The sequence below is a fragment of the uncultured Pseudokineococcus sp. genome, assembly GCF_947499845.1.
Lineage (GTDB): Bacteria > Actinomycetota > Actinomycetes > Actinomycetales > Quadrisphaeraceae > Pseudokineococcus.
This window is the reverse complement of the sequence record NZ_CANMPM010000008.1, coordinates 114,653-172,323: the sequence shown is the minus strand read 5'-3', so window position 1 is coordinate 172,323 and position 57,671 is coordinate 114,653. Positions and strand designations below refer to the sequence as shown.

Below are 57,671 nucleotides of genomic sequence, written 5' to 3'. Positions count from 1 at the left end.
CGACCTCCCCCTGCGCTGCGTCGTCACCCCGGCGGACGACCGCGGGCTCGACGCCTCCACGTGGGACGACGCGTGGACGGCGAAGGACGGCGCGGTCACGGGGTCGGACGCCCGCGGGCGCCTCGGGGACGACGGCGTGGTCCTCGACGGCCTGCCGGTCACCGAGGCCGTGCAGCGGATGTCGGCGTGGCTGGACGAGCGCGGCCTGGGCCGGGCGACGACGAGCTACCGGCTGCGCGACTGGCTCTTCAGCCGCCAGCGCTACTGGGGCGAGCCCTTCCCCGTCGTCTACGACGAGGACGGCGTCGCCCACGCGGTCCCGGAGGACCAGCTGCCCGTCGAGCTGCCCGAGGTGGACGACTACTCGCCGCGGACCTTCGACCCCGACGACGCCGACACCTCCCCCGAGACGCCCCTGTCGCGCCGGGAGGACTGGGTGCACGTCGAGCTCGACCTCGGCGACGGCCCGCGCCCGTACCGCCGCGAGACCAACACCATGCCGAACTGGGCGGGCTCCTGCTGGTACGAGCTGCGCTACCTCGACCCGGACAACACCGAGCGCCTCGTCGACCCCGCCCTGGAGGCGGCCTGGATGGGCCCCCGGGAGGGCAAGCCGCTGGGCGGCGTCGACCTCTACGTCGGCGGCGCCGAGCACGCCGTGCTGCACCTGCTCTACGCGCGCTTCTGGCACAAGGTCCTCCACGACCTCGGCCACGTGAGCTCCTCGGAGCCGTTCCACCGGCTCTTCAACCAGGGGATGATCCAGGCGTACGTCTTCCGCGACGCCCGCGGCATCGCCGTGCCGGCGGCCGAGGTCGAGGAGGCCGAGGGCCCGGCGGGCACGGCCTACACCTGGCAGGGGCAGCCGGTCACGCGCGAGCTCGGGAAGATGGGCAAGTCGCTGAAGAACGCGGTGGCGCCCGACGAGATCGCCGCCGAGTACGGCGCCGACACCCTGCGGCTCTACGAGATGGGCATGGGCCCCCTCGACGCGGCGCGCCCGTGGGAGACGCGGGCCGTCGTCGGCTCCTTCCGCTTCCTCCAGCGCCTGTGGCGCAACGTCGTCGACGAGACGACGGGCGAGCTGCGGGTGACGGACGAGGCGGTCGACGACGCGACGGCGCGGGTCCTCGCCCGCACCGTCGACGGCGTCCGGCGCGACTACGAGGGGCTGCGCTTCAACACGGCCCTGGCCAAGGTGATCGAGCTCAACAACCACCTCGTCAAGCGGGGCTCGACGCCGCGCGCCGTCGCGGAGCAGCTCGTCCTGCTCGTCGCCCCGCTGGCGCCGCACGTCGCCGAGGAGCTGTGGGAGCGCCTCGGGCGCAGCACGTCCCTCGTGCGGGAGCCCTTCCCGGAGGCGGAGGAGGCCCTGCTCGTCGAGGACGAGGTGACCGCCGTGGTGCAGGTCCGCGGCAAGGTGCGCGCGCGCCTGCAGGTGCCCGCCGACATCACCGAGGACGACCTGCGCGAGCGCGCCCTCGCCGAGGGCGCCGTGCAGCGGGCCGTCGGCGACGCCGTCGTCCGCAAGGTCGTCGTGCGCCCGCCGTCGCTCGTCAACGTCGTCGTCTGAGGCCGGCTCCCGGCGCCGTGGCCCCCGTCACCTCTCCCGCGCCGACGCCGAGGAGCCGTCCACGAGCGTGACCGTGCACGGTCGCGCTCGTGGACGGCTCCCCTGGTCGATCCTGCGCGGTCGGTCCTCCGCGGGCGCCCTCAGCGGGCGGCGTCCGAGGACGCGGTCGCCGCGGCGACGGCCGCGTCGATCCGCTCCTGCACGCGGCGCTCCGCCGCGCGGCGGCGGCGGACGACGAGGACGAGCACCAGCCCCGCGAGGAGCAGCAGGACGAGCTGCGGCCACGGGACGGTCCAGACGGCCAGCGGCACGCTGTCGCCGACCGGCTCCGCGTCGAGGACGTCGGCGCCCACGGGAGCGCCCTCGACGACGACCCGGCCGCCGGAGCGGAGCAGGCCCCACACCGACAGGTCGGTGCTCGCCGGCACGACCTGCCCGGGCAGCAGCTCGCGCCAGCTGTCGGAGGCGGTCGCCCCGAGGGCGTCGACCGGCCCGGAGACGCGGACGTCGGACGTCGCGGCCACGCGCACCTGGCCCGCGTTGCGGACGCCGTAGGTCACGAGCACCGAGCCGCTCGAGAAGGGGTTCCACGAGGGCCGCCACCGCGCCCGGACGTCCTCCGCGACGACCGCGGCCCGGACGTCGCCGGTCACCCGCAGGTGCAGGCGCACGCCCACGCGCGCCGCCACCTCGAGCGGCTCGTCGCCCTCGGGGAGGACCTCGGCGACGACGCCGGCCGGGTGGTCGCCGGGGACGGCGTCCGCCGGCACGGTCGTCGTGAGGGGCACCGCGACCTGCTGCTCCGGCTCGAGCGCGACGACGACGCCGCCCTCCCCGTCGTCGGCGGCCCCCGGCACCTCGCCGAGGGAGACCCAGGTGCCGGAGCCGCCCGGCGTGCTGCCGGCCGGCGCCACGTCGAAGGCCTCCCCGGCGCCGACGACGCCGTCCCCGACGTGGACGCGGAAGCGGGCCGCGGCCGGGCCGAAGTTCGTCACGAGCACCTCGTCCTGCCCGCTGGCGCCGGGCGCCAGGGACTGGCGGAGGGAGACGCGGCCGTCGGCGGCGCCGCCCGAGGACGGCTGCACCGTCCACGTCGTGCGCCCGTCGGCCGCGGCCGCGGCCTGCTCGGGCGACGGGTCCGGGGTCTGGGCCCCGGTGGGGGCCGCAGCCGGCGCGGTGGCGACCGCGGGCGGCGCGAGCAGCAGCCCGGTGAGCGCGGCGACGAGCACCGCGGGGACGACGCGCCGCATGGGGACCTCCGGGGCCGGTGGGACTGCTCGGGTCGAGCGGGTCAGGTGGAGCGGGTGCCCGCCCGCCCCGGCGGGGCGGGCGGGCACCGGGTCGGGGCCGTGGCGCGGCTGCCGCAGCAGCCGCGACACGAGCCCGGTGGGGCGACGTCGGCCGAGGGAGACCTCGGTCGACCGGGACCTCAGTCGACCGGGAAGAGCGACACGGTGACCGCGCCCCGGTAGGTCCCCGGCCGGGTGCTGGTGGGCACCTCGAGCCTCAGGTCCGCCGTCACCGTGGCCGTGCCGGAGCGGTCGGACCCGCTCGCCGCGGCCAGCCGCTGCGGCGCGGCCAGACCGGCGCCGCCGCTCATGACCGTCCGGACCGACGGCCCGGCCGTGACGCCCTCTGCGGCCGCCACGACGAGCGGCGTCCACCCGAGGTGCCCGGCCGGCAGGGCACCCCCCGGGCCGGCGAGGTCGGACGACTGGCCCGAGACGGCCCAGCCCCCGTCGCCGGCCTGCGCGTCGGTGCGGGAGTCCGTCACCGCGATGTCGAGCAGGCGGCCCTGCATCACGAGGCGGTCGCCCGCGTTGGAGGCCGCACCGAGCGCCGTGCCGCCGCCGTCACCGCCGACGGTCATCGCGAGGAAGCCGTCGGCCTCCTCGGGCACGGTGGCCTCGACCGGGATGCCGTCGCCGTCGTCCGCCGTGGCCTGGCGGAACAGGCGCGGGGCGAAGTCGACCAGGGCGTGCTGCCAGGTGTCCCAGCCGTGCGGGCCCTCGTAGTACCCGTCGAACTCGTGCTCCACGCCCAGCCGGTCGAAGAGCTCGAGCGTCGAGCGCACGGACCCGTAGGTGAAGTCCGTGACGTTGCCGTTGTAGAGCCGCAGCAGCGTGGTGCCCTCGTTGACGGCCTCGACGTCGAGGTCGGAGCCGTCGCCGGAGTACCCGGCCGAGAAGGTCCCGACGTAGCCGAAGGCGCCGGGCCGCTGGCGCAGCACCTGCATCGTCTGGAACCCGCCCATCGACAGGCCGGCGAGCGCCCGGCGCTGGGGGTCGTCGCTGACGCCGAACTGCTCCTGCGCCGCCGGGGCGATGTCCTCGAGGAGCTCCGTCGTGAAGTCGCCGACGTTGCCGTTCCCCATGACGACGACCATCGGCTCGAGGTTGCCGTCGCGCAGGTGGTTGTCGAGGATCTCCGCGGCGTGGCCCATCTCGGTCCAGTCCGTGTAGGTCTGGCCGCCGCCGTGCTGCAGGTACAGCACCGGCCAGGGCTCGGCGCGGTCGGCGTCGAAGCCCGGCGGGGTCCGCACGAGCGCCGTGCGCTCCTCGCCGGCGACGCCGCTGTCGTACGTCATCGGCTGCACCGTCCCGCGCTCGTCCTCGGGGACGGGCGTGAGGACGCGCGCGGCCCCGCCCGGCACGAGGAACTGGCTCCACGTGGGCTCGCTCGTCACGCTCGTCGGGTTCCGGGTGTCCTTGACCGACTGCATGTCGACGATGAGGCGGTAGTGGTACCAGCCGGGCTCGAGGGGCCCGACGGTGCCGCGCCAGCGGTCACCGACCTCGGACAGCTCGACCCGCAGCCACAGGTTGCTCGGGCCCCAGTTGGCCCACACCGTGACGTGCTCGGCGTCGGCGAAGTCCGTCGTGGTCTCGAAGGTGGCGAAGCCGTCGTCGGTGACCCACGGCGTCGACCCGTCTTCCGGCGCCGTCGGCGTGAAGGGCTCCTCGATGAGCTCGTGGCCCGGGCCGAGGCCGGGGTAGCGCCCGTCCTGGAAGAGGCGCTGGGAGAAGTCGACGAGGTCCTCCTGCCACGCGTCCCAGTTGTGGCCGGCGTCCGGCTTGGCGCCGTCGAACTGGTGCTCCACGCCCGCCGCGTCGAGCGCCCCGAGGGCGGAGTGGACGTCGTTGTAGGCGATGTCGGTCTGGTTGCCGACGTAGAGCCGGAGCAGCTCGGTGCCCGCGTTGATCTCGTCGACCGGGAGGTCCTCGAGGTCGAAGCGGCCCGCGCCGAAGGTGCCGACGGAGGCGAAGGCGCCCGGGTCGGACCGGAGCACCTCGAAGGCCTGGCCGCCGCCCATCGACAGCCCCGCCAGCGCCCGCTGGGCCGGGTCGCTGCTGACGTTGAGCTGCCGCTCCGCCGCTCGGGTGATGTTGCGCAGCAGCTCGTCCGGGAAGCTGCGGACGTTCCCGTCGCCCATGACGACGACCATGGGCGCGATGTCGCCCGCGGCGTAGAGGTTGTCGAGGATCTGCCCGGCCCGGCCGACCTCGACCCAGTCGCGGTAGCCCTGCCCGCCGCCGTGCTGGAGGTACAGCACGGGGTAGGGCTCGGCCCGCTCCGCGTCGTAGTCCGGCGGCGTCCAGGCGAGGGCCGACCGGTCCTCGCCGGCCACCGAGCTGCGGTAGGTGAGCTCGCGCACCTCGCCGCGCGCCCCCTCCGGGGCGTCGACGAGCAGCTCGGCCCCCTCGCCCTCGACGACGAAGGTGGACCACTCCGGCTCGGAGGTGACGCTCGTCGGGTTGGTCGGGTCCTTGACCGTGTACTGGTCGTCCGCGGTGACCTGGTAGTAGTACGAACCCGGCTCGAGAGGCCCGAGCACGCCGGTGGCGGTGTCGCCCCGGAGCGTCAGGCCGTACTCCGCCCAGTTCGACGACGGGCCGAAGTCGCCCTCCGCGACGATCTGGCTGACGTCGCGGCCGACGGCCTCCTCCACCTCGCCCACGGGCACCGTGAAGGTCGCGAACCCCGACTCGTCGACGACGACCCACGGCGTCGCCGCGCTCGCCGGCGCCGCGACCGCGACCACCCCGCCGAGCACCATCGCGGCCCCCGCCGCGACGGCGACCCCCTGCGCCAGGGCGCTCCGCGCACCTGGTCCTCCTGCACAGCGTCCACCCGGTGGCTCCTCTCCGTCGAGGCTCCCGCCCCCACCCCGGGCCGCCCGGCGGGCGTGACGGGGTGCTGCGTCGGGGCGGTGGCAGCGGCTGCCTCTGGCGCGGCGGTGCTTTAACGCGATACCGCGTCTACCTGGCCTCTTACATCGTCGTAAGCCGCTGGCCGTACCCCGCTGCGGTCGGACGAGACGTGTCAAGGGGTGCGGAGCGGACATCTCGCGCCCGCGTGCGGGCACCCGGACTCCCAGCCACGGAGCTCCGACCCCGGGCCCGCCGGCCAGGGACCTCAGGCGGGCGAGCTCACCGCGCGGGTCGACTCGCGCACGACGAGGTGCGCGCCGCTGGGGCGCAGCAGCCGCGCCGGCACCGGCCCGGCGCGGAGCTGGGCGAGCAGCAGGTCGACGACCGCCTCGGCCATCGCCGCGTTGCCCGGGTCCACCGTCGTGAGCCGCGGGACGGTGTAGGAGGAGCCCTCGTCGTTGTCGAAGCCGACCACCTGGACGTCGCCCGGCACGTCGCGCCCGAGGTCGGCGAGCGCGCGCAGCGCGCCCGTGGCGGCGGCGTCGGTGAGGACGAAGAGCGCGTCGACGTCGGCGTGCTCCTCGAGGAGCCGCCGCGTCGCCTCGAACCCGCCGTGGGCGTCGAAGGCGCTCACCGGCACGACGAGCCGCTCGTCGACGTCCGCGCCGGCGTCGAGCAGCGCCCAGCGGTACCCCTCGGTGCGCAGGCTCGGCATGTCGGCGCCCGCACGGGCGGGGCGGCCCCCGACGACGGCGACGCGGCGGGCGCCGTGCTCGAGGAGGTGGCGGACGGCGAGGACCGAGCCCCCGACGTCGTCCATCGCCACCTGGGGGTGCGCGCCCTGCAGGGGCCGCTCGCCGAGCAGGACGCACGGCTTGTCGCCCACGGCCCGCCGCACCTCCTCGCCGTCGAGGACGACGGGGCTGACGGCGACGGCGTCGTAGGCGCCCAGCCGCTCGGGCGACAGGGCGCGCTCCTCCCCCGCGCGCGTGGCGCCCGTCCGCTCGAGGACGACGCGGTAGCCGTGCGGCTCCAACCCGCGCGACAGCCGGCCCGCCAGGTGGGCGTAGTAGGACGCGGCGACCTCGGGGACGAGGAGCCCCACGGCGCCCGTGCGCCCCGTCCGCAGGCGCCGCGCGCTGGCGTTGGCCCGGTACCCCAGCGCGCTGACGGCCTCGGCGACGCGGGCGCGGGTCGCCTCGCTGACGCCCGAGCGCCCGTTGACGACGTTGGAGACGGTCATCGGCGAGACCCCCGCGGCCCGAGCGACGTCGCTCATGGTGACCACGGCGGCACCTTGCGACGCGCGGCGGCGGACGGGCGCCGACGCCACCGGGTGCGCCTCAGCCCCCGGCCGGGCCGCCGGTCGACGCGCGGACGACCACGCGGAACGGCGCCTCGTGGCGCCGGGGCGGCACCTGGCCGGGCCCGGCGCCCCCGACCCGCTCGAGCAGCATCGCGACGGCGGTGCGGGCGACGTCGTCCAGGCCCAGGTCCACCGAGGACAGCGCGGGGCGGGCCCACCCCGGCGCGAGGTCCCCGAGACCCATCACCGCCACGTCGTCCGGCACCCGCAGGCCGCCATCGGCCAGCGCGTGGAGGGCGCCGACGGCCAGCGCGTCGTCGAGCGCGAGGACGGCGTCGACCGGCGCGCCCGTGGCGAGCAGCGCGGCGACGGCCGCCGCGCCGGCCCGCGGGTCCCCGTCCCGCGCGGGGAGGACGAGGCGCGGGTCCACGGGGACGCCGGCGTCCTCCAGCGCCCGGCGGTACCCGAGGACCCGGGCGCCCGCCCCGCCCCGCCCGGTCGGTCCGTCCGCCGGCGCCCCTCCCGCCGGTGCCCCTCCCACCGGTGCCCCGACGACCGCCACCCGGCGGCGCCCCACGTCGAGCAGGTGCCGGACGGCGGCCGCCGCCGCCGCGGCGTCCGCGGGGGCCACCTGGTCGACGGCGACGACGACGTCCGCCCGGCCGAGGAGGACGACCGGGTGGTCCACCCCGTCGAGCAGCGCCCTCTCCGGCGCGCCGAGCAGCTCGGCGGCGAGCAGCAGACCGTCGGTGCGGTGCGGCTCGCCCGCGAGGACACCCGCGCGGCTCCGGGGATCGGCGCCGGTGCGGCTCACGACGACGGCGAGGTCGTGCTCCCGCGCCGCCGTGAGCACCGCGTCGGCGAGGGCCGCGGCGGCGGGCGGCCGCAGGTCCGGCAGCACGAGGCCGACGACGCCGGTGCGCCCCGACCGCAGGCCCCGGGCGGAGAGGTTGGGCCGGTACCCCAGCTCGCGGATCGCCTGCTCGACCCGCGCCCGGGTGCTCTCGTGCACGTGCGGGCGGCGGTTGACGACGTTCGACACCGTCTTCGAGGAGACCCGGGCGCGACGGGCGACGTCGCGCATCGTCACCGCCACGACGACGCCCCTGCGACCGCCCGCCCCCACGACGCCCCCGCGACCGCCCGCCCCCGGGGGCGGGTGCCCGGGAGACGTCCGGGACGCACCGCGGGGCCACGCCCCCGACGACGCCCCTGACGACGCCCCGGGGAGCGGTGCCTCACCCGCCCGCCGGGACGCGCAGCAGGGCCCCGAGCTCGCGGGCGGACCCGGCGAGCGCCTCCTGCGCCCTCGGCAGGACCGCCCGCGCGGCCTCGCGCGCCTCCGGCGACAGGGCCCACGCCAGCTGCTCCTGGACGCGCTCGCGCGTCACCTCGTGCGGCAGGAGGACGGGCCAGCCCAGCGCCCGCGCCTGCGCGGCCACCTTGGCGCCGCCCTCGACGGGGTCGAGCGCGACCACGGGGACGGCGTTCTTCAGCGCCAGGACCACGCCGTGCAGGCGGCTGCTGACGACGACGTCGAAGCAGCGGAGCAGGGCCTCGACCTGCGCGGCGGTCGAGGGCACGTGGGGCTCCCCGGTGGCCAGGCGCGTGTCGAAGGGCACGACCGCCGGCGGCCCCGCGGGGCCGGGGGCCGAGGCGAGGGCGGGCAGGACGACGTCGTGGACGGCGTCATGGCGCTGCCGCTCACCGTACTCGTGCTGGGCGTGCGCGGCGCAGAATCCGACGACGGGCACCGGCGGCACGGGCACGATCAGGGAGGTGTCGGGCCGCGGCTCGCCGTCGCCGTCGCGGGCCAGGGCCGCGTGCAGCGGCGCGACACCGCCGACGACCGAGACGTCGACGCCGAGGAGCCGGGCGTGGGGGAAGCGGTCGGCGACGCGCTGCAGCTGGCGCCCGCGGGCGGGCCCGCACACCCACAGGACGACGTCGTAGCGCTCCGGGTCGACCGTGTCGAGGTCCACGCTGGCCGCGTCGTCGGGCGCGAAGGTGCGCGTCATCGCGACGTCGAACGGCTCGTCGAGGGCGCGGAGGTCCGCGACGGCGGCGTCGCGCGCGAGGAGGTCCCCCGCGGTGATCTCGCCGTCGGGGACGCTGAACCAGCCGGTCACGAGCACGCGGCGACCGGGGCCCGTGCCGCCGGGATCGGGGTGTCGGGGGGCGGGTCGTCCGGGGGCGGGGTCTCCGGCGGAGAGGCGCCGGGCGGGGGTGTCGTCCACGCCGGGACGGTCCCACGAGCGGGCGCGCCCGCGCCCCCCGGCTCGCCGCCGCCCGAGGGGCGGCTGAGCGCCGGGGGGCGCGGGGGCGGCGGACGGCCCGGGGCCGCCCGCCGTGGTCGCTCAGGCGAGGGTGAGGATGCGTCCCCGGACCTGCTCGACGAGGGCGGCGGGGACCTCCGCCAGCCCGTGGTCGTCGCGGGCGTGGGCGCCCACGGCGCCGAGGATGTCGGCCTCCGTCGGAGCGCTGAAGGTCTTGCGGCACCCCGGGACGACGTCACCGCACGAGAACTGCTTCATGGTCACCTCCTGGTCGGGCGACCGCGTCTCGGCGCCCACCCCCTCATCGGCCGCCGGCGCCCTCGAGCAGCGCCACGAGGCGCGCGACCACCCGTTCGGCGCGCACGATCCCCACGGCGCGCCCGAGGTCGTCGACGACGACGACGGGGTCGAAGCGCGTCGCCTCGGGGCGGGAGACGGCGCGGCGGGCGAGGTCGACGACGCCGTCGGAGGGACGGGCGCGCAGGGACACCCGCGCCGTGCGGTGCCCGCTCTCCCCCTCGCGGCGCAGCGGGAGCAGGAGCGCGGCCGGGTGGGCCTCCTCGTCGAGGCGCAGCCCCACCTCGCCCGCCTCCAGCAGCAGGGGCTCCCCCGTGCTCGGGTCCTCGCAGCGGACGGCCTCGACGAGGCTGGCCACGTCCTCGACGAACGAGACGCGTGCCGCGGCGGATCGCAGGCGCGCGGCCACGGCGGCGTCCAGGGGCTCGAAGCGGGGCGAGGGACGCGCCAGCAGGTACCCCTGGGCGAGCGGGGCGCCGAGGCGCAGGAAGGCGTCCATCTCCTCCCACGTCTCCACGCCCTCGGCGAGCAGCCACGCGTCGAGGCGGCCGGCGAGCTCGCCGAGCATCTCCGCGAGCGCCAGCTTAGCCTCGTCGAGGTGGATGCCGGCGACGAGGGCGCGGTCCAGCTTGACGAGGTGCGGGCGCACGGTCGTCAGCTGCTGCAGGCCGGAGTAGCCGGAGCCGGCGTCGTCGAGGGCGACGAGGGCGCCGCGGTCGGCGAGCCGCCCGCAGAGGGCCACGACGGGCGTGAGGTCGGCGACGGCGGTGTGCTCCGTGAGCTCGAGCACGAGGGGCGAGAGGTCCCCCGCCCCGAGGAGGAGGTCCGCCAGGACGGGCTCGCCGAGCAGGTGCGGGCTGACGTTGACGGTGAGGAAGCAGTTGTCCGGCAGGTCCGCGCGCAGCGCGAGCGCCCTCTCCACGACGAGGGCCTCCAGCGCGGCGCCGCGCCCGAGCCGGTCGGCGGCGGCGAACCACAGGTCGGGCGTCAGCGGCTGCGCCACCCCGGCCGGCTGCTCGAAGCGCGACAGCACCTCGTAGCCCGCGACGACGGCGCGGGCGACGTCGACGATGGGCTGGACGACGAGCCGCAGCCGCGACGGGTCCGCCAGGACGCCGGCGACGAGCGCCGGCCAGTCCGGCGGGGCGTCGTCCGGCGGGGCGTCGTCCGGCGGGGCGTCGTCCGGCACGGCGCGCGGCGACGGGAGGGCCGGGTCCTCGGTCGGGGCGGCGGGGCCGGCAGGGGGCATGAGGAGGCCATCGGCGCGCCCGGGCGCCGGGTGCAGCGCGCGCCGGCGCGGTCCACCGGACGGCCGACGCCGCGCGACCCGCCCGGCGTCGCGGGAGGGCCGAGCCGGCCGACGGGGCCGGCTCGTCGGCTCGGGGGTCGGACAGCTCCCGGGTCAGCCGCCGGCGGTCGGCGCGGAGGTGGGCGCGCCCGCCGCCCCGCCCGCCGCCCCGTCCGACGTCACGCTCGGCGTCCCACCCGGCGTGGGGACCGGCGCGGCCCCGCCGTCACCGGTGGTGGAGCGCCCGTCGTCGTCGAGGGCGGGCTGGCCCGGGGCGTCCGGCGGCGCGTCGGGGCCGTCCGCGGCGTCGCCCTCGGGCAGCAGCGTCGGGTCGGCCTCGTCGACGGGCGTGGGCGTCGAGGAGATGGCCGGCCAGGCGCGCCACGGCCCCACGGTGACCTCGGCGTTCGCCGTGGCGCTGACGACCCGCCACGACAGGACGTCGCCCGTCCCGGCGTCGAAGCGCAGCAGCGTCATCTCGGCCGTCCCGTTGAGCGGCCCCACGGTGAGCTGGTCGTGCACCGCGCCGGCCGTGCTCGAGCTGATGTACCGGATGCCCCGGCCGACCTGCTCGGGGTCGGTCCGCACGTGGTAGTGGCCGGAGACCTGCGCCGGCGCGCAGCCCGCCTCCAGCGCGGGGGCCCCGATGGACGGGTCGTGCACGAGGAGCAGGTCGACGTCGTCCGCCGCGCACGCCTCCTCGACGAGCGTCCGGGCGCTCTCCTCGGCGGAGGCGCCCTCGGGGGCGGAGCTGCCCGAGAGCAACTGCGTGGAGCGCGGGTCGGGGACGCCGAGGATCTTCAGGCCCGCGACGTCCACGACCTCGCCGTCCAGCACCGTCCAGCCCGCCGCCCGCTCCTGGTCGGCGGTCGTCGGGCTGTCGTGGTTGCCGTCCGCCACGACGACCGGCACGTCGGGGAGGGCCCCGGCGAAGGCGCTGACGCACGTCTGCTCGACGGCCGTGCCGTTCATCACGGTGTCCCCGGCGTCGAGCACCAGGTCGACGTCCGCGAGCTCCGCGAGCCGGGCGACCGGCCCGGCCATCCCCACGTTGCAGTGCAGGTCGGAGACGACGAGCGCGGTGACGACGTCGTCCGCCGGCACGCGCTCCCGCGCGGTGGTCGTCGGCCCCGGCGTCGCGCCGGCCGTGGACGTCGCCTGCGGATCGCCCGCGGCCGCCGCCGGACCGCTCGGGGCGGTCGTGCCGGTGGGCGTCGCGGTGCTGCCGGGCGACGCGATGACGTCCGAGGACGCGGTGCCGTCGCTGCTCTCCGAGGACGTGCTGCGGGACGAGCCCGAGGCGGGCAGCACGGCCGGGTCCTGCCTGCTGCGCTGCGCCCAGGCGCGCTCGAGGTCGGCGGTGACGCGGTCGTAGAACTCCGTGTTCTGGTCGACGAAGTCGGTCACGTAGCCGCCGACGAGGTCGACGACGCTCGCGAGGCGGCCGGTGATGCGGGCGCCCTCGAGCGGGGTGCCGTCGAAGACGGGCGACGCCTGGCGGCTGGCGGCGTCGCGCTGCGCCTGCGGGCGGAAACCGGCCACGACCACGGCGGCGACGAGCGAGAGGGCCAGCACGCCGGCCAGCACGGCGCGGTGCCGGTGGCCGAGGGCGGCCAGCTCGGCCCGACGGGCGGGCCCCAGGGCCAGGCGGCCGAGGACGGCGACGAGCACGAGGAGCGCCCAGGCGGTCAGCCACCGCTGCGCGGCGTCGAGCACGAGCGCGCGCACGACGACGTCGACGGTGGCCTGCGGGGCCGAGAAGAGCTGGAGGTAGCGCTGGAGGTCGTCGCCCAGCAGGTCGACCGTCGACGTCGACGACACGCCGATGTCGGTGACCTCGCGCGGGATCTCCTCGACGACGACGTCGACGCCCAGCCGCAGGGGCAGCGGCGAGTCGATGACGAGGGCGCCGAGGGGGCCGAGGTCGACGGCGACCTCGCCGTCGGTCGTCACGGAGTACTCCGCCACGTGCGGCCCGAGGCTGGCCTCGGCGGACGCCGACGTGACGCCGTAGACGGCGGCGACGAGGCCGAGGGCGACGACGAGGGCGCTCCAGGCCGCGAGCGCCCGGCCACGGCCGGCGCGCCAAGGCCGGTGCCGGGGCGCGCGCTCCCCACCGGGCGGGGTCGTGCCGGGGTGCTCGTCGTCCACCGCACGATCATCGCCGACGCCCGCGCCTCCGCGCACCGCACCGGGCGGGCCAGGAGGACCTGTCACGAGACCGTCACCCGGGACGACGAGGCCCCAGGACGACGAGCCCCGGGACGACGTCGGGCCCGCCCCCACGAGGGGGACGGGCCCGACGGTGTCCGGTGGAGCTGAGGGGATTCGAACCCCTGACCCCCTCCATGCCATGGAGGTGCGCTACCAGCTGCGCCACAGCCCCGGACCGACCTGCGGGACCCGGAGGGCCCTGCGAGGACGGAGGAGAGACTAGCCCGGCCGCTCGACGGCGTCCAAATCGCCCCGCGGCGCCGGGCTCAGGCGTGCGACCAGGCCCCGGCGTTGTGCTCGAGCAGCCGCCACGGAGCCGCTCCCGGCGCCCCGCGCAGCAGCGTGCTCCAGCGCGCGTTGCGCAGTCCCGTGAGGACCGGGGCGGCGGCGGCGGGCAGGCCCAGCAGCTGGAGCAGCGCCGCCCCCAGGGCGCCGCCGTGGCCGACGACGACGAGGACCTCGCCGTCGCCCAGCGGCGCGGCGTGCTCCTCGACGGCGGCGAGGACGCGGGCGCCGGCCTCGGTGCGCCGCTCCCCGCCCCCCGGCGGGACGTCGTCGCCCGCGAGCCAGGCGGCGTGGAGCTCCGGCCAGCCCGCGGCGATCTCCGCCCGCCGCAGGCCCTGCCAGTCGCCGCCGAAGACCTCGCGGAGCCGCGGGTCGAGGGCCACGGGCAGGTCGGCGGCCAGTGCGAGGGCGCCCGCCGTCGCGCTGGCGCGCGACAGGTCCGAGCTGACGACCCGCACCGGCCCCCGGGCCGCGAGGACGGCGGCGGCCGCGGCCACCTGCTCGGAGCCCCGCTCGTCGAGGGGGACGTCGGTGTGGCCCTGCCAGCGCCCGTCGGCGTTCCAGGCGGTGCGGCCGTGGCGCCAGAGCACCACCTGCGCCGGCCCGGCGGCGCCCCCGCCCCCGGAGGCGTCGCTCACGCGGAGCGGCCGGCGCGCACCGACTCGGGCAGCTCGACGACGGGGCAGTCCTTCCAGAGCCGCTCGAGGGCGTAGAAGCGGCGGTCCTCCGTCTGCTGCACGTGGACGACGATGTCGGCGTAGTCGAGCAGGACCCATCGCGCCTCGGTGAGGCCCTCGCGGCGCACGGGGCGGGCGCCGAGGTCGCGCATGCGCTCCTCGACGGCGTCGACGATGGCGCGCACCTGCCGGTCGGAGTCGCCGGAGGCGAGGACGAAGACGTCGGTGATGACGAGCTGCTCGCTGACGTCGAGGGCCAGCACCTCGTCCGCCAGCTTGTCGGCGGCGGCCTCGGCGGCGGCGCGGGCGAGCTCCAGGGAGCGGTCGGTGGCGGTCACGGGGTCCTCCAGACGCGCCGCGGCGGGTCGCCGCGGCCGAGGCCCCAGGGTCTCACGCGGGCGCGCTCCCCCGAGGCCGTCGCCCCGGGCGGCGATCCGCCCGCACGGGCGGCCGCCGGGCGCCCGGGCGGTCTCAGCGCTCGGAGGGCCTCTCCGGGTCGGGGCCGGGCGAGACGTCGTCGGGGTCCACGCCCGCGGCGTCGAGGCCGTCGGGCCCCTCGTCGGCGCCCGCGCGGCGGCCGGGGCCCCCGGTCGGGCGCTCGACGTCGGCCTGCCCCTGCGCCGAGGTGGCCGCGAGCTCGTCGGCGGCCCGGCGCAGCAGGTCCTCGCCGTCCTCGCGCGCGCTCACCGCAGCAGCCCGTCCGCCGCGGGGCGCTCGCCGTCGGCCGCGCCGTCCGCCGCGTAGAGGCGGTGCTTGCCGATGTACTGCACGACGCCGTCGGGCACGAGGTACCAGACCGGCTCGCCCCGCGAGACCCGCTCGCGGCAGTCCGTCGAGGAGATCGCCAGCGCGGGGATCTCCAGGAGGCTCACCCGGTCGGCCGGCAGGCCCGTGGCGGCCAGCTCGTGGCCGGGGCGGGTGACGCCGACGAAGTGCGCCAGCTCCCACACCTCGTCGGCGTCCTTCCAGCCGAGGATCTGCTGGAGGGCGTCGGCGCCCGTGATGAAGAAGAGCTGGGCGTCCCCCGTCGTCGCGCGCAGGTCGCGGAGGGTGTCGACGGTGTACGTCGGGCCGGGGCGGTCGACGTCGACGCGGCTGACCGTGAAGGAGGGGTTGGAGGCGGTGGCGACGACCGTCATGAGGTAGCGGTGCTCGGCGTCGGTGACCTCGCGGTGGTCCTTCTGCCACGGCCGCCCGGTGGGCACGAAGACGACCTCCTCGAGGTCGAAGACGCTCGCGACCTCGCTGGCCGCCACGAGGTGCCCGTGGTGGACGGGGTCGAAGGTGCCGCCCATGACCCCGATGCGCCGGCGCCCCGGCGAGGGCACGGGCGGCTCGGCGCGGCGGGCCGTCCGCGGCTCGGCGGAGCCGGCGGGCTCGCCCGCGGCGCGGACGTCGCCCCGCGCCCCCCGGTCCCCCCGCGTCGCCGGGTCCGCTGCGACGTCGGGGTCGCCGTCCGCCACCGGGGTCGGCTCGGGGCTCAGTGGCCGGAGCCGGCGCGGGCGTCGTGGGGCGCGTCGTGCGGCCCCTCGTGCATCCCGTCGCGGTCGGGGTGGCGCGTGCTGACGCTGCGGAAGGCGTAGGTCAGCAGGAGCAGCGCGATGAGCGCGCCGAAGGCGATGAGCCCGAAGTAGAACGAGGGGAAGGGCAGCTCGTTGACGATCTCGTGGTGCTCGCCCTCGGCCTCGGAGGCGAGGACGAGGGCGGCCCCCATGACGGAGCTCAGCATGGTCGGGTCTCCTCCCGGGGGGCGGGCGACGGTCCGGGCGGGCCGCCGCACGCGCATCCTGCCACGGCGGCCGCGGCCGGCCGCCCGGCGCCCGGGCGCCTCACGCGCGCACGTGCCCGTCCCCGGTGACGACCCAGCGCGTCGTCGTCAGCTCGGCGAGCCCCATGGGCCCGCGCGCGTGGAGCTTCTGCGTCGAGATGCCGACCTCGGCGCCGAGGCCGAGCTGGGCGCCGTCGGTGAAGCGCGTGGAGGCGTTGACCATGACGGCGGCCGAGTCGACCTCCGCGGCGAAGCGCTCCGCGACGGCGAGGTCCCGGGTGACGACGGCCTCCGTGTGCTGGGTCGACCACCGGTCGATGTGCGCGAGCGCCGCGTCGAGGTCGGGGACCACCGCGACGGCCAGCTCGAGGGCGAGGTACTCGGTGGCCCAGTCCTCGTCGGTGGCGGGCTCCACCTCGACGCCGTCGAGGCCCTCGGCGGCCGCGCGGACGGCGTCGTCGCCGTGGAGGCGGACGCCCTCGGCGCTCATGGCGGTGAGCAGGGCCGGCAGGAAGGCGCCCGCGACGGCGGCGTGGACGAGCACCGTCTCGGCGGTGTTGCAGGTGCTCGTGCGCTGCGTCTTGCTGTTGAGGGCCACCGCGAGGGCGACGTCGAGGTCGGCGGCGGCGTCGACGTAGACGTGGCAGTTGCCCGTGCCGGTCTCGATGACGGGGACCGTGGAGGAGCGCACCACCTCGGCGATGAGCCCCGCTCCCCCGCGCGGCACGAGGACGTCGACGAGCCCCCGGGCGCGCATCAGGTGGCGCACGCCCTCGCGGCCGTGCTCGTCGACGGTGCTGACGAGCTCGGCGGGCAGGCCGGACGCGACGAGGGCCTCGCGGACGACCTCGACGACGACGGCGTTGGTCTCGCGGGCCGCCGAGCCGCCCCGCAGCACCACGGCGCTCCCGCTCTTGAGCGCCAGGGAGGCGGCGTCGACCGTGACGTTGGGCCGGGCCTCGTAGACGACGGCGACGACGCCCATCGGCACGCGCAGCTGCCGCAGGCGCAGCCCGTTCGGCAGGGTCTGCCCGCGCACGACCTCGCCCACCGGGTCCGGCAGCGCGGCGACGTCGCGGACGGCGCCGGCGATGGCGGCGAGGCGACCCGCGTCCAGGCGCAGGCGGTCCAGGAGGTTGGCGGGCAGGCCCTCCGCGGCGCCGCGCTCCAGGTCGCGGGCGTTGGCCGCCTCGACCCGGGGGGCCTGGGCGACGAGCGCGTCGGCGACGGCCAGCAGGGCGGCGTCCTTGGTGGCCCGCGTCGCCGTGGCGAGGGCCTTGCTGGCGACCCGGGCGGCGCGGCACACGTCGAGGACGGCCTCCCGGACGGCGTCCTGCCCGGCGGGCGGCTCCTCGACCTCGCCGGCGCGGGCGGAGGTCGGCGCGTCCACGGTCGCGGTCATGCGCCGAGGGTAGGCGCCCGCGGGCCGGGGCTCACGAGGCTCTCGCAGGGCGGGCGGTCGTCGCAGGGCGGGCGGTCCTCGCAGGGCGGGCGGTCCTCGCAGGGCGGGCGGTCCCGGTGGTCCCGCCCTGCGCGCGGCCCCGGCGGCTGCGGCGGGTGCTCAGCCGGTCGGCGTCCGACCCGTGCCCGCGCCGCCGTCGTCCGGGCCCTGCACCGGCGGTGCGCCCGCCTCCCGCTGCGCCCGCTCGGCCGCCCGGGTGGCCTCGCCGGCCTGCTGGGCCGGGTCGGGCGCGCCCGCCGCCGGCGGCACGTCGCCGCCGCTGTCGGGGGCGCGCCGCCCCCGGCGCGTGGCCGACTCGCTGTCCGCCGCCTCGCGGGTGGCCCCCTGCGCCTCCTCCCGGGCGCGGCGCAGCGCCTCGCCCGGGTCCTCCAGCGTCGGCGCGTCGAGGTCGCCGCCCACGCCCTCGACGTCGACCTCGTGCGGCTCGGCGTCGTGGCCGCCGCCGTCGCGCCGTCCCAGGACGTCGCCGACGCCCTTGAGCGCGTCGTTGAGCTCGCTCGGGACGATCCACACCTTGTTGGCGTCGCCCTGGGCGATCTGCGGCAGCGTCTGCAGGTACTGGTAGGCCAGCAGGCTCGGCGTCGGGTTGCCCCGGTGGATGGCCGCGAAGACCTCGACGATGGCGCGGGAGCGGCCCTGGGCCTCGAGGATGGCGGCCTGCGCCTGCCCCTCCGCCCGCAGGACGGAGGACTGCTTGTCGCCCTCGGCCGTGAGGATCTGGCTCTGCTTGACGCCCTCGGCGTTGAGGATGGCGGCGCGGCGGTCGCGCTCGGCCCGCATCTGCTTCTCCATCGAGTCCTGCACGCTGGCGGGCGGGTCGATGGCCTTGAGCTCGACGCGGTTCACGCGCACGCCCCAGCGCCCGGTCGCCTCGTCGAGGACGCCGCGGAGCTGGCCGTTGATCTGGTCGCGGCTCGTCAGCGTCTGCTCGAGGTCGAGCGAGCCGACGACGTTGCGCAGGGTCGTGACGGTGAGCTGCTCGATGCCCTGGATGTAGTTGGCGATCTCGTAGGTCGCCGCCTTCGGGTCCGTGGGCTGGAAGTAGATGACCGAGTCGATGCTGACGACGAGGTTGTCCGAGGTGATGACCGGCTGCGGCGGGAAGGACACGACCTGCTCGCGCAGGTCGACCGTCGCCCGCGGCTTGTCGATGAAGGGGACGAGGAAGTGCAGCCCCGCGTCCAGCGTCCGCGAGTAGCGGCCGAGCCGCTCGATGATGACGGCGCTCGCCTGCGGCACGATCCGCACCGACTTCACCACCGTCGCGATGACGAAGACGACGAGGAGGAGGAGGACGACGTACAGGGCGACGGTGCCGATCACGAGGGGCTCCAGGGGCTCGGTGCGCTCGGGCTGGTCGGGCCGCTCGGGCCGCTCGGGCCGGCGGCGGCGGGCCCGGGGTCGGTGGTGGGCAGGGCGCGCACGACGGCGGTGGCGCCCTCGATGCGGACGACCTCGACGTCGACGCCCACGGGCAGCGGGGCGCCGCCGTCGGTGCGGGCGGACCACACCTCGCCGCGGAGCTTCACGCGGCCGTCGCGCGCCGTGACCTGCTCGAGGACCTCCGCGCGGCGTCCCACGTTGGCGTCCGTCCCCGTCGAGGTGGCGGGCAGCCGCGGCCGGACCCAGCGGACGACCGCGGGGCGGGCGACGGCGAGCAGCAGCGCGGCGGCGACGGCGAAGCTGATGACCTGGAGGGGCAGGTCGGCGCCGAGGGCGGCCACCAGGGCGGCCACGAGCGCCGCGGCGGCGATCATGCCGAAGACGAAGTCCAGCGAGGAGACCTCGATGGCGCCCAGCAGCAGCGCCAGGCCCACCCAGAGCAGCCACTGCAGGTCGCCCCAGCCGTCCACCGCGCACCCCCGTCGCCGCTCCGTCGTGGCCCTCCGCGCGCCGGCGCCGGCCGCGGCGGCACCGGCTCGCGTCCGACCCTAGCCGGGGGCGCCCCGGCGGGAGGGCCCCGGGCCCCGACCCGCCGCGCGGTGGCGCCCCGGGGGCGCCGGGGCGCAGCATCGGAGGACACCGACCCCGGGAGGCACCCGTGATCTCCGTCCCCACCGCCCGCGCGCTGGCGACGTCCGGCGTGGCCTGGGAGCCCGCGTCCGGCGACCGCTTCGTCATCACCGACCGCGGCATGGACGACGACGTCTTCGTCCTGTCCGAGATGGTCGTGGAGGCCCAGGACCACGCGACCGGCCGGGTGCTCGGCTTCAACGGCACCACCGAGTGGGCCCTGGACTCCGTCGCGGCCGAGCAGGCCGTCTGGCTGCCCCGCGAGGGCCAGCTGCGGGAGATGCTCGGCGACGCCTTCGCGGGCCTGGTGCCGGAGGACGGCGCCTTCGTCGTGCACACCCGCGACGCGGACGGGGAGCGCTCCTCGCGCGCGGACGACGTCGAGGAGGCCTACGCCCTCGCCGTCCTCGCCGTCCGGGCCCGCGCCGCCCGCGGCGCCTGACCCCGAGAGGGCCCGTCGGCGGCCGCCAGGGCCAAGGTGACGTCACCTTCACGCCAGGAGTCACCCCCAGGGCGAAGGTGACGCCCCCTTCACGCCAGGAGGGCCCCCCAGGGCGAAGGTGACGCCCTCTTCACGCCAGAAGGTGCCCCAAGGGCGAAGGTGACGCCACCTCCACCACCTGGAGGGCGCTCACGGCGGAGGTGGCGCCTCCGTCACCCGGGTGCCGGCGGGACGAGCACGAGGTCGTCGCGGTGCACGAGCACGCGGTCCCAGCCCGGCCCGAGGTCGCGGGCCAGGTCGCTGGTGGAGCGGCCGAGGAGGGCGGGCACCTCCGCCGCGGCGTAGCCGACGAGTCCCCGCGCGAGCACGGCGCCGGTCCCGTCGAGGAGGTCGACGGCGTCGCCGGCCTCGAACTCGCCCCGCACCTCCCGCACGCCCGCGGGCAGCAGGGAGGCGCCGCGGTCGCGCACGGCCCGCACCGCGCCGTCGTCGAGGACGAGCGAGCCGCGCGACCGGGCGGCGTGGGCCAGCCACAGCAGCCGGGTGCGGCGACGGCGCCCCGTGGCCGCGAACCACGTGCCGACGTCCGCGCCCGCGAGGCCCTCGCCCGCCAGCGCCGCGCTCGTCAGGAGCACGGGCACCCCGGACGAGGTGGCGATGCCCGCGGCGGCGAGCTTGGTCGCCATGCCGCCGGTGCCGAGGCCCGCGCCGCCGGTGCCGCCGACGACGACGTCGGCCAGGTCGGCGGCGGACGCGACGAGGGGCACCCGCCGGCTGCCGGGGCGCCCGGGCGGGCCGTCGTGGAGCGCGTCGACGTCGGAGAGCAGCACGAGCGCGTCGGCGCGCACGAGGTGCGCCACGAGGGCGGCGAGCCGGTCGTTGTCGCCGAAGCGGATCTCGTCGGTCGCCACGGTGTCGTTCTCGTTGACGACCGGCAGGACGCCGAGCCCGAGCAGCCGCTCGAGGGTGCGCTGCGCGTTGCGGTAGTGGCCGCGCCGCACGACGTCCTCGGCCGTGAGCAGCACCTGCCCGACCGGCGTGCCGGAGCGCCCGAGCGCGCGCTCGTAGGCGGCGACGAGCAGGCCCTGCCCGACGCTCGCGGCGGCCTGCTGGGTGGCGAGGTCCCGCGGGCGACGGTCCAGGCCGAGCGGGGCGAGCCCGGCGGCGATGGCGCCCGAGGACACGAGCACCACCTCCGCGCCGCGCCCGCGCACGTCCTGCACCGCGGCGACGAGGGCGCCCAGCCGGCCCTCGTCGAGCCCGCCCGCGGCCGTCGTGAGGGACGACGAGCCGACCTTGACGACGACGCGGCGCGCCGAGGCGAGGTCGGCCCGCGACCGCACGGACGAGGCGCCCTCCGGCGCCGCCGGGCCGCTCGGCCCGCCGGACGGCCCCGGCGCGCTCGCGGCCACGCTCAGCCGTCGCCGCGCGCGGCGCGCTCGGCGCGGCGGTCGGCGAGCCGCTCGGCCTCGAGCTCGGCCTGCGTGGTGGCGCGGGCGGCCTTGCGCTCCTCCTGCAGGCGCCGCCGCTCCCCGCGGGTCGGACGGTCGTCCCCCAGGAGCCGGGGGTCCTCGCCCCGCCGACCGCCGAGGAGCTCGGCGCCGCCGACGAGGGTCGGGTCCCAGTCGAAGACGACGGCGCCGCGCGCCGAGCGGTCGTCGCCGATGACGACCTCGGAGCCGGCGACCGCCCCCTTCGCGAAGAGCTCCTCCTCGACGCCGAGCTTCGCGAGGCGGTCGGCGAGGTAGCCGACGGCCTCGTCGTTGCTGAAGTCGGTCTGGCGGACCCACCGCTCCGGCTTGGACCCGAGCACGCGGAAGCGCACGCCGTCGGTGGCGTCCTCGGCCTCCTCGCGGGTGACGGTGAAGCCGGTCTCGTCGACGGCCCGCGGGCGCAGGACGACGCGGGGCGCCTCCGGCTCCGGGACGGCGGCCCGCGCCCGGCGCACGAGGGCGGCCATGGCGAAGGACAGCTCGCGCAGCCCCTCGCGGGAGGCCGCCGAGACCTCGAGCACCTCGTGGCCGCGCGCCTCCAGCTCGGGGCGCACGAAGTCGGCCAGCTCGCGCGCCTCGGGCACGTCGACCTTGTTGAGCACGACGAGAACGGGCCGCTCCTCGAGCGGGAGCCCCGGCTCGCCCGTGGCGGTGAGGTCCACGGCGTAGCGGGCCAGCTCCGCCTCGATGGTCTCGAGGTCGCTCAGCGGGTCGCGGCCCGGCTCGAGCGTGGCGCAGTCGAGGACGTGGACGATCGCGGCCGTGCGCTCGACGTGCCGCAGGAACTGCAGCCCGAGCCCCTTGCCCTCGCTGGCGCCCTCGACGAGCCCCGGCACGTCGGCGACGACGAAGCGCTCGTCGCCGGCCACGACGACGCCGAGGTTGGGCACCAGCGTGGTGAAGGGGTAGTCGGCGATCTTCGGCTTGGCCGCGGACAGCGCGCCGACGAGGCTGGACTTGCCGGCGCTGGGGAAGCCCACGAGGGCGACGTCGGCGAGCGACTTGAGCTCGAGGACGACGTCGCCCGACCAGCCGGGCTCGCCGAGGAGGGCGAAGCCGGGAGCCTTCCGGCGGGTGGTCGCCAGGGCGGCGTTGCCGAGGCCGCCGGCGCCGCCGGGGGCCAGCTCGACGTCGGTGCCGACGTGCACGAGGTCGGCGAGCAGGGAGCCGTCGGCCGCGTCCTTGACGACCGTGCCCGGCGGCACGCGGAGGACGAGGTCCTCCCCCGCCCCGCCGTGGCGGTGCGAGCCCATGCCGGGGCGGCCGTTGGCGGCGACCCGGTGCGGGGCGTGGTGGTACTCGAGCAGCGTCGTCGTCGACGCGTCCACGACGAGGCGGACGCTGCCGCCGCGACCGCCGTTGCCGCCGTCGGGCCCGCCGAGGGGCTTGAACTTCTCCCGGTGGACGGACGTGCAGCCGTGCCCCCCGCTGCCGCCCGCCACGTGCAGGACGACGCGGTCCACGAACATCGGCACGGGGGCCTCCTGGCTCCGGCGGACCCCGTGGTCGGGGCGCCGCTCTGGGTGCTGCGGTGGGGCGCCCGGCGGGGGCCGGACGCGCGAGAGGGGTGAGCCGACCGGCTCACCCCTCTCGCGGGTCGTCGCCAGCGCGCGCCGGCGGCGGTGGTGCTGGTGTCAGTCGGCGACGGCCTCGGTCGCGGCGGGGGCCACGACGTTGACCGTGCGACGGCCGCGGCGGGTGCCGAAGAGCACCGCGCCGGGCGTGAGGGCGAAGAGGGTGTCGTCCTTGCCGCGGCCGACGTTGTCGCCCGGGTGGAAGTGGGTGCCGCGCTGGCGCACGATGATCGAGCCGGCCGTGACCTGCTCGCCGCCGAAGCGCTTGACGCCGAGTCGCTGCGCGTTCGAGTCGCGGCCGTTGCGGCTGGAGCTCGCGCCCTTCTTGTGTGCCATGGCTGTGCCTCCGTCGGCGAGGGGCCCCGGTGGTGGGCTCCGGTGGTGGGTCGGGGGGTGGCGCCCGGGGGGGCGCCGGTGCTGCTGCGGGAGCGGCGGCGGGGCCGCCGCGCCCGTCAGCTGTCGATCGCGGTGATGCGCACCCGGGTGTGCTTCTGGCGGTGGCCCTGGCGCTTGCGGTAGCCCGTCTTGTTCTTGTACCGCAGGATCGTGATCTTGGGGCCCTTGACCTCGTCGACGACCTCGGCGGTCACCGTGACGCCGGACAGGGCGGAGGCCTCGCTCGTGACGGTCGCGCCGTCGACGAGCAGGAGGGGCGCCAGCTGGAGCGTGGTGCCCGCCGCGGGGGTGCCGCCGCCGACCCGGTCGATGAGCAGCTCGCTGCCCACCGACACCTTCTCCTGCCGGCCACCGGCGCGGACGATCGCGTACACCACGGGACTCTCCTGACGTCGACCGGTCATGGACCGGCGGAACGGCTGCATCTGCTGCTCGGTCGCGGCCGGCGCGGCCACCCGGTCGCGAGGACCTGGCGGACCGGGACCGCTCCCCCGCGGCTGCGGGGGCTCGGGGCGCGCACGGCGCTGGGCGCACCGGTGGTGCGCCGGGGGCAAGAGTACGGACGGCGCGGCGAGGGGGTCAAACCCGGGCCCCCCGGCGCGGCGCGCCGGGGCACGGGGCCCGCCGGACGGCGGGCCCCGTGCCGTGCGTCAGCGGTCGCCCGCTACCGGCTCGTCGGACACCGGCTCGTCGGCGGGAGCCTCCTGCGACGACGCCTCCTGCGACGACGCCTCCTCCGACGACGCCGACGGCGCGGGCGCCGTCTCCTCGACGACGGCCCCGGCCCCGTCGAGGTCCGGCTCCTGGGTGCCGACCTCCTGGGCGCCGACGGCCGGGTCGGCCACCTCCTGGGTGCCCACCACCGGCTCGTCCGTCCCCGCGGAGGCCGCCGCGGCGCCGCCCACCGGGCCCGCGGCGCGGCGCGCTCCCCGGCGCGTCCGCTTGCGCGGGGCGGCGACCGGCTCGTCCTGCACGGGCGGCGCCTCCTCCGGCGCGGGCGCCGCGTCGTCCACCGCGGTGGCGGTGTCGGGAGCGTCGTCCGCGGACCCGGAGGTCGCGCCCTCCGCGGGGGCCGAGGTCGCCGGCTCGGGCGCCTCCTCGGCGGACCGCCCGCGCACCGCGCCGACGGCCGCCTCGACGACGGCCGCGGCCTGCGCGGCGTCGGCGGCGCCGCCCTCCTGCTCGGCCACGGCCACGGCGGCCTCGTGCTCGTGGCGGGAGGCGCGGGCGACGCGGGCGATGGCCTCGGCCACCTCGCGGGCCGACGCGGCGCGCCGGCCGGCCTCGTCGGGCGCCTCGGCCGGCTCCCCGGCGGCCTCGGCCGCGCCGGAGCCGTCGCCGTCGCCCGAGCCGCTGCGGCCCCGGCGCGAGCGGCGCGAGCGTCCGCCGCCGTCCCCGCCGTCCCGGTCGCCCTCGCCTTGCTCTTGACCGCTGCCGCGGCGCCCGCCGCGAGCGCCGGCGTCGTCGCCGCCCTTCCCGGTGAGCGGCTCCTCGTGGAGGAGCACGCCCCGGCCGCCGCAGTGCTCGCACGGCTCGCTGAAGACGTCGATGAGGCCCTGCCCCACCCGCTTGCGGGTCATCTGCACGAGGCCCAGCGAGGTGACCTCGGCGACCTGGTGCTTGGTGCGGTCGCGCCCGAGGCACTCCACGAGACGCCGCAGGACGAGGTCGCGGTTGCTCTCGAGGACCATGTCGATGAAGTCGACGACGATGATGCCGCCGATGTCGCGCAGCCGGAGCTGGCGCACGACCTCCTCGGCGGCCTCGAGGTTGTTCCGGGTGACGGTCTCCTCGAGGTTGCCGCCGGAGCCCGTGAACTTGCCGGTGTTGACGTCGACGACCGTCATCGCCTCGGTGCGGTCGATGACGAGCGACCCGCCGCTCGGCAGCCACACCTTGCGGTCGAGCGCCTTCGCGATCTGCTCGTCGACCCGGTAGGTGGCGAACACGTCGGCGTCCTCGGAGCGCACGACCCGGTCCGCGAGGTCGGGGGCCACGCCGCCGACGTACTCGCTGACGACCGCGTACGCGTCGTCGCCCTCGACCACGAGGCGGGTGAAGTCCTCGTTGAAGACGTCGCGGACCACCTTGACGGCGAGGTCGGGCTCCGTCGAGAGCGCGTTCGGCGCGGCGACCGACGTCGAGCGGCGCTCGATCGAGGCCCACTGCTCCTGCAGGCGCTCGACGTCGCGGCGCAGCTCCTCCTCGCTCGCGCCCTCGGCCGCCGTGCGGACGATGACGCCGGCGCCCTCGGGCACCACGGCCTTGAGGATCTTCTTGAGGCGCGCCCGCTCGACGTCGGGGAGCTTGCGGCTGATGCCCGTCATCGAGCCGTGGGGCACGTAGACGAGGTAGCGGCCGGGCAGCGAGACCTGGCTGGTGAGGCGGGCGCCCTTGTGGCCCACCGGGTCCTTCGTCACCTGGACGAGCACCGGGTCGCCGGCCTTGAGCGCCAGCTCGATCCGGCGCGGCTGGCCCTGCAGGCCCGCGGCGTCCCAGTCGACCTCGCCGGCGTAGAGGACGGCGTTGCGCCCGCGGCCGACGTCGACGAAGGCGGCCTCCATGCTCGGGAGGACGTTCTGCACCTTGCCGAGGTAGACGTTGCCCACCATGGAGGTCTGCGTGCGCCGGGCGACGTAGTGCTCGGCGAGCACGCCGTCCTCGAGCACGGCGATCTGGGTCCGGTCGCCGCGCTCGCGCACGACCATGACCCGCTCGACGCTCTCGCGGCGCGCCAGGAACTCCGCCTCGGTGACGATCGGCCGACGGCGTCCGCCGTCGCGCCCGTCGCGACGGCGCTGGCGCTTGGCCTCGAGGCGGGTGGACCCCTTGAGGCCCGTCACCTCCTCCTCGGCGCGGCGGCGCTGGCGGTCGTCCTCGGAGCCCGCGCCGCCGTCCGCGTCCCCGCCCGAGCCGCTGCGGCGACGCCGACGACGGCGACGGCTCGAGCCGCCCTGCTCGTCCCCCTGGTCCGCGTCGTCACGGGACTGGTCCGCGCCGTCGCGGGACGGGTCGTCCTCGCCGCCGGTCGCGTCGTCGGCCCGGTCGTCGGCGCGGTCGTCGGCCCGGTCGTCGGCCCGGTCGCGGCCTCGGCCGGGACGCCGCTCGATCTGGTCGGCGTCACCGGCGTCCTGCTCCGCGGAGCCCTCGGCGCCGGCCTGCTCGCCGGCGCCCTGCTCGTCGTCGCCGCCGGAGCGGCGCTTGCGGCCGCGACCGCCGCGACGGCGGCGGCGACGGCCCCCGTCGTCGCCCTGCTCGTCGTCGGTCCCGGCGCCGCCACGGCCCTCGGCCTGCTCGTCGGCCCCCTCGTCGGCGCGCTCGTCGCTCTGCTGCTCCGTCGCGCCGCCGTCGACGGGCTCGCCCTCGGCGTCGGCGCGCCCGGCCGCGGCGTCGTCACTCCCGCGGCGGCGGCGCGAGCGCCCGCGGCGCGACCCCTGGCCCAGCTCGTCGAGGGCGGCGGCGAGGGCGGCGCCGGCGTCCTGGCCGGAGGACGCGGCGGCGCCCTCCTCCTCGTCCGTGGCCCCGGCCGTCGCCGACGCGTCGGCGGCGGCCCCCGGGCCCGTGGAGCGGTGGTCGGTGGAACGGTCGTCGGTGGAGCGGTCGACGGCGGAGCGGTCAGAACCGCCGTCGACGACGCGGTCGCGGTCGGCGGGGGCGTCGGCCGTCGCCGCACCGGCGTCGGGGGCCGGCGGGGTCTCCAGGTGGACGGGCGGGCCCGCGGGCCGCGACGCGGCCCGGCGACGGCGCACCGGGGCGACCGCCACGACCGGCGCCTGGAAGAGGGCCGCGGGCACCGACGGCGCGGGCTCCTCCTCCGAGGTCTGCGCGCTCTCCGCCTCCTCTGCGGCGAGGGGCGCGTCGACCGGCGCAGCCGTGACGTCCTCGTCGTCGGAGGACGACGCGGCGGCCGCGTCCGTCGTGTCGTCCGTCGCGACGGCGTCGGTCGTACCGGCGTCGGTCGTACCGGCGTCGGTCGTACCGGCGTCGGGCACGACGGCCGAGGTCTCCTCGGCGTCGGTCTCCGCCCGCTGCGCGGTCTCGACCGAGGGCTCGCCGGGGGCGTCCTCCGCCTCGCCCGGTGCGACGGCGAGCTCGGCCGCCAGGGCCGCCTGCGCGGCGCTGCGGCTCCCGCTGCGCGCCCGGGGGGCGCGGCGACGGGGCGGCGCGGAGGACCCGGCGCCGTCCTCGTCGGGTGTCGCCCCGGTCGGCGCGGCGTCGGTCGAGGTGGCCCCGGCCGTCGCGGCGTCACCGGTCCCGGCCGACGCACCGGTCGTGCCCGGGACCTCGGGCGCGCCCGGCGCCTCGGTCGTGCTGGGCTCCTCGGACGTGCTGGGCTCCTCGGACGTGCTGGGCTCCTCGGACGTGCTGGACGCGCCCGGGAACTCCGCGGCGCCTGCGGCGGCCGCGGCTCGGCGCGGGGCGCGACGACGGCGGGCCTTCGGCGCCGGCGCCTCCTCCTCGGCCGGCTGCTGCGGCCCCGAGGAGGGGTCGGCGGGGGCGGCCTGCTCGGGCGCCGGGGCCTGGACCTGCTCGGTCTCCGCAGCCTGCGGCGAGGCGTCGGCGGGGGCGTCGGGCGCCTCGGCGCCGCCGTCCGCCCCGGCCCTCGGCGAGGAGACGGCCCGGGTGGCCCGGCGCCGCGGCGCCCGGCGGGCGGGGGCCGGCGCCTCCTCGGCCGCGCCCTCCCCGGCGGAGGTCGTGGCGAGCGCCTCGACGGGCTGCGCGGCGGCCGGCCGGTCGTCCGACGGCGCCCCGCTCGCCCTGGAGTCGTCGGTCGAGGCGTCGTCGGACGAGGCCGGGGAGGACGGGCCCGCGGAGGGCGGGCCGGCCGGCCGTGAGGCGGCGCGGCGCCGGCGCGGCGGCGCGGTGGGCGGCGTGCCGCCCTCGGTGTCCGCCGGCTGGTCGGGGGTGTCGGTCGGTGCCACGGGGGCGCTCCCGTTCTGGGCCGCGCGTCGCGCCGCACCAGCTCGCGCGGGCCTTTCGTCGTCGCCCGGGGGCGACGGAAGTCGTGGGGTGCGTCCGGGCCGCGCAGCGGGCTCCGGTGAGCGCGCGCGGTGGGGCTCAGACGCCGACGGCACCTCGCTCGGCGGCCAGTGGATCCGCCACGGCCGCCGCGCCCTCCAGGAGCGGCCCCTGCGCCAGCCGGGTCGCGCGAGGCGCTTCCGGCGGCGCGAGGTCGGACACCCCGCGGAGCGCGGTGAGGACGTCGTCGGGTCGGACGGCAGGTGCGGCGTGCCGGACGACCAGGTGGAGTATCGCACAGGGCTCCCCGCTCGCCGCCGACGACGCGGCGAGGGCCCGGCCGGTCGTCGAGCGGGCGGCCGCCGGGTCGACGACGTCGAGGCGCAGCACGGCGGGGCGGACGTCGAGGACCCGCCGCCCCTTGGTCGTCACCCGCTCGACCTCGGCCGACCCGGCGGCGAGGAGGGCGTCGACGGCGCGCCGGGCCTCGGCCTCGCCCACGCCGAGGAGCGCCACCTCCCACACGCCGGCCTCGAGCAGGTCCGCGAGCGGCGTGGCCCCGTGCAGCGGCACCTCGACGACCTCGAGGACGTCGAGCCCGGGGGGCAGGGCCGCGTCGAGGGCGGCGCGCAGCCGCTCGGGGTCGCAGCGCGCCGTCACGGCGATCTCGACGTACTCGGCCTCGCTGGCCGAGCCGGTGGGCGCCGCGCCCGCGTAGGAGACCTTGGGGTGCGGGGAGAAGCCCGCCGAGTACGCCATGGGCACCTCGGCGCGGCGCAGGGCCCGTTCCAGCGCGCGCTGGAAGTCGCGGTGGCTGGAGAAGCGCAGGCGCTCCCGACGGGCGTAGCGCAGGCGCAGCCGCTGGACGGCGGGGGGCGGAGGCGGTCCCTCGGGGGTGCGGCTGGCCACGGGTGCTCCAGGGGTGCGTCGGGGCGTCGGGGCGTCGGGGCCTGCGGGACGGCGGTCGGCGCCGGCGCCCGGCGCGACGTCAGTCGAGCGGGTGGAGGTCCAGCGGGTGGACGAGGTCGTCGAGGCCCGCGGGCTCGTCGTCCTCCGGGACGTCGCGCTCGAGGGGGTGCACGAGCAGCTCCTTGGCCGTGCGGAAGCCGAGCCGCTTGTAGAGGGGCGCGGCGCGGGTGCCGCCCGGCGACAGCACGACGCGGACGAGGCCGGTGTCGCGCGCGTGCGCCAGCGCGGCCTCGACGAGCGCTCCCCCGGTGCCGCCCTCCCGGTGGTCGGGCAGCACGAACAGCGCGCCGAGGTAGCCCCACGCCGTCGTCACCGGCTCGCCCGGGCGCGGCGGCCGCTCGTAGCGCGTGAGGCCCACCATGCCCACCGGCAGGCGCATGCCGGCGGGCCGCTCCCCGCCGCCCCGCGACTCCGCGAGCCAGAAGGTGCGCTGGTGCGCCTGCGCCCGGACCCACGCGGTGAAGCGGCGGCCGAAGTCGTCGTCGGCGGGCACGGGCCCGGCCTCGGAGGCGGCCGCGCGGCGCAGCAGCGCCAGCGCCGCCACGTCACCGGCCGCCTCGAGCACGGCCGGGCGGATGCGCACCGCGCTCAGGGGGTGCCCCCCGCGCTGGTGCCGGCGCCCTCGAGGACCCCGGAGGCCCGCACGACGCTCAGGGGCAGCATCGGCCGGCCGGAGGGGCCGACCTGGATGCTCGTGTCCGTCGTCGGGCAGACGCCGCAGTCGAAGCACGGGGTCCAGCGGCAGTCGTCGACCTCGACCCCCGACAGGGCCTCCTGCCAGTCCTCCCAGAGCCAGTCCTTGTCCAGGCCGGAGTCCAGGTGGTCCCACGGCAGCACCTCGTCCAGGTCGCGCTCACGGGTCGTGTACCAGTCGACGTCGAGGCCGTGGGCGGCGAGGACGCGCTGGGCCACCCGCTCCCAGCGCTCGTAGGAGAAGTGCTCGCTCCAGCCGTCGAAGCGGCCGCCGTCGCGCCACACCGCCTCGACGACGTCGGCCAGCCGCCGGTCGCCCCGGGACAGCAAGCCCTCCACGACGCCGGGCTTGCCGTCGTGGTACCGGAAGCCGATGGCCCGGCCGTAGCGCCGGTCGGAGCGGATCGCGTCGCGCAGCTTGGCCAGCCGGGCGTCGGTCTCCTCGTGCGAGAGCTGGGGCGCCCACTGGAAGGGGGTGTGCGGCTTGGGCACGAAGCCGCCGATGGACACGGTGCAGCGGATGTCGCTGCGCCCGGAGACCTGGCGGCCCGTCGCGATGACCCGCTTGGCCATCTCGGCGATCTGGAGGACGTCCTCGTCGGTCTCCGTGGGGAGGCCGCACATGAAGTAGAGCTTCACCTGCCGCCAGCCGTTGGCGAAGGCCGTGGCGACGGTGGCGATGAGGTCCTCCTCGCTCACCATCTTGTTGATGACGCGGCGCAGGCGCTCGCTGCCGCCCTCGGGGGCGAAGGTCAGCCCGGAGCGGCGCCCGTTCCGCGAGAGCTCGTTGGCGAGCTCGATGTTGAAGGCGTCGACGCGGGTGCTCGGCAGGGACAGGCCCGTCTCGGTGCCCTCGTAGCGGTCGGCGAGGCCCTTGGTGACCTCGGCGATCTCGCTGTGGTCCGCCGAGGACAGGGACAGCAGCCCGACCTCCTCGAAGCCGGTGGCCTCGAGGCCCTTCTGCACCATGGCGCCGATGCCCTCGGCGGAGCGCTCGCGCACCGGCCGCGTGATCATCCCGGCCTGGCAGAACCGGCAGCCGCGCGTGCACCCGCGGAAGATCTCCACGCTCATGCGCTCGTGGACGCTCTCGGCCAGCGGCACGAGCGGCTGCTTGGGGTACGGCCAGGCGTCGAGGTCCATGACGGTGTGCTTGACGACGCGCCACGGCACGCCGTCCCGGTTCGGCGCGACGGACGCCAGGGCCCCGTCGTCGCCGTAGGCGACGTCGTAGAAGCGCGGCACGTAGACGACGCCGGAGCGCGCGAGGCGCAGCAGCAGCTCCTCCCGGCCGCCCGGCGAGCCCTCCTCCTTGAAGGCGCGCACGAGGTCGGTGACGGCGAGGACGGCCTGCTCGCCGTCGCCGAGCACGACGGCGTCGAGGAAGTCGGCGACCGGCTCGGGGTTGAAGGCGGCGTGGCCGCCCGCGACGACGAGCGGGTGCTCCTCGGTGCGCTCGGCGCTGCGCAGGGGCACGCCGGCGAGGTCGAGCGCCGTCAGCAGGTTGGTGTACCCGAGCTCCGTGGCGAAGGAGACGCCCAGGAGGTCGAAGTCGCCCACCGGGCGGTGCCCGTCCACGGTGAACTGCGGGACGCCGTGCTCGCGCATGAGCGCCTCGAGGTCCGGCCACACCGCGTAGGTGCGCTCGGCCAGGGCGTCGACCCGCTCGTTGAGCACCTCGTAGAGGATCATGACGCCCTGGTTGGGCACGCCGACCTCGTAGGCGTCGGGGTACATGAGGGCCCAGCGCACCGTGGCGGGGCCGGCGCAGTCCCACTCCTTCGTGGTGGCGTTGAGCTCGCCGCCGACGTACTGGACGGGCTTGCTGACGCGCGGCAGCAGCGCCTCGAGGCGGTGCAGCACCGAGCGGCCGTCGCGGGCCGTGCGCGCCGCCGCCGCGTCGAGCGCCTCGGGCAGCGCCGGGGCGCCGGGCGCCGCGCTGCCGTCGGCCGTGGGGCCGTGGGGCGTCGTGTCGTCGTCGGCCGTGGTGTCGGCGGGGGGCATGCGGACTCCCGGCGGGCGGGGGCGGTGGACCCGGGAAGGCTACCCCGCGACGGGGCGGCCGCCCGGCCCGTCGGGCCCGCGGCCGCCCGTCACCGGGGCCTCAGGAGCCCGGGAACCAGAGGGCGATCTCGCGGGCGGCCGACTCCGGGGAGTCCGAGCCGTGCACGAGGTTCTGCTGGACGGCGAGGCCCCAGTCGCGCCCCAGGTCGCCGCGGATGGTGCCGGGCGCGGCCGCGGTCGGCTCGGTCGCGCCGGCGAGGCTGCGGAAGCCCTCGACGCAGCGCTGCCCCTCGACGACGACCGCCGCCACCGGCCCGGAGGACATGAAGGCGACCAGCGGCTCGTAGAAGGGCTTGCCCTCGTGCTCGGCGTAGTGCTGGGCGAGGACCTCGCGCGCGGGCGTGCGCAGGTCGAGCGCCACGAGGCGGTAGCCCTTGGCCTCCACCCGGCGCAGCACCTCCCCGACGAGACCGCGCGCGACGCCGTCGGGCTTGACGAGCACGAGCGTGCGCTCCGGCTGGTCCTCGGGGGTCTGCTGCTGGTCGGCCATGGGTGGTCCTCCGGTCGTCGGCCGGTCGCCCGGCGCGGCGGCGGCCGCGGCGGACGCCGGGCCGCCGCGGAGCCTAGCGACCGCCCCCGGCCCGCCCTCGTCGTCGCCGTCGGGCGCGGGACGTCGACGACGGCGGACGGCCGTCGCCAGGTCGGACGGGCCCTGCGGCGACGCCCGAGGTGACGTGGGCGGCGGGGGGCCGGCTCGACCCGGCGCGCCCCTGGACCCGCGGGCGCCGCTCAGCCCCGCGTGGGGGCCCCGGCCGGCGGCTGGCCGTCGTCCCACGTGTCGGGGTGCCCCCAGCGCTCGACGAACGCGGCGCGGTCGCGCTCCACCTTCCGGCCGAGGCGGATCATGGCGAACCAGACGACGGCGAAGAGGGCCCCGAGGGCGAACATCGCCGGCAGGACGAGGCCGCCGAGGACGACGACCGCCTGCAGCACCCACCCGAGCGCGATGCCCCACGGCCGCCGCACGAGCCCGGACGCCAGCAGCAGCACGACGGCCAGCCCGAGGCCGCCGCCCCAGACGAGGCCGGCCGGGGCGTCCGAGAGCTGCGAGGCGGCGAGGACGGCGAAGAAGACGAGGAACGCCTCGAGGACGAGCACCGAGGCGGCGAGGCGGGCGGTCACCGCGCCCCGCCGAGCGGTCCGTCGCCCGGGTCGTCCTTGGGGTCGGGGTCGACGCCGAGCCGCCCCGCGGCCTCGTCGCCGTCGAGGTCCAGCGGGTAGCCGAGGATGTCGAGCGGCTCGCGCTCGTCCCCGGGCCCACCGTCGCCCTCGTCCTCGCCGCCCGCCGCGGGCCCGGCGCCGCGCGAGCGCCCCGGCGCGTCGACGGCGGCCGCCCCCAGGAGCTGGCGCGCCTCGGCGGCCACCGTGACCGACCCCGTGACGAGGACCCCGCCGGACCCGCCGCCGCCGACGTCGGCGAGGTCGACGGCGGTCGCGATGGCCTGGTCGAGCCGCTCGGCGACGTGCACGCGGTCCTCGCCGAAGACGTCGCGAGCGATGCCGGCGAGGACCTCGACGTCCACGGCGCGCGGCGAGGAGGAGCGCGTGACGACGACCTCCTCGAGCGCCGGCTCCAGGAGCGCGAGGATCCCCTCGGCGTCCTTGCCCTCGAGCACCCCGACGACGCCGACGCCGTGGCGGACGGCGAAGGCCTCCTCGAGCGCGTCGACGAGCGTCGCGACGCCGGCCGGGTTGTGGGCGGCGTCGGCGACGACGAGCGGCGAGGGCCTCAGGACCTCCAGCCGCCCGGGCGAGGCCACGTCACCGAGGGCCGTCTCCAGCACGGCCCCGTCGAGCGCGCGCTCGCCCCCGCCGAGCAGGGCCTCGACGGCCACGACCGCGACCGCGGCGTTGTGGGCCTGGTGCGCGCCGTGCAGCGGCAGGAAGACGTCCTCGTAGCGCGCCGCCAGGCCCTGCACGGCGATGAGCTGGCCGCCGACGGCCACCGAGCGCCCGGCGAGGGCGAAGTGATGGTCCTCCCGCACCACCCGCGTGCGCAGCTCCGCCGCCCGCTCGCCGAGCACCTCGTCGACGCCGTCGGGCTGCAGGCCGACCACGGCGATGGCGTCCCGGCGCAGGATGCCCGCCTTCTCGCGGGCGATGTCCTCGACCGTCGGCCCGAGCAGCTCGGTGTGGTCCAGCGAGATCGGCGTGATGACCTGCACCGCCGACTCGACGACGTTCGTCGCGTCCCACGTCCCGCCCAGCCCGACCTCGACGACGGCGACGTCGACCGGCGCCTCGGCGAAGGCGGCGAAGGCCATGACGGCGAGCGCCTCGAAGTACGTGAGCGGCACCTCGCCCGCCGTCCGCAGCTCGCCGTCGACGAGGGCGAGGTAGGGGGCGACGTCCTCGTGGAGGTCGGCGAAGGCGTCGTCGGCCAGGGGCAGGCCGTCGACGCTGATCCGCTCGGTGACGCTGTGCAGGTGCGGGCTGGTGAAGCGCCCGGTGCGCAGGTCGTGCTCGCGCAGCAGCCGCTCGGCGATGCGCGCGGTCGAGGTCTTGCCGTTCGTGCCGCCGACGTGCACCACCGGGTAGGCCCGGTGCGGGTCGCCGAGGAGCTCCAGCGCCCGGCGCACCGGGTCGAGCCGCGGCTGCACCGCGTTCTCGGGCGTGCGGGAGAGCAGCTCGGCGTGCGCGGCGCGCAGCCGCTCCGCGGGCGTGCGGCCGGGGCCGCCCCCGGCGCTCACCGGGCCTCCACCCGGACGCGCACGCGGGCGCCGTCGCCGGCGGTGCCGTCGCTCACGCCCCCCGCCGGGTCCGCGGCCGCGTCCGCGAGGTCGCCGGCGGCGCCCCCGAGGTCGCGCGCCGCGTCGAAGGTGACGGCGCCGACGCTGTCGGCGAGCACCTCCCCCATGACCAGCCCCTGGTGGGCCATGACCGCCTCCCAGACCGGCTCGTCCCCGACCACCGTCAGCCGGATGCGGGTGCCGACGGCGAGACCGGCGTCGCGCCGCGCCTGCTGCACGAGCCGGACGACGTCGCGCGCCACGCCCTCGGCGGCGAGCTCCGGCGTCACCTCCGTCGCCAGCACGACCCAGCCCGCCCGGCCGGGCAGCACCTGGGCCGCCGTGCCGGCGGCCTGCTGCCCCACGACCCGCTGCACCTCGTACTCCCCCTCCTGCAGGGCGATGCCGCCGGCGACGACGGACCCGTCGTCGCCGACCTCCACGTCGCCGGCCTTGGCGGCGCGCAGCGCCACCTGCACCTGCTTCCCGAGCCGCGGGCCGGCGGCCCGCGCGTTGACGACGACGCGCTCGACGACGCCGCCGCCCGCGTCGGCCGTGCTGCGCAGCACGACCTCCCGCACGTTGACCTCGTCGCGGACGACGTCGGCGAAGGGCTCGAGCGACGCCGGGTCGTCGACGACCACCTCGAGGCGCGCGAGCGGGAGGCGCGTGCGCAGCCCGTGCGCCTTGCGCAGCGACGACGCCGCGGAGCAGACCGCGCGCACGCGGTCCATCGCCGCCACGAGGTCGGGGTCGTGCGCCAGGCCGTGGCCCCCCTCCTCGCGCGGGCCCGGGACGGGCCAGTCCTCCAGGTGCACGCTGCGCCCGCCGGTGAGGCCCCGCCAGACCTCCTCCGTCGTCAGCGGCAGCAGCGGCGCGGCCACCCGGCAGACGACCTCGAGCACCCGCGCCAGGGTGTCCATGGCCGCCGGGTCCTCGCCCCAGAAGCGCGCCCGCGAGCGGCGCACGTACCAGTTGGTGAGGACGTCGACGTACTCGCGCACCGCCTCGCAGGCGCCCGCGACGTCGACGACGTCGAGCGCCGCGGTGACGTCGTCGACGAGCGCCGCCGTCCGGGCGACGACGTACCGGTCGAGGAGGTCCTCCGAGGCCGGGGCGTCCAGGCGCGCCTCGCGCCCGGCCCCGCCGTCGGCCGAGCCGGCGTAGAGCGCGAGGAAGGACCACGCGTTCCACAGCGGCAGGAGCACGGCGCGCACGCCCTCGCGGATCCCCGCCTCGGTGACGACGAGGTTGCCCCCGCGCAGCACCGGCGAGGCCATGAGGAACCAGCGCATGGCGTCGGAGCCGTCGCGGGCGAAGACCTCGCCGACGTCGGGGTAGTTGCGCAGGCTCTTCGACATCTTCTGGCCGTCGTCGCCGAGGACGATCCCGTGGCTCACCACCCGTCGGAACGCCGGGCGGTCGAAGAGCGCGGTCGCCAGCACGTGCATCGTGTAGAACCAGCCGCGCGTCTGGCCGATGTACTCGACGACGAAGTCGCCCGGGAAGTGGGAGTCGAACCACTCCCCGTCCTCGAACGGCGCGTGGACCTGCGCGAAGGGCATCGAGCCCGAGTCGAACCAGACGTCGAGGACGTCGGGCACCCGGCGCATCGTGGAGCGCCCCGTCGGGTCGTCGGGGTTCGGCCGGGTCAGCTCGTCGACGAAGGGCCGGTGCAGGTCGGTCGGGCGGACGCCGAAGTCGCGCTCCAGCTCGTCGAGGGAGCCGTAGACGTCGGTGCGCGGGTGCGCCGGGTCGTCCGAGACCCACACGGGGAGGGGGCTGCCCCAGAAGCGGTTGCGGCTGATCGACCAGTCGCGGGCGCCCTGCAGCCACTTGCCGAACTGGCCGTCCTTGACGTGGCCGGGCACCCACTCGATCTGCTGGTTGAGCTCGACCATCCGGTCCCGGACCTTCGTCACCTCGACGAACCACGACGAGACGGCGCGGTAGATCAGCGGGTTCCGGCAGCGCCAGCAGTGCGGGTAGGAGTGCACGTAGGAGTCGGCGCGCAGGACGCGGCCGCGCTCGCGCAGCGCGCGCGTGATGGGGGTGTTGGCCTCGAAGACGTGCTGGCCCTCGAAGTCGGGCACCACCGAGGTGAAGCGCGCGCGGTCGTCGACCGTGAGGACGACCGGGATGCCGTGCTCGGCGCAGACCCGCTGGTCGTCCTCGCCGTACGCGGGCGCCATGTGCACCACGCCGGTGCCGTCCTCGGTCGTCACGTGGTCGCTGGGGACGACGACGAACGCGCGCTCCGTGCCGAAGACGTCCGCGTCGGCCAGGTAGTCGAACAGCGGCGCGTAGCGGCGGCCGACGAGGTCGGTGCCGCGCAGCCGCTGGACGACGCGCGCGGCCGGGTCGTCCCCGAGGTCGAGGGCCTCGGCGTAGGAGGCCAGCCGCGCCTCCGCGAGCACGTACCGCTCCCCCGCGCCGCCATCGGCCGCCCCCGGGCCGGCCTCGACGACGACGTAGTCGACGTCGGGCCCGACGGCGACGGCGAGGTTGCTCGGCAGCGTCCACGGCGTCGTGGTCCAGGCGAGCAGGCGCTCGCCGGTCTCGAGGCCGAACCAGACGGTCACCGCCGGGTCCTGCCGCTGCTGGTAGACGTCGTCGTCCATCCGCAGCTCGTGGTTCGACAGCGGCGTCTCGTCGCGCCAGCAGTACGGCAGCACGCGCTGGCCCTCGTAGACGAGGCCCTTGTCGTGGAGCGTCTTGAAGGCCCACATGACGCTCTCCATGTACGAGAGGTCCAGGGTCTTGTAGTCGTGGTCGAAGTCGACCCAGCGGGCCTGGCGGGTGACGTACTCCTGCCACTCGTCGGTGTAGCGCAGGACGCTCGAGCGGCACGCCTCGTTGAAGACCTCGATGCCCATCTCGAGGACGTCGCGCTTGCCGCCGATGCCGAGCTGCCGCTCGGCCTCGAGCTCGGCGGGCAGCCCGTGGCAGTCCCAGCCGAAGCGGCGCTCGACCCGGCGCCCGCGCATCGTCTGGTAGCGGGGGACGACGTCCTTGACGTACCCCGTGAGCAGGTGGCCGTAGTGCGGCAGGCCGTTGGCGAAGGGGGGCCCGTCGTAGAAGACGTACTCGTTGGCGCCGTCCTCGCCCGCCGGCCGCTGGTCGACGCTGGCGCGGAAGGTGCCGTCCTCGGCCCAGTAGCCGAGCACGCGCCGCTCGAGGTCGGGCAGCGACGGCGACGCCGGCACCCCGCCCCCCGCGCCGGTGCGCCCCGCGGACGCGAGCGGGTAGACGCCCCGTGGCGACGTGGGGGCGCCGGTGCTCTCCTCGGACCCGGTGCTCTCGTCAGGCCCGGTGGCCTCGGCCGTGGTCATCGCGGGACCTCCTCGCCCCGGGCGCACGCGCGCGCGCTCCGGACCGCGAGGACGAGCGTCCGGCGTCCGGCCGGGCACCCGCGGTACCACCTCGCTTGCGCCCCGCCCCGGTGGGGCGGAGCGCCGCTCCTTGTCCAGCGCTGACGGGCTGGTCCCGCCCGGTTCTACCGGGTCGCCCCGCGGGGCGACCGTTCTTCCGGGGGCTCGCCGGTGATGGCCGGGTCGACGCCGTTGACGTGGAGGCTACGCGCCCCCTCGCCGGGGGCGCCACGGGCGCCGCGCCGGACGCGCCGCTGGGTCTGCGCCGGACGCGCCGCTGGGTCCGCTCCGGAGGTGCCGGGTGGGCGGCCTCGGCACGGGCGACGTCGACCTCGAGCGCCGTGCCCCGTCCGGGTGCAGCCGTCCGGGGCACGCCCCCGTCCACCCCTCGCCGGACCGCGAAAGGTAGGTGACGCTTCAACCACAGCCCCTCGCCGACGAAGGACACCCCTCATGGCCGCCTCCCGCACCCGCCGCTCGACCGCCGCCCGCGTCGCGTCCCTCGCCGTGGGCCTCGTCCTCACGGGCTGCGGCGCCGCGGCGTCGGACCCGGTGGCCGCGGTCGACGCGCCGGTCGTGGTGGAGGCGGCCCCGCGCATGGCCCCGGTGGCGGCGACCGCCCGGCCGGAGGCCCCCCGCGCGCTCGCCCTGCACGCGGACGGGGACGCCGTCGTGGCCACGTGGGAGGCCCCCGAGGGACCGGGCGCCGCGGTGACGGGCTACGAGCTCTTCGTCGACGACGCCCCGGCCGTCGTCCTCGACGCGGCCGCACGGTCGTCCCGCCTCGTGGGTGTGGTCCCCGGCGACGGCGTGCTGGTGCAGCTCCGGGCGGTCGCGGGCGACCGGCCCGGCCGCACCGCCGAGGCTTCGCTCGAGCGCGTCTACCGCGCCCCCGCCCCCCGCTGGGCGCTCGAGGAGGAGCGGACGGCCACGGCCGCGACCGTGGCCGCGGTGGCCGCGGCGCCCGTGGCCCCGGCCGGCGCCGCCTCCCCCTCGTCCGCGGCCGTCCCCGCGTCCGCGCGGGTGGCCGCGGAGCGGTCCGCCGCCCCGGCGAGCAGCCCCGCGGCCCCCGACTGGGCGGCCCTGTACCGCGCGGTGGAGGGCTCGGTCGTGCAGGTCTCCCGGGAGGGCTGCACGCCGGGCGACGCCTCGACCGGCACGGCCTTCTTCGTCGGCGACGACCTGCTCGCGACCGCCGCGCACGTCGTCGAGGACGCGGCGTCCCTCGGGGTCGTCGTGGGCGGCCGCTACGAGACGGCGCAGGTCGTCGGGCTCGACGTCGCGCAGGACGTGGCGCTCCTGCGCCTGCCCACGGAGCACCCCGGGCTGGCGCTCCCCCTCGCCACGGAGCTCCCGCCCGTCGGCACCCCCCACGCGCTCGTCGGCTTCGCCTCCGGCCTGGGGCAGAGCCTCCAGCTGGGCACGGTGTCCTCCGTGCTGCCGGCCTTCGCCGGCGTCGGCGGCGCCGCCCTCACCGACGCCGTCCAGAGCGACGTGCAGACCTCGCCGGGGGCCAGCGGCGGCCCGTGGCTCCTCGCCGACGGCACCGTCGTCGCCCTCACGAGCACGGGCGTCGACACCAACGTCACCGTCGGCGCGGGCGCCCCGACCGCCGCGGCGCTCGTCGCCGCCTGGAGCCGGGCGCCGCAGGCCGTCGCCGCCTGCTGACGCGACGGGGCCGCAGCGACGACCGGCAGCTCACGACGAGGAGGGGCCGCCCCCGCCGAGGTGGACCTCGGCGGGGGCGGCCCCTCCTCGTGCGCCCCCGGCGGCGCCCCCTGACCAGCGCCTCAGACCGGCGCCTCAGTCGCAGCGGGCCAGGTCGACGTCGCGCTCGGTGGCCAGAGAGGCGGTCTCCCGCTCGTAGCCGCGGATGGCCTCGACCTTCTCGGCCGAGGCCGACGACGGGTCGAAGCGGTAGCCCAGCCACTCCTTGGCGAGACGGCGCGCCAGCTCGAGGCCGACGACCCGCTGGCCGAAGCACAGCACCTGGGCGTCGTTGGACAGGACGGCGCGCTCGACGGAGAAGCCGTCGTGCGCCGTCACGGCCCGGACGCCGGGCACCTTGTTGGCGCTGATGGCGACCCCGAGCCCGGTCCCGCACACGAGCAGCGCGCGGTCCGCGCGCCCGTCCGCCACCCGACGGGCGGCCTCGACCGCCACGTGGGGGTACGCCGTGCCGTCGTCGCCGTGGACGCCGACGTCGACCACCTCGGCGACGCGCTCGTCCACCTCGAGGTCCGCCTTCAGCGCGTCCTTGTACTGCACGCCCGCGTCGTCGGCCCCGACGACGACCCTCCAGCCCTGCTCCGCCACAGCTCCTCCTCCGCTCGTCGCGTCCGGACCGGGTCCGGTCCGGGGTCCGTGTCCTCCTGGGCCAACGCGGCGTCTCCGCCGCCCATGCCCTGATCGCTCCTCCGCGGGCCCGCCCCGGCTCAGCCGCGCAGCACCCCGGCGAGGGTGCGGGCGACCAGGCCGAAGGAGGTCGCCCCGGCGTCCGGGGTGCCGAGGCTCCGCTCGGCCAGCGGCCGCGCGCGCCCCACCCTCGGGCGGAGGTCGGCCGTCGCCGTCGCCGCCTCCTCCGCCGACGTCGCCGCGGCGTCCCACGCGGTGGCGAGGTCGTCGCCGGCCTCGACGCGCTCGCGCAGCGCGGTGCGGAAGGGCTCGATAGCGTCGAGCATCGTCTTGTCGCCCACCGACGCGCCGCCGAGCCGCAGCAGGACCTCCATGCCGGCGTCGACGGCGTCGACGACGTCGGCCGCACCCGGGCGGGCCTCGTCGCCCAGCCGGGCGCCGACGGCGGTCAGGGCCGCTCCCCACAGCACGCCGCTCGTGCCGCCGGCGCGGTCGGCCCAGGCGGCGCCCGCCGCACGGACGGCGCCGCCGGTCCCGCGACCCTGCTCCTGCGCCTCCCGGGCGGCGTCGAGGGCGGCGCGGCTGCCGCGGACCATCCCGCGGCCGTGGTCGCCGTCACCGGCGACGGCGTCGATGCGGCCCAGCTCGTCCTCGGCGCCGGCCATCTCCGCCACCACCGCCTCGGCGCCGCGGACGACGTCGGGCACGAGCGCGCGGGACTCCTCCGACCCGCGCGAGGCCTCCTCCGGCGGCGGGGCGGACGCCGCGGCGGCCTCCTCGGCCGAGCGCTCCGGACCCTGCTCGAGGGCGTCGGTGGAGCCCTTGCGGTAGGCCGGGGAGTCCGCGGGGGCGCGCCACCAGCGCTCGAGGTCGTCGTCGAGCCACATGAGCGTGAGCGAGACGCCCCCCATGTCGAGGCTCGTGACGAGCTCGCCCACCTCGGGCTCGACGACCTCGAGGCCTGCCTCGCGCAGCAGGCGCGCCACCGTCCTCCAGAGGACGAAGAGCTCCTCGTACTTCACGGTGCCGAGGCCGTTGAGGACGGCGGCGACGCGCCGCGGCCCGTCCCCCAGGCCCTCGGGGGCCTCGGCCAGCACGCCGTCGACGAGGCGCGCCGCCAGCTCGGCGGCCGTCGGCATGTCCTCGTCGGAGACGCCCGGCTCGCCGTGGATGCCGAGCCCGACGCTCATGACGCCCTCGGGCACGGTGAACAGCGGCGCGTCCGCCCCGGGCAGGGTGCAGCCCGTGAAGGCCACCCCGAGGCTGCGCGTGCGGTCGTTGGCCCGCCGCGCCGCCTCCTCGACACCGTCGAGGTCGAGGCCCTCCTCGGCCGCGGCGCAGGCGCACTTGAAGACGGTGACGTCGCCCGCGATGCCACGGCGCTTGGCCACCTCGTCGCCGCCGGCGCTCGCGACGTCGTCCGTGACGGCCACGTACCGCGCGTCCAGGCCCTCGGCGCGCAGGTGCTCGACGGCGAGGCCGAAGTTGAGGACGTCGCCCGCGTAGTTGCCCGTGGTGAGGAGCACGCCGCCCCCGCCGTGCGCGGCGCGGCTCACGGCGGCGGCCTCGGTGGCCGACGGCGACGTGAAGACGTTGCCGACGACGGCGCCGTCGGCGTAGCCGGGTCCGACGACGCCGCAGAACGCCGGGTAGTGGCCGGACCCGCCGCCGACGACGACGGCGACCTTGCCCTCGCGCGTCGCCCGGGCGCGGACCACGCCCCCGGGCACGCCGACGACGCGCCCGGCGTGCGCGTCGAGGAAGCCGGCGAGGGCGTCGTCGCTGAAGGTGGCGGGGTCGTCGTGCAGGCGCGTCATCGCGTCTCCGCTCGCTCGCGGCCGGTCGCGACCGGCTCTCGTGGCTGGGCTGGGGTGCTGCGCGCCGGTGACTGCTCCCGACGCGAGCACGATGGTGCTGGACGTCTCCTCACGCAAGGTCCCCCGGCTCACGGGCATCGGCGGGGACGCCGGGGCGGCCGTGCGCGCCCGGCCTCGTGCCACCGCCCTCGTCGACGGCCGCCAGGACTCCCACGGCCTCCCGGGTGGCCGGGTACAGGGACGCGAAGGCACCCGCGAGGTCGTCGTAGAGACCGCGCAGAGCCGGGTCCGGCTCGACGAGCCGACCGGGGCGCGACCAGTCGGTCCCACGGGGGACGAGCCCGACGCCCTCGGCCGCCAGGAGCGCCGCGCCGTAGGAGGCCCCGATGGCCTGCTCCGGCACGACCTGGGCCCGACCGGTGACGTCGCTCGTGATCTGGGTCCACAGCCCTCCGCGGGTCCCGCCGCCCACGGCGACGACCGGGCGGCTCGCCCCGGCGGCGTCGCTGAAGAGGTCGAGGACCTGGGCGACACCGAGGGCGATGCCCTCGAGGGCGGCCCGGTAGAGGTGTCCCCGCCCGTGGCGGAGGGTCAGACCGGCGACGACCCCTCGGGCGCGGGGGTCGAAGACGGGGGTCCGCTCCCCCGCCAGGTAGGGCAGGACGAGGAGCCCGTCGGCGCCGGGTGCGACCGCCCCGGCCTCACGCACCAGGTCCTCGAAGGACGCTCCGCCGGTCAGGTCCTGGACCCACGCCGTGAGGCTGCCAGCCGTCGCGGTGCCGCCCGACAGCGTGTACGAGCCCTCGTCGAGACCGCAGGTGGCCCAGAGGGGGGGCCGGCGGCGGAGGCCCGGTGACACCTGGACGGCGAAGCTCGTCGAGCCGTACATGAGCATGAGGTCACCGGGTCGTCGCACGCCCGCGCCGAGGGCCTCCACCCAGGCGTCCACCGCCCCGGCGACGACGGGCAGGTCCTCCGGCAGGCCCGTCAGGGCGGACGCCGATGCCGTCACGACGCCGACGACGTCGTCCGGGGCGACGAGCCGCGGCAGCGGGAGGTCGCCCACCACCTCGACCGCCCAGTCCTCGCTCCACCCCCGGGAGCGGAGGTCGTAGAGGGGGTCGCACTGGCTGGCCGTGTGGTGGTCGAGCGCGTCGACCCCCGTCAGCCGCGACACGACGAAGGAGCTGCAGCCGTGCCACGTCCTGGCCCGCGCCCAGGCCTCGGGGCGCTCCCGCCGGGCCCACAGCAGCTTCGGCCCGAGCGCCTGGCTCGACAGGCCCGACCCGCAGCGCTCCTCGAGCGCGGCGGGGCCGAGCCGCTCGCCGAGCTCGTCCACCTCCGCGCCGGCCCTCGAGTCGACGCCGTAGAGCACCGCGGGGCCGAGGGCGCGCCCGTCCTCACCGACGAGCACGAGGCACGGGCCGATGCCGCTCGGGCAGACGGCGGACAACCGGTCCCCCGCCGGGACGAGGGGCACGAGCTCCCGGCAGAGGGCGACGACGTCGCCCCACCAGTCCACCTCGGCGTCCATCTCCGCCCACCCGGGACGGGGCAGGCTCATGCGGTGAGCACGTGAGGACGACGCCACGACCTCCCCGTCCGGCCGCACGAGCACCGCCTTGCTGCTGCTCGTGCCGATGTCCACGCCGAGGACGACGTCGCCCATCAGGACCACCTGGTCCGCGGACCCGCCGCTGCGCCGCGCCGTCGTGACACCGTCCGAGCGTAGGTGACGGGCTCCCGCGGCGCGGCGGGCGGCGGGCCGCGCGTCAGCGCAGACGCCGGCCCCCGTCCGGGTCGAAGAGGTGCACCCGGGCGGCCGGGGCCTGCAGGACGACCCGCTCGCCCGGGGCGTACCGCTGGTCCGGGTCCGTCTGGACCACCACGCCGGTGTCCACGCCGGGGACGTCGAGGGTCGCGAGGCCGAACTCGAGCAGGTGCTCGAAGACCCGGACGGAGGCGGGGACGCCGTCGTCGGGCGCGGCGCGGCGCCCGTCCTCGACGCGCGAGATCCGTGCGTCCTGGGGCCGCAGCCCGACCGTGACGCGGTCGCCCTCCGCCACCCCGGTGGCGGCGGTGGCCAGCCCCTCGCCGCGGGCGGTCCCGGCCTCGCCGAGGACGACGCGGGCCCCGGGGCCGCCCCGCACGACCACGCCCTCGACGAGGTTGATCTTCGGCTCGCCCACGAAGTCGGCGACGAAGAGGTTGGCCGGGTCGTCGAAGACCTCGTCGGGCGTGCCGAGCTGCTGGATGACACCGCCGTCCATGACGGCCATGCGGTCGGCCAGGCTCAGGGCCTCGAGCTGGTCGTGCGTGACGACGACCGTCGTGTAGCCGGACTCGCGCTGCAGCACCTTGAGCTCGCGACGCACGCGCTGGCGCTGCGCCGCGTCGAGGTGCGACAGGGGCTCGTCCAGCAGGAGCACCGGGGGGTTGCGGACGAGGGCCCGCGCCAGCGCCACGCGCTGCTTCTGGCCGCTCGAGAGGCCCGCCGGGCGGAGGTCGAGCAGGTCGGTCATCTCGAGCCGCTCGGCGATGGCCTCCACGCGCGCGGCGGCGTCCTTGGCCCGACGCGCCTTGAGCCCGTAGGCGAGGTTCTCGCGCACGTCCAGCGGTGGGTAGAGGGCGTAGCTCTCGAAGCCCACGCCGACGTCCCGCTTGCCCGGCGGCAGGTCGCCGACGGAGCGGTCGCCGATCCAGATCTCGCCCGACGTCACGGTCTCGAGGCCGGCCACCATGCGCAGAGTGGTCGTCTTCCCGCAGCCGGAGGGCCCGAGGAGGGCGACGAGCTCGCCCGGGTGGACCTCCATGTCCAGGCCCTTGACCGCCTCGAAGGGCTCGCGGCCGCGGGTGGCGTAGACCTTGCGCAGCGACCGCAGGCTCAACCCCTGCGGCTCGGTCGTCCCGGGGCGGGGCCCGGCGTCCGTCTGCGTCATCGGGTGTCCTCCGTGGTGGTCCTCGGGCCGGCGGCGACCGCAGCCGGGCGGCCGTCCGCGGGTGGTGCGGCGGGACGGACGGCGGCGGTGTCCTCCCCCGGCGCGCCGTGCGCGAAGACGTGCACGCGCGCGGCAGGGACGGCGAGGCGGACGGCGTCCCCCTCCGCCAGCGGTGCCTCGGACTCGTCCACGGCGATGAGGTGGTGCCGACCTCCCCCGAGGTCGACCTCGAGCTCGACGGCGCGGCCGAGCCGCTCGGCCAGCCGGACCCTGCCCTCGACGCGGACGGCCCGCGCACCCTCGTCGGCCAGGACGGCCTGCCCCCGGTCCGGTGCACCGCCGACGACGTCGTCGCCGGGGACGAGCGTCAGGTCGCGCGGGCGGATGCCGACCCGCGCCCGGTCGCCCGCCCGGAGCTCGGCGCCCCTCGGCACGGGCACGCGCACGGCGCCCTCCGCGGCGACGAGCTCGCCCCCGTCCACGACCGCGTCGAGCAGGTTGATCTCGGGCTGCCCCAGGGCCTTGGCCACGAAGGAGTCGACCGGCCTCTCCCAGACGTCCTCGGGCGTGCCGACCTGCACCAGCCGGCCCTCGCGGAGGACGGCGACGCGGTCGCCCAGGGCGAGCGCCTCCTGGTAGTCGTGCGTGACGTACAGCGACGTGGTGCTCGACATCGAGCCGAGCTGCTTCAGCTCGGCACGCATGGCGGCCCGGAGCTTGGCGTCGAGGTGGGACAGCGGCTCGTCGAGGAGGTAGGCGTCGGCGGGCCGCACGAGGACGCGGCCCAGGGCGACCCGCTGGCGCTGGCCGTTCGAGAGCTCGCGGGGGAAGCGCTCGAGCAGGTGGTCGATCCCGAGGGTCGTCGTCACGGCCTCGATGCGCGTCCGCTGCTCGCTCTCGGAGTAGCTGCCCGTCCGGCCGGAGCGCAACGGGGAGGCGAGGTTCTGCGACACCGTCTTCTGCGGGTAGAGCGCGTAGCTCTCGAAGGCCATGGCCACCCGCCGGTGGTAGGGCTGCACGCCCTCCATGTCCCGGCCGCCGATGGCCACCCGGCCGCCGTCGAGCTCGACGAGGCCGGCGACCGCCTTGAGGGTCGTCGTCTTGCCCGCCCCGGAGGGCCCGAGCACGACGAAGAACTCCCCGTCGCCGACCTCGAGGCTCAGGTCGGCCACCCCCCGCTTCTTCCCGTAGCTCTTGGTCACACCGTCCAGCACGACGCCGGCCATCAGCTCTTCACCGCCCCGAAGGAGAGTCCGCGCACGAGGTACCGCTGGATGGTCAGCGCCAGCACGAGCGGTGGCAGGGCGCCGATGAGGGCCGCCGCCGCGGTGAGGTTGTAGTAGGCCTGGCCGCCGCCGCCGAGGTAGCGGGCCACCGCCACGGTGATCGTGCCGTTGGTCCCCCCGGTGAGGATCAGCGGGAAGATGTAGCTGTTCCAGGCGAAGATGAAGGCCAGCAGGGCGGCCGCCGCGATGCCCGGCCGGACCAGGGGCAGAGCCACCATGACGAAGGCCCGCCGCCGGGTGTACCCGTCCAGGAGCGCCGCCTGCTCGAGGTCCTCGGGCAGGTCCTCGAAGTAGGACCGGAGGATCCAGATGACGAGCGGCATCGTCACGAGCTGGAGCACCCACACGAGGCCGAGCTTGGTGTCGAACAGACCGATCTGGTTGTAGATGACGAAGAGCGGGACGATGACCATGAGCTCGGGCGCGAAGCGGAACGAGAGGATGGTGAACATCAGGTCGTCCGAGCCGCGGAACCGCCACCGCCCCGCCGCGTAGGCCGCGGGGATGCCGATGACGAGCGAGACGAGGACCGCGCCGCCGCACGAGAGGACGCTCGAGACGAGGGCCGACAGGAAGTTGACGCTGGTGAGCCGCGTGCCCTGGTCGGAGAGCACCGTGGAGAAGTTCTCCAGGGTCGGCGAGAAGGCGAAGTAGGTGCTGGTCTGCTCGGCGCTGGTCTTCAGCGAGAGCAGCACCAGCCACAGGAGCGGGAAGAGCGAGAAGACGAACCAGACGAGCAGCAGCAGGTCCGCGCCCACCGCTGCGGGGGTGAAGCGCCGCTGCCCGGGCATCAGCTCGGCGGCCGCCATCAGTCCTCCGCTCCCGCAGCTCGCCGCTGCGCCTTGCCGAGCACGCTCACGAGGTAGCGCGCGGTGATGAACACGAGGGCCCAGAGCAGGAACATGTACGTCGCGCCCAGGGAGTAGTTGGAGAACACGATCGAGTTCTGGAAGGCGGCGATCTGCAGCGTCGTCGTCGTGGTGCCCGGACCACCTGCGGTCAGGACGTACACGTGGTCGAAGATCTTCAGGCAGTCCATGAAGCGGAAGATCACCGCCACGAGGATGTAGGGCCACATCATCGGCAGCATCAGCCTGCGGAACATGTAGAACCAGCTGGCGCCGTCGACCGCTGAGGCCTCGAAGGGCTCTCTGGGCAGTGAGCGCACCCCCGCGAGGACGAGGATGGCCACGAAGGGCGTGAAGATCCAGACGTCGACGAGGATGACCGAGAAGAGCGCCGTCGAGCTGCCCAGCCAGTCGAAGGACCCCAGCCCGAGGACGTGGTTGAGGACGCCGAACTGCGAGTTGAACATCAGCCGCCACAGGACGCCGGCGATCGCCGGGGCGATCATCAGCGGCAGGATGAGCACCTTCTCGAAGACCGAGCCGATCCGGCTCGCCCGGTACAGGAGCAGCGCGATGCCGACGCCCAGGACCGTCTCCACGGCCGTCGTCACGACGGCGTAGACGAGGGTCGTCCGGACCGCGGTCCAGAAGGTCGCGCTCGTGAGGACCTGCTGGAAGTTGCTGAGGCCCACGACGCTGACCGAGCCGGTGTTGCGTGCGGCGTAGTCGAGCAGCGTGTACCAGGCGGAGAGCGCGAAGGGGTAGAGGATGAAGATGGTGACGGCGAGCGCCGGCACAGCCAGGAAGTAGGGCCAGAGCCGACGGCGCCACGCCGGCACGGCCGGCAGCCGGGACTGCTCCGGCGGGGACGGTTCCTGCCGCGCCCGGTGCTCCGAGGTGGTGGTCGTCATCGCCTCACCCCTGGTTGACGGCGGTCGTGCTGCGGTCGGCCAGGGAGTCGAGCTCGCTCTGCGCGTCCGCGCCGTTGTAGATGTTCTGCAGGGAGGTCGCCCAGTCCTCCGTCGTCTGGAAGAACGCCTGCTGGGGGGTGAACTGGATCGTCGTCGAGTCGATGACCTTCTCGAAGGTCTCCTGGTACCCCGGGAAGGCGCCCAGCGTCTGGACGAAGGAGTCGTTGAAGACCGACTCGCGGACCGGGTCGGCGAAGGCGCCCTGCTGCACGGCCTCGTTCATGGCGTCCTTGCCCGTCGCCCACTGCATGAAGAGCCAGGCGGCGAGCTTGTTCTTCGACGCGGAGTTCATGCCCCAGGACCAGGTCCACAGGTTGGTCGCGTAGCTGCCGTCAGGACCCGCGGGGCCGGGGTGCCAGGCCAGGTTGCCCGCCTCGGCGCTCGCGCCGGGCTGGTTCTGCGGGTAGGTGGCGGAGTCCGCGTCGAAGACCATCGCGGCGCTGCCGTTGCCCAGGTCGCGCGTGCAGTCGGGGTACTCGTACGAGGTCCAGTTGGCCGGGCCGGCGTTCCGGGCGAGGTCTGCCCACTTCTGCGTGAAGGCGACGGCCTCGGGGCTGTTCATCGCCGCCGTCAGCTCGCCGTCCGCCGACGTGTAGTCGACAGCTCCCTCGCGCGTGTACTGGGTCATGTAGCCGGGGTGGATGGTCGCCCAGCTCTTCGAGCCGCGGAAGGCGATGCCGTACCGGCCGGCCGAGCGGTCGGTGAGGTCGGTGGCCAGCTCGACGAGCTCGTCGAAGGTCTCGGCGGGTCGCACGCCCCGCTCGTCGAAGAGGCGCTTGTTGTAGGCGATGACGTTGGTCTCGAAGCCCCAGGGGATGGCCCACTGACCGCCGGTGCCGATCGGGCTGCCCGTCTGGAAGTCCCACTGGGTCGCCTTCCGCAGGCCCTCGTAGATGTCCTCGAAGTCGTAGTCGGCGTTGGTGGCCGACTCGTTGGCGATCCAGGGGCCGAGGTCCTCCATCCACCCGGGGGGGCCGTAGGTCCAGATGAAGTAGGCGCCGGTCATGAAGACGTCGTAGTTGCCGCCCTGGCCCTGGAGCTCGGTGTTGAGGCGCGTGAAGTAGTCGGCCTCCGGGACGAGCTCGGGGACGACCTCGATGCCGGTGAGCTCGGTGAACTCGCCGAGCAGGGGCTGGAAGCTCTGCTGGTACGGGTGCGGGGTCTGCAGCACGTTGAGCGTCGTCCCCGACGCCTTCTTCCAGTCGAAGGCGCCGGTGACCTCGTCGGCGGCGCTGCCCGCGGAAGCTCCTCCGGACGAGCCGGTGCCCGTGCCCACCCCGCACGCGTTGAGCAGGGGGATGCTGGCGAGCCCGCCGCCCGCGAGGCCGAGGGACTTGAGGACGCTGCGACGGCTGTGGTCGTGACCGCGGTGGGCCGAGGTGCTCATGAGGACTCCCTGGGGGCGCGTGGTGGCGTGAGGGGACGACCCGTCGGGGCGACGGGTGGCGTGACGAGGTGCCGTCCGGTGACGGGACGGGACGGGACGACCGGCGGCCGGAGCGCATCCCGGGCCGTTGGGCGGGGCGGGGCGGCCCGACGACCCAACGGCAGCGGTCAGGCCTGCGGGCGGCCGTCGGGGATGAGCGACACCTTGACCGAGCGCGAGGAGTCCGAGACCAGGTCCAGGCCCTCCTGGAAGCGGGACACCGGGAGCTGGTGCGAGCAGATGTCGTCCAGCGGGAGGACACCGGACTCGATCATCGCGATGGCGGCCGGCCACGTGTAGGCGCCGAGGTGGGCGCCCAGCACGTCGAGCTCCTTGTCGTCGCTGATGATCGACCAGTCGACCGAGACGGCCTCCTTGAAGACCGAGTACTCGACGTAGGTGCCGCGCTTGCGCAGGAGGTTGAGGCCCTGCCCGACCGCGGACGGGTGGCCGGTGCCCTCGATGTAGACGTCGGCGCCCTCGCCGTCGGTGAGACCGCGGACGACCTCGAGGACGTCCTCCTCCGCGATGTTGACCACCACGTCGGCGCCGCACCTCCTGGCCAGCTCGAGCTTGGCCGGGACCGCGTCCAGCGCCACGACGTGAGCGGGTGACTTGGCGCGGGCGCCGGCGACCATGCCCAGCCCGATGGGTCCGCACCCCGCGACCACGACGGTGTCGCCGAAGCGGATGCCGGCCCGCTCCACCGCGTGCAGCGAGCACGCCAGGGGTTCGGCGAAGGCGGCGTGCTGGGGCGGGATGGACGGGTCCACCCGGTGCACCCGCGCGTTGGCGGGGAAGACCATGTACTCGGCCATGGCTCCCGGCGTCGCCCTCTTGAAGCCGAACATGACGTGCGGACCGCACATGTGGTAGTCGCCCCGCAGGCAGTACCGGCACTGCCCGCACGGGACGATCTGCTCCGCGACGACGCGGTCCCCGACCTGCACGCCCCAGCGCCGGGCGGCCTCGTCGTCGATCTCGGCGACCTCGCCGACGAACTCGTGCCCGGGGACGACCTCGGTCTCCGCCCACGCCGGCCGGGACTCGTCGCCCCAGAACTTCGCGGCGCCGTGGTAGCACTTCAGGTCGCTCGCGCAGATCCCCACCGCTTGGACGCGCACGAGCGCCTCCCCCGGACCCGGGGTCGGCACGGGCAGCTCCTCCAGCCGGTAGTCCTGCGGGCCGTGGCAGACGACGGCCTGCATCGTCCTGGTCCCCACGTCCTGGGTGGTCTCGCTCACATCAGGCTCCTCACCGTGTTCGCCGCGTCGCTGCGTGCCGGCCCGGGTGCAGGCCGGTCGGCTCCTGCGCCGACGGCAGGGACGCTAGGACACCGCAGCACGCCTGTCCAGCACATCTGTGCACCGTGTTGGTCGTCGCCGTCGACGACCGTGCCGGCCGGCGCGGCGGACGAGCCTCCCCCCTACGCTGTGGCCGGGGGCACGGGGACGGTGAGGTCCCGGGGGCGCCCGGGCGGCGGCGGGAGGAGGGCTCATGGCCAGCGCGACACCGGCCGCACCGTCGGCTTCGCCGGGCCCTCGCGAGGACGGCGCCGGGGCCCGCTTCTCCCCGGAGCTCATGTACGCCGCCGCGCGCATGTACTACGTCGAGGAGGCGACCCAGGCGCAGGTCTCCGCGCGGCTGGGCACGAGCCGCGCGACCGTCAGCCGACTGCTGTCCGAGGCCAGGCGCCAGGGCATCGTGCGGATCGAGGTCGTCCCGCCCGCCCCTGCGGACGACGGCGACCTCGCCGACCGGCTCGCGAGCGTCCTGGGGCTCCGCGCCGTCCACCTCGGCGCCGCGGCGCCCACCGGCCGGTCACCGGACCTCGGCATCACGCTGGGGCCCGTCGTGGCACGGGTCCTCGCGGGGGTGGGACTCGGGCCGGGCGACGTCCTCCTCGTGTCGTCCGGACGCAGCACCTACGAGGTCGCGGGGACCGACCTCCCGCACCTCCCCGGGGTCCGCGTCGCCCCGACCGTGGGGGGGACCGACCAGGCGGACGCCTGGTACCAGACGAACGAGGCCACGCGGCGGGTCGCCGAGCGCCTCGGGGGGACGCCGCTGTTCCTCTTCGCGCCGGCCCTGCCCGGACCGGGGCTCTACGAGGAGCTGCTCGCCGACCCGGGCACCCGACGCGTCCTCGACGCGTGGGACGAGGCCAAGGTGGCGCTGGTGGGCATCGGCGCCCCGCCGCGCACGCGCACCTCGCTGGCGTCGTTCGTCGACCGGAGCGACCCCGTGATCATGGATGCGACGGGCGACGTCTGCAACCGCTTCTTCGACGAGGAGGGGCGGCCGGTGGCCTTCCGCGGAGCGGAACGACTCGTGGCGACGACGTTGGACCACCTGCGCGCGCTCGAGCGCTGCGTCGCCGTGGCGGTCGGGACGGAGAAGGTCCCGAGCATCACGGCCGCTGCCCGGGCCCGCTGCATCACCGACCTCATCACCGACCCCGTCACCGCCCGCGCCCTCCTGGCCGCGAACAGGCCCGAGGCCACGTGAGGGCCACGTCCCGCCCGCCCCGGCCCGTCGGGGGTCGGGGCGGCGTCCGGTCGTCTGGGAAGATCGGCCCATGCCCGACGCGCGCACCCCGCAGGTCCCCGACAAGCCCTCCCTCGACGGCCTCGAGGACCGCTGGGCCCCCGTCTGGGAGGACGCCGGCACCTACCGCTTCGACCGCGGCGCCGAGCGGGCGGACGTCTTCTCCGTCGACACGCCCCCGCCGACGGCGTCCGGGTCGCTCCACGTCGGCCACGTCTTCTCCTACACGCACACCGACCTCGTGGCGCGCTTCCAGCGCATGCGCGGGAAGCACGTCTTCTACCCGATCGGCTGGGACGACAACGGCCTGCCCACCGAGCGGCGGGTGCAGAACTACTTCGGCGTCCGCTGCGACCCCTCGCTCCCCCACGACCCGGGCTTCGAGCCGCCCCAGCGCGGTGGCGAGGGCAAGAGCGTCAAGGCGGCCGACCAGGTGCCCGTCGACCGCCGCACCTTCACCCGCCTGTGCGTGGAGCTGACGCACGAGGACGAGAAGGCCTTCGAGGCGCTCTTCCGCCGCCTCGGGCTGTCGGTGGACTGGACGCAGCAGTACACGACCATCGACGACCGCTCCCGCGCCGTCTCCCAGCAGGCCTTCCTCGCGAACCTCGAGCGCGGGCAGGCCTACCAGGCCCAGGCGCCGGGGCTGTGGGACGTCACCTTCCAGACCGCTGTCGCGCAGGCCGAGCTCGAGGCCCGCGACTACCCCGGCGCTTTCCACCGGGTCGCCTTCTCCCGCAGCGGCTCCGGCGAGCCGGTCCACATCGAGACGACGCGCCCCGAGCTCATCCCCGCCGTCGTGGCGCTCGTCGCCCACCCCGACGACGAGCGCTACCAGCCGCTGTTCGGCACGACGGTGCGCTCGCCGCTCTTCGACGTCGAGGTGCCCGTGCTGGCGCACCCCGCGGCCGAGCCCGACAAGGGCGCGGGCATCGCCATGTGCTGCACCTTCGGCGACCTCACCGACGTCCAGTGGTGGCGCGACCTGCAGCTGCCGACCCGCCCCGTCGTGGGGCGCGCGGGCCGCCTCGACCGCGAGACCCCCGAGTGGATCACCAGCGAGGGCGGGCGCGAGGTGTACGGCCGCCTCGCCGGCAAGACGGCGTTCTCCGCGCGCGAGGCCGTCGTCGACGCCCTGCGCGAGAGCGGCGACCTCGACGGCGAGCCCGTGCCGACCCAGCGCAAGGCCAACTTCTTCGAGAAGGGCGACAAGCCGCTCGAGATCGTCACGAGCCGGCAGTGGTACCTGCGCAACGGCGGCCGCGACGCCGACCTGCGCCGGCAGCTGCTCGACCGCGGCGCCGAGCTCGACTTCCACCCCGCCTTCATGCGCGTGCGCTACGAGAACTGGGTCGGCGGGCTCACCGGGGACTGGCTCGTCAGCCGCCAGCGCTCCTACGGCGTCCCGATCCCCGTCTGGTACCCGCTCGACGAGGACGGCGAGCCCCGCCACGACGCGCCGATCACCCCGGCCGTCGCCGACCTGCCCGTCGACCCCTCGAGCGACGCGCCCGCGGGCTACGAGGAGTCGCAGCGGGGCGTCCCGGGCGGGTTCGTCGGCGAGACCGACGTCATGGACACCTGGGCGACGTCGTCGCTGAGCCCGCAGATCGCCGGCGGGTGGGGCGAGCACGACGGCGACGCCGACCTGTGGTCGCGCGTGGCGCCCTTCGACCTGCGCCCGCAGGGGCAGGACATCATCCGCACCTGGCTGTTCTCGACGGTCGTGCGCGCCCACCTCGAGGACGACGCCCTGCCGTGGCGGAACGCGGCGATCAGCGGCTGGATCCTCGACCCCGACCGCAAGAAGATGAGCAAGTCCAAGGGCAACGTCGTCACGCCGCTGGACCTCCTCGAGAAGCACGGCACCGACGCCGTCCGCTACTGGGCCGCCTCGGCCCGGCTCGGCACGGACGCCACCTTCGACGAGGCGCAGATGAAGGTCGGGCGGCGCCTGGCCATCAAGGTGCTCAACGCCAGCAAGTTCGTCCTCGGCTTCGGTTCGGCGCCCGTCGAGGACGTCACCGAGCCGGTCGACCGCGCGGTGCTCGCCGGCCTGGCCGACGTCGTCGAGGAGGCCACCGCCGCCCTCGAGGCCTACGACCACCAGCGCGCGCTCGCGGTCACCGAGACCTTCTTCTGGCGCTTCTGCGACGACTACCTCGAGCTGGTCAAGGACCGGGCGTACGCGGGCGGCGCCGCCGACGCCGGCGCGGGCGCCCGGTCGGCCCGGGCCGCGCTCTCGGCCGCCCTCGACGTGCTGCTGCGCCTCCTCGCGCCGTTCATCCCCTTCGCGACGGAGGAGGTGTGGTCGTGGAGCCACGACGGCGCCTCCGTGCACCGCGCGGCGTGGCCCGTCTCCGCCCCCCTGCGCGACGCGGCCGGCGACGCCGAGCCCCGCCTCCTGGGCGTCGTCGGCAGCGCGCTGGCCGGCGTCCGCAAGGCCAAGTCGCAGGCGAAGGTCTCGCAGCGCACCGAGGCCTCGCACGCCGTCGTCTCGGCCCCCGCCGCCGACGTCGCGCTGCTGCGCTCCGCGGCGGACGACCTCCGGGGCGCCGGGCGCGTGCGCGAGCTCGACCTGCGCGAGGACGGCGACGAGGTCGTCGTCAGCGACGTGGAGCTCGTCACCGAGGAGGGCTGAGCCGCCGGCCGGCTCGCCCGCCCGGACGGACCGCGCTCCGTCCGCGCGGGCGACGCCCCTCCGCCCGCCCGGACCTGCCGCGGCGGGCGGCGGCGCGCCACCATGGGCGCGTGAGCAGGGGGCGTCGGACCGGGTCCGTGACCGACGCGACGGGGCGCGTGCGCCGGGCGTTCGACGCCTCGGCCGCGCGCTACGACCGCTCCATGGCGCAGGCCGAGCGGTGGGTCCTCGGCGAGCAGCGCCGGTGGGCGGTCTCCCGGGCGCGCGGGCGCGTCCTGGAGATCGCCGTGGGGACGGGCCTGGACCTGCCGCTCTACGGCGAGGGGGTCGACGAGGTCGTCGGCGTCGACCTCTCCCCCGCGATGCTCGACGTCGCCCGACGGCGGCTGCGGGACCGCGGACCGGGCGGGCCGCCCGTCGAGCTGCGCGTCGGGGACGCCCAGGCGCTCGACCTCCCGACGGCGTCCGTCGACACCGTGGTCTCGACGTACTCGCTGTGCGCCGTCCCGGACCCGGCCCGGGCGCTGGACGAGGCCCGTCGCGTCCTGCGCCCCGGCGGCCGGCTGGTCCTCGTCGAGCACGGCCCGGCGCTCACTCGCTGGGTGCGCGCGGGCCAGCGCCTCCTCGACCCGGTGACGGTGCGCCTGCACGAGGAGCACCTGCTGCGCGACCCGGCCGAGGCCGCACGCGGGGCGGGCTTCGACGTCGCCGAGGTCGACCGCGGCGGACGCGCCGGCCTGGTCCACCGCGTGCTCGCCGCAGCACCCCGCTAGCGCGGCGGGCGGGGGCGGGCCGCGCCCTCCGTCAGGCCGACTTCTCCCGGCGCTCGCGCTTGCGGGGAGCGGCCGTGCCGGCGTCGCGCGGCACGAGGGTCGGCAGCACGTTCTCCAGGACGACCTCGCGGGTGATGACGACGCGGGCGACGTCCTCGCGGGAGGGGATGTCGAACATGACCGGCATCAGCACCTCCTCCATGATCGCGCGCAGGCCGCGGGCGCCCGTGCCGCGCAGGATCGCCTGCTCGGCGATGGCGCGGACGGCGTCGGGCGTGAACTCGAGCTCGACGCCGTCGATGTCGAACATGCGCTGGTACTGGCGCACGAGCGCGTTGCGCGGCTCGGTGAGGATCTTCACGAGCGCGTCGGCGTCGAGCTTGCTCACCGTCGTGATGACCGGGAGGCGGCCGATGAACTCGGGGATGAGCCCGAACTTCGTGAGGTCCTCCGGCATCACCTGCCCGAAGACGTCGACGTCCTCGTTCTTCGTGTGGAGCTGGGCGCCGAAGCCGACGCCGCCCTTGCCGACGCGGGAGGCGATGATCTCCTCGAGGCCGGCGAAGGCGCCGCCGACGACGAAGAGCACGTTGGCCGTGTCGATCTGGATGAACTCCTGGTGCGGGTGCTTGCGCCCGCCCTGCGGCGGCACCGACGCCGTCGTCCCCTCGAGGATCTTCAGCAGCGCCTGCTGCACGCCCTCGCCGGAGACGTCGCGCGTGATCGACGGGTTCTCGCTCTTGCGGGCGATCTTGTCGACCTCGTCGATGTAGATGATCCCCTGCTCGGCCTTCTTGACGTCGTAGTCGGCGGCCTGGATGAGCTTGAGGAGGATGTTCTCGACGTCCTCGCCCACGTAGCCCGCCTCGGTGAGGGCCGTGGCGTCGGCGATGGCGAACGGCACGTTGAGCATCCGGGCGAGGGTCTGCGCCAGGTACGTCTTGCCGGTGCCCGTCGGGCCGATGAGGAGGATGTTCGACTTGGCGAGCTCGACCGCGTCCTCGCGGGCGGCACCCGCGGCCGGGACGGCCTGGACCCGCTTGTAGTGGTTGTAGACCGCGACGGCCAGCGCCCGCTTGGCGGCGTCCTGGCCGACGATGAACTCCTCGAGGAAGTCGAAGATCTCGCGCGGCTTCGGGAGGTCCACGAGGCCGAGCTCGCTGGCCTCCGCCAGCTCCTCCTCGATGATCTCGTTGCAGAGGTCGATGCACTCGTCGCAGATGTACACGCCGGGTCCGGCGATGAGCTTCTTGACCTGCTTCTGGCTCTTCCCGCAGAACGAGCACTTCAGCAGGTCGCCACCGTCACCGATGCGCGCCACGGCCCTGCTCCTCCCTGCTGCTGCTCACCCGGCGTCCGCCGGGCCGTCCATCACACCACGCGGCCCGCCTCGGCGGGGCCGCCGCGCCGGGCGGGCGGGAAGTCCACCCGCCCGGCGCGCTGGGCTCGTCGACGCGAGCCGCCCGGCGTCACGCCGGGACCTGCACCCGCCCCTTGCGGCTCGGCAGGATCTGGTCCACCAGGCCGTAGTCGAGCGCCTGGGGGGCCGTGAGGATCTTGTCGCGCTCGATGTCCAGGCGCACCTGCTCGACGTCGCGGTTGCTGTGCAGCGCCGTCGTCTCCTCGAGCCAGTTGCGCATGCGCAGCGCCTCGGCCGCGTGGATCTCGATGTCCGAGGCCTGCGCGTAGTCGCCGCTGGAGAGCGCCGGCTGGTGGATGAGCACGCGCGCGTTCGGCAGCGCCAGGCGCTTGCCGGGAGCCCCGGCCGCGAGGATCACGGCCGCCGCGGACGCCGCCTGCCCGAGGCAGACGGTCTGGATGTCCGGCTTGACGTACTGCATCGTGTCGTAGATCGCCGTCAGCGCCGTGAAGGAGCCGCCGGGCGAGTTGATGTACATGACGATGTCGCGGTCCGGGTCCATGGACTCCAGGACGAGGATCTGCGCCATGACGTCGTCGGCGGACGCGTCGTCCACCTGCACCCCGAGGAAGATGACGCGGTCCTCAAAGAGCTTGTTGTACGGGTCCTGCCGCTTGAAGCCGTAGGCCGTCCGCTCCTCGAACTGCG

The 57,671-nt window shown here is 76.6% G+C and carries 45 protein-coding genes and 1 tRNA gene (2 of these 46 running past the window's edge); 6 read left to right on the top strand and 40 right to left on the bottom strand.

All coding sequences use genetic code 11. The features are described 5' to 3' along the window. On the top strand, nt 1-1,573 hold the 3' portion of the coding sequence (locus Q0789_RS09870) for a leucine--tRNA ligase (RefSeq protein ID WP_298804657.1). Its footprint begins 1,352 nt before the window's first position; the window shows 1,573 of its 2,925 coding nt (coding positions 1,353-2,925); its start codon lies beyond the left edge, outside the window; its stop codon occupies nt 1,571-1,573. 140 nt (nt 1,574-1,713) lie between these two features. Here the strand turns inward: Q0789_RS09870 and Q0789_RS09865 are convergent, their stop codons facing one another. The 17 genes from Q0789_RS09865 to Q0789_RS09785 form a co-directional block, all read right to left on the bottom strand. Beyond that, on the bottom strand, nt 1,714-2,823 hold the full coding sequence (locus tag Q0789_RS09865) for a hypothetical protein (RefSeq protein ID WP_298804655.1): 1,110 nt from the start codon (nt 2,821-2,823) through the stop codon (nt 1,714-1,716). Between the two features lie 179 nt (nt 2,824-3,002). Next, entirely contained in the window at nt 3,003-5,630 is a 2,628-nt protein-coding gene (locus Q0789_RS09860) for an alpha/beta hydrolase-fold protein (protein WP_298804653.1), read from the bottom strand. A 359-nt stretch (nt 5,631-5,989) separates the two neighbouring features. Further along, a complete protein-coding gene (locus Q0789_RS09855) occupies nt 5,990-7,003 on the bottom strand; it encodes a LacI family DNA-binding transcriptional regulator (protein ID WP_298804651.1) in 1,014 nt (337 codons plus the stop codon). A 64-nt stretch (nt 7,004-7,067) separates the two neighbouring features. Beyond that, complete coding sequence (locus Q0789_RS09850; RefSeq protein WP_298804649.1) at nt 7,068-8,126, bottom strand: LacI family DNA-binding transcriptional regulator; 1,059 nt, start codon at nt 8,124-8,126, stop codon at nt 7,068-7,070. Between the two features lie 142 nt (nt 8,127-8,268). After that, nucleotides 8,269-9,267: a polysaccharide pyruvyl transferase family protein gene (locus Q0789_RS09845; protein WP_298804647.1), complete on the bottom strand. Its 999-nt coding sequence runs from the start codon at nt 9,265-9,267 to the stop codon at nt 8,269-8,271. 120 nt (nt 9,268-9,387) lie between these two features. Then, the gene (locus Q0789_RS09840; RefSeq protein WP_171203391.1) at nt 9,388-9,564 is read right to left on the bottom strand and encodes a DUF1059 domain-containing protein; all 177 of its coding nucleotides are present in this window, start codon (nt 9,562-9,564) and stop codon (nt 9,388-9,390) included. A 43-nt stretch (nt 9,565-9,607) separates the two neighbouring features. Then, nucleotides 9,608-10,852, bottom strand: a complete 1,245-nt coding sequence (locus Q0789_RS09835; protein ID WP_298804644.1) for an EAL domain-containing protein — start codon at nt 10,850-10,852, stop codon at nt 9,608-9,610. A 153-nt stretch (nt 10,853-11,005) separates the two neighbouring features. Further along, nucleotides 11,006-13,042, bottom strand: coding sequence for a metallophosphoesterase (locus Q0789_RS09830; RefSeq protein WP_298804642.1), 2,037 nt, complete (start codon nt 13,040-13,042; stop codon nt 11,006-11,008). 162 nt (nt 13,043-13,204) lie between these two features. Next, nucleotides 13,205-13,277, bottom strand: a tRNA-Ala gene (locus tag Q0789_RS09825). A gap of 94 nt (nt 13,278-13,371) precedes the next feature. Continuing rightward, nucleotides 13,372-14,028, bottom strand: coding sequence for a histidine phosphatase family protein (locus tag Q0789_RS09820; RefSeq protein ID WP_298804640.1), 657 nt, complete (start codon nt 14,026-14,028; stop codon nt 13,372-13,374). Continuing rightward, nucleotides 14,025-14,405: a ribosome silencing factor gene (gene rsfS, locus Q0789_RS09815; protein WP_171203394.1), complete on the bottom strand. Its 381-nt coding sequence runs from the start codon at nt 14,403-14,405 to the stop codon at nt 14,025-14,027. Before rsfS ends, Q0789_RS09820 begins: the two co-directional genes overlap by 4 nt. Nucleotides 14,406-14,538: 133 nt before the next feature. Continuing rightward, complete coding sequence (locus Q0789_RS09810; RefSeq protein WP_298804636.1) at nt 14,539-14,754, bottom strand: hypothetical protein; 216 nt, start codon at nt 14,752-14,754, stop codon at nt 14,539-14,541. Continuing rightward, nucleotides 14,751-15,395, bottom strand: coding sequence for a nicotinate-nucleotide adenylyltransferase (nadD, locus tag Q0789_RS09805; protein ID WP_363326139.1), 645 nt, complete (start codon nt 15,393-15,395; stop codon nt 14,751-14,753). The genes Q0789_RS09810 and nadD overlap by 4 nt, the downstream gene beginning before the upstream one ends. Before the next feature lie 152 nt (nt 15,396-15,547). After that, nucleotides 15,548-15,796 (bottom strand): hypothetical protein, encoded by a 249-nt coding sequence (locus Q0789_RS09800; protein ID WP_298804632.1) that lies wholly within the window; start codon nt 15,794-15,796, stop codon nt 15,548-15,550. A gap of 100 nt (nt 15,797-15,896) precedes the next feature. Further along, nucleotides 15,897-17,237: a glutamate-5-semialdehyde dehydrogenase gene (locus tag Q0789_RS09795; protein WP_298804630.1), complete on the bottom strand. Its 1,341-nt coding sequence runs from the start codon at nt 17,235-17,237 to the stop codon at nt 15,897-15,899. 159 nt (nt 17,238-17,396) lie between these two features. Continuing rightward, nucleotides 17,397-18,617, bottom strand: a complete 1,221-nt coding sequence (locus tag Q0789_RS09790) for an SPFH domain-containing protein (RefSeq protein ID WP_366917704.1) — start codon at nt 18,615-18,617, stop codon at nt 17,397-17,399. Next, nucleotides 18,617-19,150 carry an NfeD family protein gene (locus Q0789_RS09785; RefSeq protein ID WP_298804626.1) on the bottom strand — a complete coding sequence of 178 codons (534 nt, stop codon included), beginning with the start codon at nt 19,148-19,150 and terminating at the stop codon, nt 18,617-18,619. Before Q0789_RS09785 ends, Q0789_RS09790 begins: the two co-directional genes overlap by 1 nt. 188 nt (nt 19,151-19,338) lie before the next feature. Between Q0789_RS09785 and Q0789_RS09780 the strand changes: the two genes are divergently transcribed. Next, nucleotides 19,339-19,752 carry a pilus assembly protein CpaE gene (locus tag Q0789_RS09780; protein ID WP_298804624.1) on the top strand — a complete coding sequence of 138 codons (414 nt, stop codon included), beginning with the start codon at nt 19,339-19,341 and terminating at the stop codon, nt 19,750-19,752. 212 nt (nt 19,753-19,964) lie between these two features. On the opposite strand, the gene proB is transcribed toward Q0789_RS09780, so the two are convergent. The 12 genes from proB to ileS form a co-directional block, all read right to left on the bottom strand. Further along, nucleotides 19,965-21,095 (bottom strand): glutamate 5-kinase, encoded by a 1,131-nt coding sequence (proB, locus tag Q0789_RS09775; RefSeq protein ID WP_363326137.1) that lies wholly within the window; start codon nt 21,093-21,095, stop codon nt 19,965-19,967. A 71-nt stretch (nt 21,096-21,166) separates the two neighbouring features. Further along, a complete protein-coding gene (gene obgE / locus Q0789_RS09770) occupies nt 21,167-22,720 on the bottom strand; it encodes a GTPase ObgE (protein WP_363326136.1) in 1,554 nt (517 codons plus the stop codon). A 159-nt stretch (nt 22,721-22,879) separates the two neighbouring features. Further along, nucleotides 22,880-23,155: a 50S ribosomal protein L27 gene (gene rpmA / locus Q0789_RS09765; RefSeq protein WP_171203520.1), complete on the bottom strand. Its 276-nt coding sequence runs from the start codon at nt 23,153-23,155 to the stop codon at nt 22,880-22,882. A gap of 116 nt (nt 23,156-23,271) precedes the next feature. Further along, nucleotides 23,272-23,589, bottom strand: coding sequence for a 50S ribosomal protein L21 (rplU, locus tag Q0789_RS09760; RefSeq protein ID WP_298804662.1), 318 nt, complete (start codon nt 23,587-23,589; stop codon nt 23,272-23,274). A 276-nt stretch (nt 23,590-23,865) separates the two neighbouring features. Beyond that, complete coding sequence (locus Q0789_RS09755; RefSeq protein ID WP_298804619.1) at nt 23,866-28,137, bottom strand: Rne/Rng family ribonuclease; 4,272 nt, start codon at nt 28,135-28,137, stop codon at nt 23,866-23,868. A gap of 136 nt (nt 28,138-28,273) precedes the next feature. Continuing rightward, on the bottom strand, nt 28,274-29,083 hold the full coding sequence (locus Q0789_RS09750; RefSeq protein ID WP_298804617.1) for a TIGR03936 family radical SAM-associated protein: 810 nt from the start codon (nt 29,081-29,083) through the stop codon (nt 28,274-28,276). 79 nt (nt 29,084-29,162) lie between these two features. Then, entirely contained in the window at nt 29,163-29,726 is a 564-nt protein-coding gene (locus Q0789_RS09745; RefSeq protein WP_298804615.1) for a GNAT family N-acetyltransferase, read from the bottom strand. A 5-nt stretch (nt 29,727-29,731) separates the two neighbouring features. After that, nucleotides 29,732-31,840 carry a TIGR03960 family B12-binding radical SAM protein gene (locus Q0789_RS09740; protein ID WP_298804614.1) on the bottom strand — a complete coding sequence of 703 codons (2,109 nt, stop codon included), beginning with the start codon at nt 31,838-31,840 and terminating at the stop codon, nt 29,732-29,734. Nucleotides 31,841-31,940: 100 nt separating this feature from the next. Further along, nucleotides 31,941-32,390 carry a nucleoside-diphosphate kinase gene (ndk, locus tag Q0789_RS09735; RefSeq protein WP_298804612.1) on the bottom strand — a complete coding sequence of 150 codons (450 nt, stop codon included), beginning with the start codon at nt 32,388-32,390 and terminating at the stop codon, nt 31,941-31,943. A gap of 239 nt (nt 32,391-32,629) precedes the next feature. Then, nucleotides 32,630-33,022: a DUF4233 domain-containing protein gene (locus Q0789_RS09730; protein WP_298804610.1), complete on the bottom strand. Its 393-nt coding sequence runs from the start codon at nt 33,020-33,022 to the stop codon at nt 32,630-32,632. Beyond that, nucleotides 33,019-34,590, bottom strand: a complete 1,572-nt coding sequence (locus Q0789_RS09725; RefSeq protein ID WP_298804608.1) for a folylpolyglutamate synthase/dihydrofolate synthase family protein — start codon at nt 34,588-34,590, stop codon at nt 33,019-33,021. The genes Q0789_RS09730 and Q0789_RS09725 overlap by 4 nt, the downstream gene beginning before the upstream one ends. Continuing rightward, nucleotides 34,587-37,961, bottom strand: coding sequence for an isoleucine--tRNA ligase (gene ileS, locus Q0789_RS09720; RefSeq protein ID WP_298804606.1), 3,375 nt, complete (start codon nt 37,959-37,961; stop codon nt 34,587-34,589). The genes Q0789_RS09725 and ileS overlap by 4 nt, the downstream gene beginning before the upstream one ends. 492 nt (nt 37,962-38,453) lie before the next feature. Here ileS and Q0789_RS09715 point away from each other — a divergent pair, with 492 nt between their 5' ends. Next, entirely contained in the window at nt 38,454-39,668 is a 1,215-nt protein-coding gene (locus Q0789_RS09715) for a trypsin-like peptidase domain-containing protein (protein WP_298804604.1), read from the top strand. A gap of 135 nt (nt 39,669-39,803) precedes the next feature. Here Q0789_RS09715 and Q0789_RS09710 read toward each other — a convergent pair whose 3' ends face one another. From Q0789_RS09710 to Q0789_RS09670, 9 genes are all read right to left on the bottom strand, one after another. Further along, on the bottom strand, nt 39,804-40,316 hold the full coding sequence (locus Q0789_RS09710) for a ribose-5-phosphate isomerase (protein ID WP_298804603.1): 513 nt from the start codon (nt 40,314-40,316) through the stop codon (nt 39,804-39,806). A gap of 119 nt (nt 40,317-40,435) precedes the next feature. Then, complete coding sequence (locus Q0789_RS09705) at nt 40,436-42,172, bottom strand: dihydroxyacetone kinase family protein (protein WP_298804602.1); 1,737 nt, start codon at nt 42,170-42,172, stop codon at nt 40,436-40,438. Between the two features lie 109 nt (nt 42,173-42,281). Further along, the gene (locus tag Q0789_RS09700) at nt 42,282-43,841 is read right to left on the bottom strand and encodes an FGGY family carbohydrate kinase (protein WP_298804601.1); all 1,560 of its coding nucleotides are present in this window, start codon (nt 43,839-43,841) and stop codon (nt 42,282-42,284) included. A 103-nt stretch (nt 43,842-43,944) separates the two neighbouring features. Further along, the gene (locus tag Q0789_RS09695) at nt 43,945-45,111 is read right to left on the bottom strand and encodes an ABC transporter ATP-binding protein (RefSeq protein ID WP_298804600.1); all 1,167 of its coding nucleotides are present in this window, start codon (nt 45,109-45,111) and stop codon (nt 43,945-43,947) included. Then, nucleotides 45,108-46,337, bottom strand: coding sequence for an ABC transporter ATP-binding protein (locus tag Q0789_RS09690; protein WP_298804599.1), 1,230 nt, complete (start codon nt 46,335-46,337; stop codon nt 45,108-45,110). Before Q0789_RS09690 ends, Q0789_RS09695 begins: the two co-directional genes overlap by 4 nt. Continuing rightward, nucleotides 46,337-47,206 (bottom strand): carbohydrate ABC transporter permease, encoded by an 870-nt coding sequence (locus Q0789_RS09685; RefSeq protein ID WP_298804598.1) that lies wholly within the window; start codon nt 47,204-47,206, stop codon nt 46,337-46,339. Before Q0789_RS09685 ends, Q0789_RS09690 begins: the two co-directional genes overlap by 1 nt. Continuing rightward, complete coding sequence (locus Q0789_RS09680; protein ID WP_298804597.1) at nt 47,206-48,156, bottom strand: carbohydrate ABC transporter permease; 951 nt, start codon at nt 48,154-48,156, stop codon at nt 47,206-47,208. Before Q0789_RS09680 ends, Q0789_RS09685 begins: the two co-directional genes overlap by 1 nt. A 4-nt stretch (nt 48,157-48,160) precedes the next feature. Beyond that, entirely contained in the window at nt 48,161-49,603 is a 1,443-nt protein-coding gene (locus Q0789_RS09675) for a sugar ABC transporter substrate-binding protein (protein ID WP_298804596.1), read from the bottom strand. A 167-nt stretch (nt 49,604-49,770) separates the two neighbouring features. Further along, nucleotides 49,771-50,850 carry an alcohol dehydrogenase catalytic domain-containing protein gene (locus Q0789_RS09670; RefSeq protein ID WP_298804661.1) on the bottom strand — a complete coding sequence of 360 codons (1,080 nt, stop codon included), beginning with the start codon at nt 50,848-50,850 and terminating at the stop codon, nt 49,771-49,773. Between the two features lie 289 nt (nt 50,851-51,139). Between Q0789_RS09670 and Q0789_RS09665 the strand changes: the two genes are divergently transcribed. The 3 genes from Q0789_RS09665 to Q0789_RS09655 all read left to right on the top strand — a co-directional run bounded on the left by Q0789_RS09665 (nt 51,140) and on the right by Q0789_RS09655 (nt 55,603). Then, the gene (locus tag Q0789_RS09665; RefSeq protein WP_298804595.1) at nt 51,140-52,150 is read left to right on the top strand and encodes a sugar-binding transcriptional regulator; all 1,011 of its coding nucleotides are present in this window, start codon (nt 51,140-51,142) and stop codon (nt 52,148-52,150) included. Between the two features lie 70 nt (nt 52,151-52,220). Then, the gene (gene valS / locus Q0789_RS09660) at nt 52,221-54,830 is read left to right on the top strand and encodes a valine--tRNA ligase (protein ID WP_298804594.1); all 2,610 of its coding nucleotides are present in this window, start codon (nt 52,221-52,223) and stop codon (nt 54,828-54,830) included. 110 nt (nt 54,831-54,940) lie between these two features. Continuing rightward, complete coding sequence (locus tag Q0789_RS09655) at nt 54,941-55,603, top strand: methyltransferase domain-containing protein (RefSeq protein WP_298804591.1); 663 nt, start codon at nt 54,941-54,943, stop codon at nt 55,601-55,603. 31 nt (nt 55,604-55,634) lie between these two features. Here Q0789_RS09655 and clpX read toward each other — a convergent pair whose 3' ends face one another. Continuing rightward, nucleotides 55,635-56,924, bottom strand: coding sequence for an ATP-dependent Clp protease ATP-binding subunit ClpX (gene clpX / locus Q0789_RS09650; protein ID WP_298804589.1), 1,290 nt, complete (start codon nt 56,922-56,924; stop codon nt 55,635-55,637). 148 nt (nt 56,925-57,072) lie between these two features. After that, nucleotides 57,073-57,671, bottom strand: partial view of an ATP-dependent Clp protease proteolytic subunit gene (locus tag Q0789_RS09645; protein WP_298804587.1) — the 3' portion only. Its footprint extends 76 nt past the window's final position; only the last 599 of its 675 coding nucleotides appear in the window; its start codon lies off the right edge, out of view; it ends in the stop codon at nt 57,073-57,075.

What these genes read in the sequence shown, in the direction of transcription:
- Q0789_RS09865 (WP_298804655.1), bottom strand. Translation starts at nt 2,823, where the DNA reads ATGCGGCGCGTCGTCCCCGCGGTGCTCGTCGCCGCGCTCACCGGGCTG.
- Q0789_RS09860 (WP_298804653.1), bottom strand. Translation starts at nt 5,630, where the DNA reads ATGGTGCTCGGCGGGGTGGTCGCGGTCGCGGCGCCGGCGAGCGCGGCG.
- Q0789_RS09855 (WP_298804651.1), bottom strand. Translation starts at nt 7,003, where the DNA reads ATGAGCGACGTCGCTCGGGCCGCGGGGGTCTCGCCGATGACCGTCTCC.
- Q0789_RS09840 (WP_171203391.1), bottom strand. Translation starts at nt 9,564, where the DNA reads ATGAAGCAGTTCTCGTGCGGTGACGTCGTCCCGGGGTGCCGCAAGACC.
- Q0789_RS09835 (WP_298804644.1), bottom strand. Translation starts at nt 10,852, where the DNA reads ATGCCCCCTGCCGGCCCCGCCGCCCCGACCGAGGACCCGGCCCTCCCG.
- Q0789_RS09800 (WP_298804632.1), bottom strand. Translation starts at nt 15,796, where the DNA reads ATGCTGAGCTCCGTCATGGGGGCCGCCCTCGTCCTCGCCTCCGAGGCC.
- Q0789_RS09795 (WP_298804630.1), bottom strand. Translation starts at nt 17,237, where the DNA reads ATGACCGCGACCGTGGACGCGCCGACCTCCGCCCGCGCCGGCGAGGTC.
- rpmA (WP_171203520.1), bottom strand. Translation starts at nt 23,155, where the DNA reads ATGGCACACAAGAAGGGCGCGAGCTCCAGCCGCAACGGCCGCGACTCG.
- Q0789_RS09740 (WP_298804614.1), bottom strand. Translation starts at nt 31,840, where the DNA reads ATGCCCCCCGCCGACACCACGGCCGACGACGACACGACGCCCCACGGC.
- ndk (WP_298804612.1), bottom strand. Translation starts at nt 32,390, where the DNA reads ATGGCCGACCAGCAGCAGACCCCCGAGGACCAGCCGGAGCGCACGCTC.
- ileS (WP_298804606.1), bottom strand. Translation starts at nt 37,961, where the DNA reads ATGACCACGGCCGAGGCCACCGGGCCTGACGAGAGCACCGGGTCCGAG.
- Q0789_RS09715 (WP_298804604.1), top strand. Translation starts at nt 38,454, where the DNA reads ATGGCCGCCTCCCGCACCCGCCGCTCGACCGCCGCCCGCGTCGCGTCC.
- Q0789_RS09705 (WP_298804602.1), bottom strand. Translation starts at nt 42,172, where the DNA reads ATGACGCGCCTGCACGACGACCCCGCCACCTTCAGCGACGACGCCCTC.
- Q0789_RS09700 (WP_298804601.1), bottom strand. Translation starts at nt 43,841, where the DNA reads ATGGGCGACGTCGTCCTCGGCGTGGACATCGGCACGAGCAGCAGCAAG.
- Q0789_RS09695 (WP_298804600.1), bottom strand. Translation starts at nt 45,111, where the DNA reads ATGACGCAGACGGACGCCGGGCCCCGCCCCGGGACGACCGAGCCGCAG.
- Q0789_RS09690 (WP_298804599.1), bottom strand. Translation starts at nt 46,337, where the DNA reads ATGGCCGGCGTCGTGCTGGACGGTGTGACCAAGAGCTACGGGAAGAAG.
- Q0789_RS09685 (WP_298804598.1), bottom strand. Translation starts at nt 47,206, where the DNA reads ATGGCGGCCGCCGAGCTGATGCCCGGGCAGCGGCGCTTCACCCCCGCA.
- Q0789_RS09680 (WP_298804597.1), bottom strand. Translation starts at nt 48,156, where the DNA reads ATGACGACCACCACCTCGGAGCACCGGGCGCGGCAGGAACCGTCCCCG.
- Q0789_RS09675 (WP_298804596.1), bottom strand. Translation starts at nt 49,603, where the DNA reads ATGAGCACCTCGGCCCACCGCGGTCACGACCACAGCCGTCGCAGCGTC.
- Q0789_RS09670 (WP_298804661.1), bottom strand. Translation starts at nt 50,850, where the DNA reads ATGCAGGCCGTCGTCTGCCACGGCCCGCAGGACTACCGGCTGGAGGAG.
- Q0789_RS09665 (WP_298804595.1), top strand. Translation starts at nt 51,140, where the DNA reads ATGGCCAGCGCGACACCGGCCGCACCGTCGGCTTCGCCGGGCCCTCGC.
- valS (WP_298804594.1), top strand. Translation starts at nt 52,221, where the DNA reads ATGCCCGACGCGCGCACCCCGCAGGTCCCCGACAAGCCCTCCCTCGAC.